At 60.7% G+C, this 57,149-nt stretch carries 51 protein-coding genes (1 of these 51 running past the window's edge); 30 read left to right on the forward strand and 21 right to left on the reverse strand.

Annotation, left to right across the window (positions count from 1 at the left end):
- Positions 1–112: 112 nt before the first annotated feature.
- The gene (locus G6N73_RS17295) at positions 113–1,126 is read left to right on the forward strand and encodes a GDP-mannose 4,6-dehydratase (RefSeq protein WP_165029773.1); all 1,014 of its coding nucleotides are present in this window, start codon (positions 113–115) and stop codon (positions 1,124–1,126) included.
- Positions 1,127–1,135: 9 nt separating this feature from the next.
- Positions 1,136–1,645: an integrase core domain-containing protein gene (locus G6N73_RS17300; RefSeq protein WP_343044656.1), complete on the forward strand. Its 510-nt coding sequence runs from the start codon at positions 1,136–1,138 to the stop codon at positions 1,643–1,645.
- Between the two features lie 220 nt (positions 1,646–1,865).
- Here the strand turns inward: G6N73_RS17300 and G6N73_RS17305 are convergent, their stop codons facing one another.
- Together G6N73_RS17305 and G6N73_RS17310 are read right to left on the reverse strand one after the other, a co-directional pair.
- Positions 1,866–4,277 carry a mannose-1-phosphate guanylyltransferase/mannose-6-phosphate isomerase gene (locus tag G6N73_RS17305; protein WP_165029777.1) on the reverse strand — a complete coding sequence of 804 codons (2,412 nt, stop codon included), beginning with the start codon at positions 4,275–4,277 and terminating at the stop codon, positions 1,866–1,868.
- A gap of 10 nt (positions 4,278–4,287) precedes the next feature.
- Entirely contained in the window at positions 4,288–5,808 is a 1,521-nt protein-coding gene (locus G6N73_RS17310) for a phosphohexomutase domain-containing protein (protein WP_165029779.1), read from the reverse strand.
- A gap of 190 nt (positions 5,809–5,998) precedes the next feature.
- On the opposite strand from G6N73_RS17310, the gene G6N73_RS17315 reads away from it, so the two are divergent.
- The 3 genes from G6N73_RS17315 (at position 5,999) to G6N73_RS17325 (ending at position 9,288) form a co-directional block, all read left to right on the forward strand.
- A complete protein-coding gene (locus tag G6N73_RS17315) occupies positions 5,999–6,346 on the forward strand; it encodes a hypothetical protein (RefSeq protein ID WP_165029781.1) in 348 nt (115 codons plus the stop codon).
- 176 nt (positions 6,347–6,522) lie between these two features.
- The gene (locus tag G6N73_RS17320) at positions 6,523–8,325 is read left to right on the forward strand and encodes a Wzz/FepE/Etk N-terminal domain-containing protein (protein WP_165029782.1); all 1,803 of its coding nucleotides are present in this window, start codon (positions 6,523–6,525) and stop codon (positions 8,323–8,325) included.
- Positions 8,326–8,700: 375 nt separating this feature from the next.
- Complete coding sequence (locus G6N73_RS17325; RefSeq protein ID WP_165029784.1) at positions 8,701–9,288, forward strand: sugar transferase; 588 nt, start codon at positions 8,701–8,703, stop codon at positions 9,286–9,288.
- A gap of 9 nt (positions 9,289–9,297) precedes the next feature.
- On the opposite strand, the gene G6N73_RS17330 is transcribed toward G6N73_RS17325, so the two are convergent.
- The 3 genes from G6N73_RS17330 to G6N73_RS17340 form a co-directional block, all read right to left on the reverse strand.
- Positions 9,298–9,528 carry a hypothetical protein gene (locus tag G6N73_RS17330; RefSeq protein WP_165029786.1) on the reverse strand — a complete coding sequence of 77 codons (231 nt, stop codon included), beginning with the start codon at positions 9,526–9,528 and terminating at the stop codon, positions 9,298–9,300.
- A 653-nt stretch (positions 9,529–10,181) separates the two neighbouring features.
- Positions 10,182–11,504, reverse strand: coding sequence for a polysaccharide biosynthesis/export family protein (locus G6N73_RS17335; RefSeq protein ID WP_165029788.1), 1,323 nt, complete (start codon positions 11,502–11,504; stop codon positions 10,182–10,184).
- Between the two features lie 14 nt (positions 11,505–11,518).
- Positions 11,519–12,391: a glycosyltransferase family 2 protein gene (locus G6N73_RS17340; RefSeq protein ID WP_165029790.1), complete on the reverse strand. Its 873-nt coding sequence runs from the start codon at positions 12,389–12,391 to the stop codon at positions 11,519–11,521.
- A gap of 249 nt (positions 12,392–12,640) precedes the next feature.
- On the opposite strand from G6N73_RS17340, the gene G6N73_RS17345 reads away from it, so the two are divergent.
- The gene (locus G6N73_RS17345; protein WP_206078916.1) at positions 12,641–13,873 is read left to right on the forward strand and encodes a glycosyltransferase; all 1,233 of its coding nucleotides are present in this window, start codon (positions 12,641–12,643) and stop codon (positions 13,871–13,873) included.
- 7 nt (positions 13,874–13,880) lie between these two features.
- Here G6N73_RS17345 and G6N73_RS17350 read toward each other — a convergent pair whose 3' ends face one another.
- Positions 13,881–14,117, reverse strand: a complete 237-nt coding sequence (locus G6N73_RS17350; protein WP_165029792.1) for a hypothetical protein — start codon at positions 14,115–14,117, stop codon at positions 13,881–13,883.
- A 94-nt stretch (positions 14,118–14,211) separates the two neighbouring features.
- On the opposite strand from G6N73_RS17350, the gene G6N73_RS17355 reads away from it, so the two are divergent.
- Positions 14,212–14,472 carry a CopG family ribbon-helix-helix protein gene (locus G6N73_RS17355; RefSeq protein ID WP_165029794.1) on the forward strand — a complete coding sequence of 87 codons (261 nt, stop codon included), beginning with the start codon at positions 14,212–14,214 and terminating at the stop codon, positions 14,470–14,472.
- A gap of 108 nt (positions 14,473–14,580) precedes the next feature.
- Here G6N73_RS17355 and G6N73_RS17360 read toward each other — a convergent pair whose 3' ends face one another.
- Positions 14,581–15,708 carry a glycosyltransferase family 4 protein gene (locus G6N73_RS17360; protein WP_165029796.1) on the reverse strand — a complete coding sequence of 376 codons (1,128 nt, stop codon included), beginning with the start codon at positions 15,706–15,708 and terminating at the stop codon, positions 14,581–14,583.
- Between the two features lie 195 nt (positions 15,709–15,903).
- Here G6N73_RS17360 and G6N73_RS17365 point away from each other — a divergent pair, with 195 nt between their 5' ends.
- A complete protein-coding gene (locus G6N73_RS17365; protein ID WP_246252148.1) occupies positions 15,904–17,175 on the forward strand; it encodes a glycosyltransferase family 4 protein in 1,272 nt (423 codons plus the stop codon).
- On the opposite strand, the gene G6N73_RS17370 is transcribed toward G6N73_RS17365, so the two are convergent.
- Together G6N73_RS17370 and G6N73_RS17375 are read right to left on the reverse strand one after the other, a co-directional pair.
- On the reverse strand, positions 17,172–17,933 hold the full coding sequence (locus G6N73_RS17370) for a hypothetical protein (RefSeq protein ID WP_165029798.1): 762 nt from the start codon (positions 17,931–17,933) through the stop codon (positions 17,172–17,174). The two genes, G6N73_RS17365 and G6N73_RS17370, sit on opposite strands and share 4 nt — an antisense overlap.
- A gap of 169 nt (positions 17,934–18,102) precedes the next feature.
- Complete coding sequence (locus G6N73_RS17375; protein ID WP_165029800.1) at positions 18,103–19,035, reverse strand: hypothetical protein; 933 nt, start codon at positions 19,033–19,035, stop codon at positions 18,103–18,105.
- A gap of 252 nt (positions 19,036–19,287) precedes the next feature.
- Between G6N73_RS17375 and G6N73_RS17380 the strand changes: the two genes are divergently transcribed.
- Both G6N73_RS17380 and G6N73_RS17385 read left to right on the forward strand, forming a co-directional pair.
- Positions 19,288–20,001, forward strand: a complete 714-nt coding sequence (locus G6N73_RS17380; RefSeq protein ID WP_165029802.1) for a class I SAM-dependent methyltransferase — start codon at positions 19,288–19,290, stop codon at positions 19,999–20,001.
- 34 nt (positions 20,002–20,035) lie between these two features.
- Positions 20,036–21,007 carry a glycosyltransferase family 2 protein gene (locus G6N73_RS17385; RefSeq protein ID WP_165029804.1) on the forward strand — a complete coding sequence of 324 codons (972 nt, stop codon included), beginning with the start codon at positions 20,036–20,038 and terminating at the stop codon, positions 21,005–21,007.
- Here G6N73_RS17385 and G6N73_RS17390 read toward each other — a convergent pair.
- The 3 genes from G6N73_RS17390 to G6N73_RS17400 form a co-directional block, all read right to left on the reverse strand.
- Positions 21,004–22,014: a glycosyltransferase family 8 protein gene (locus G6N73_RS17390; RefSeq protein ID WP_165029806.1), complete on the reverse strand. Its 1,011-nt coding sequence runs from the start codon at positions 22,012–22,014 to the stop codon at positions 21,004–21,006. The genes G6N73_RS17385 and G6N73_RS17390 overlap by 4 nt on opposite strands.
- A gap of 313 nt (positions 22,015–22,327) precedes the next feature.
- A complete protein-coding gene (locus G6N73_RS17395; protein ID WP_165029807.1) occupies positions 22,328–23,401 on the reverse strand; it encodes a glycosyltransferase family 2 protein in 1,074 nt (357 codons plus the stop codon).
- 158 nt (positions 23,402–23,559) lie between these two features.
- On the reverse strand, positions 23,560–24,966 hold the full coding sequence (locus G6N73_RS17400; RefSeq protein ID WP_165029809.1) for an oligosaccharide flippase family protein: 1,407 nt from the start codon (positions 24,964–24,966) through the stop codon (positions 23,560–23,562).
- 852 nt (positions 24,967–25,818) lie between these two features.
- Here G6N73_RS17400 and G6N73_RS17405 point away from each other — a divergent pair.
- The 6 genes from G6N73_RS17405 (at position 25,819) to G6N73_RS17430 (ending at position 32,975) form a co-directional block, all read left to right on the forward strand.
- A complete protein-coding gene (locus tag G6N73_RS17405) occupies positions 25,819–27,258 on the forward strand; it encodes a DUF4214 domain-containing protein (RefSeq protein WP_165029811.1) in 1,440 nt (479 codons plus the stop codon).
- A 28-nt stretch (positions 27,259–27,286) separates the two neighbouring features.
- Positions 27,287–28,648 carry a glycoside hydrolase family 140 protein gene (locus G6N73_RS17410; protein ID WP_165029812.1) on the forward strand — a complete coding sequence of 454 codons (1,362 nt, stop codon included), beginning with the start codon at positions 27,287–27,289 and terminating at the stop codon, positions 28,646–28,648.
- Positions 28,645–29,931 carry a polysaccharide pyruvyl transferase family protein gene (locus G6N73_RS17415; protein WP_165029813.1) on the forward strand — a complete coding sequence of 429 codons (1,287 nt, stop codon included), beginning with the start codon at positions 28,645–28,647 and terminating at the stop codon, positions 29,929–29,931. Before G6N73_RS17410 ends, G6N73_RS17415 begins: the two co-directional genes overlap by 4 nt.
- A gap of 165 nt (positions 29,932–30,096) precedes the next feature.
- Positions 30,097–31,158 carry an NAD-dependent epimerase/dehydratase family protein gene (locus G6N73_RS17420; RefSeq protein WP_165029866.1) on the forward strand — a complete coding sequence of 354 codons (1,062 nt, stop codon included), beginning with the start codon at positions 30,097–30,099 and terminating at the stop codon, positions 31,156–31,158.
- 6 nt (positions 31,159–31,164) lie between these two features.
- Positions 31,165–32,478: a DUF4910 domain-containing protein gene (locus G6N73_RS17425; protein WP_165029814.1), complete on the forward strand. Its 1,314-nt coding sequence runs from the start codon at positions 31,165–31,167 to the stop codon at positions 32,476–32,478.
- Between the two features lie 155 nt (positions 32,479–32,633).
- Positions 32,634–32,975 carry a hypothetical protein gene (locus tag G6N73_RS17430; RefSeq protein WP_165029815.1) on the forward strand — a complete coding sequence of 114 codons (342 nt, stop codon included), beginning with the start codon at positions 32,634–32,636 and terminating at the stop codon, positions 32,973–32,975.
- Between the two features lie 94 nt (positions 32,976–33,069).
- Here G6N73_RS17430 and G6N73_RS17435 read toward each other — a convergent pair whose 3' ends face one another.
- Positions 33,070–33,435, reverse strand: a complete 366-nt coding sequence (locus G6N73_RS17435) for a hypothetical protein (protein WP_165029816.1) — start codon at positions 33,433–33,435, stop codon at positions 33,070–33,072.
- A gap of 146 nt (positions 33,436–33,581) precedes the next feature.
- The gene (rfbC, locus tag G6N73_RS17440) at positions 33,582–34,121 is read right to left on the reverse strand and encodes a dTDP-4-dehydrorhamnose 3,5-epimerase (RefSeq protein ID WP_165029817.1); all 540 of its coding nucleotides are present in this window, start codon (positions 34,119–34,121) and stop codon (positions 33,582–33,584) included.
- Between the two features lie 361 nt (positions 34,122–34,482).
- Here rfbC and G6N73_RS17445 point away from each other — a divergent pair, with 361 nt between their 5' ends.
- The 4 genes from G6N73_RS17445 (at position 34,483) to G6N73_RS36930 (ending at position 37,794) form a co-directional block, all read left to right on the forward strand.
- Positions 34,483–35,778 (forward strand): class I SAM-dependent methyltransferase, encoded by a 1,296-nt coding sequence (locus G6N73_RS17445; protein ID WP_165029818.1) that lies wholly within the window; start codon positions 34,483–34,485, stop codon positions 35,776–35,778.
- On the forward strand, positions 35,775–36,590 hold the full coding sequence (locus G6N73_RS17450; protein ID WP_165029819.1) for a sugar phosphate nucleotidyltransferase: 816 nt from the start codon (positions 35,775–35,777) through the stop codon (positions 36,588–36,590). The genes G6N73_RS17445 and G6N73_RS17450 overlap by 4 nt, the downstream gene beginning before the upstream one ends.
- Positions 36,587–37,240: a PIG-L deacetylase family protein gene (locus G6N73_RS17455; protein ID WP_165029820.1), complete on the forward strand. Its 654-nt coding sequence runs from the start codon at positions 36,587–36,589 to the stop codon at positions 37,238–37,240. The genes G6N73_RS17450 and G6N73_RS17455 overlap by 4 nt, the downstream gene beginning before the upstream one ends.
- A gap of 65 nt (positions 37,241–37,305) precedes the next feature.
- A complete protein-coding gene (locus tag G6N73_RS36930; protein ID WP_246252150.1) occupies positions 37,306–37,794 on the forward strand; it encodes a hypothetical protein in 489 nt (162 codons plus the stop codon).
- A gap of 16 nt (positions 37,795–37,810) precedes the next feature.
- On the opposite strand, the gene G6N73_RS17465 is transcribed toward G6N73_RS36930, so the two are convergent.
- Positions 37,811–39,178 carry a glutamate-1-semialdehyde 2,1-aminomutase gene (locus G6N73_RS17465; RefSeq protein ID WP_165029821.1) on the reverse strand — a complete coding sequence of 456 codons (1,368 nt, stop codon included), beginning with the start codon at positions 39,176–39,178 and terminating at the stop codon, positions 37,811–37,813.
- Positions 39,179–39,382: 204 nt separating this feature from the next.
- Between G6N73_RS17465 and galE the strand changes: the two genes are divergently transcribed.
- On the forward strand, positions 39,383–40,645 hold the full coding sequence (galE, locus tag G6N73_RS17470; protein ID WP_165029823.1) for a UDP-glucose 4-epimerase GalE: 1,263 nt from the start codon (positions 39,383–39,385) through the stop codon (positions 40,643–40,645).
- A 69-nt stretch (positions 40,646–40,714) separates the two neighbouring features.
- On the opposite strand, the gene G6N73_RS17475 is transcribed toward galE, so the two are convergent.
- The 4 genes from G6N73_RS17475 to G6N73_RS17490 all read right to left on the reverse strand — a co-directional run bounded on the left by G6N73_RS17475 (position 40,715) and on the right by G6N73_RS17490 (position 45,157).
- Positions 40,715–41,467, reverse strand: a complete 753-nt coding sequence (locus G6N73_RS17475) for a response regulator transcription factor (protein WP_165029870.1) — start codon at positions 41,465–41,467, stop codon at positions 40,715–40,717.
- A 282-nt stretch (positions 41,468–41,749) separates the two neighbouring features.
- Positions 41,750–42,616 (reverse strand): Crp/Fnr family transcriptional regulator, encoded by an 867-nt coding sequence (locus G6N73_RS17480; RefSeq protein WP_246252170.1) that lies wholly within the window; start codon positions 42,614–42,616, stop codon positions 41,750–41,752.
- A 483-nt stretch (positions 42,617–43,099) separates the two neighbouring features.
- Complete coding sequence (locus G6N73_RS17485; RefSeq protein ID WP_165029825.1) at positions 43,100–43,585, reverse strand: Gmad2 immunoglobulin-like domain-containing protein; 486 nt, start codon at positions 43,583–43,585, stop codon at positions 43,100–43,102.
- A 108-nt stretch (positions 43,586–43,693) separates the two neighbouring features.
- Positions 43,694–45,157 (reverse strand): O-antigen ligase family protein, encoded by a 1,464-nt coding sequence (locus G6N73_RS17490; RefSeq protein ID WP_246252153.1) that lies wholly within the window; start codon positions 45,155–45,157, stop codon positions 43,694–43,696.
- A 246-nt stretch (positions 45,158–45,403) separates the two neighbouring features.
- Between G6N73_RS17490 and G6N73_RS17495 the strand changes: the two genes are divergently transcribed.
- The 9 genes from G6N73_RS17495 to G6N73_RS17525 all read left to right on the forward strand — a co-directional run bounded on the left by G6N73_RS17495 (position 45,404) and on the right by G6N73_RS17525 (position 53,051).
- Positions 45,404–46,585, forward strand: a complete 1,182-nt coding sequence (locus tag G6N73_RS17495) for an acyltransferase family protein (RefSeq protein WP_165029827.1) — start codon at positions 45,404–45,406, stop codon at positions 46,583–46,585.
- Between the two features lie 227 nt (positions 46,586–46,812).
- Positions 46,813–47,037, forward strand: a complete 225-nt coding sequence (locus tag G6N73_RS17500; protein ID WP_165029829.1) for a hypothetical protein — start codon at positions 46,813–46,815, stop codon at positions 47,035–47,037.
- 330 nt (positions 47,038–47,367) lie between these two features.
- Entirely contained in the window at positions 47,368–47,595 is a 228-nt protein-coding gene (locus G6N73_RS17505) for a hypothetical protein (RefSeq protein ID WP_165029831.1), read from the forward strand.
- Positions 47,596–47,906: 311 nt separating this feature from the next.
- The gene (locus G6N73_RS17510; protein ID WP_165029833.1) at positions 47,907–49,526 is read left to right on the forward strand and encodes a peroxidase family protein; all 1,620 of its coding nucleotides are present in this window, start codon (positions 47,907–47,909) and stop codon (positions 49,524–49,526) included.
- A gap of 119 nt (positions 49,527–49,645) precedes the next feature.
- Positions 49,646–50,455: a phospholipase effector Tle1 domain-containing protein gene (locus G6N73_RS36940; RefSeq protein WP_246252155.1), complete on the forward strand. Its 810-nt coding sequence runs from the start codon at positions 49,646–49,648 to the stop codon at positions 50,453–50,455.
- Positions 50,433–50,798, forward strand: coding sequence for a T6SS phospholipase effector Tle1-like catalytic domain-containing protein (locus G6N73_RS36945; RefSeq protein ID WP_246252158.1), 366 nt, complete (start codon positions 50,433–50,435; stop codon positions 50,796–50,798). The genes G6N73_RS36940 and G6N73_RS36945 overlap by 23 nt, the downstream gene beginning before the upstream one ends.
- A complete protein-coding gene (locus tag G6N73_RS36950; RefSeq protein WP_246252174.1) occupies positions 50,747–51,040 on the forward strand; it encodes a hypothetical protein in 294 nt (97 codons plus the stop codon). The genes G6N73_RS36945 and G6N73_RS36950 overlap by 52 nt, the downstream gene beginning before the upstream one ends.
- 483 nt (positions 51,041–51,523) lie before the next feature.
- On the forward strand, positions 51,524–51,862 hold the full coding sequence (locus G6N73_RS17520) for a hypothetical protein (protein WP_165029834.1): 339 nt from the start codon (positions 51,524–51,526) through the stop codon (positions 51,860–51,862).
- 79 nt (positions 51,863–51,941) lie between these two features.
- The gene (locus G6N73_RS17525) at positions 51,942–53,051 is read left to right on the forward strand and encodes an NAD(P)/FAD-dependent oxidoreductase (RefSeq protein ID WP_165029874.1); all 1,110 of its coding nucleotides are present in this window, start codon (positions 51,942–51,944) and stop codon (positions 53,049–53,051) included.
- Positions 53,052–54,138: 1,087 nt separating this feature from the next.
- On the opposite strand, the gene G6N73_RS17530 is transcribed toward G6N73_RS17525, so the two are convergent.
- Positions 54,139–55,680: a B12-binding domain-containing radical SAM protein gene (locus G6N73_RS17530; protein WP_165029836.1), complete on the reverse strand. Its 1,542-nt coding sequence runs from the start codon at positions 55,678–55,680 to the stop codon at positions 54,139–54,141.
- On the reverse strand, positions 55,677–57,149 hold the final stretch of the coding sequence (locus tag G6N73_RS17535) for an AAA family ATPase (protein WP_165029838.1). The gene runs 2,631 nt beyond the window's last position; 1,473 of the gene's 4,104 nt are visible here — the last part of the coding sequence; its start codon lies off the right edge, out of view — the gene reads right to left on this strand; it ends in the stop codon at positions 55,677–55,679. Before G6N73_RS17535 ends, G6N73_RS17530 begins: the two co-directional genes overlap by 4 nt.

The raw sequence follows: 57,149 nt of genomic DNA on the forward strand, positions 1-57,149 counted from the left end.
AAGGCAATTGGATTAGCTCGTAGCCAAACGGCCGAATTGCTTGGCCGCGTATCACCTGCTTACCAAGATAACCCCCGCTTTGCGGCACTTCGGGACATAAAGGGTGCAATCCATGACTGATCCTGCCTTCTGGCGCGGCAAGCGTGTTCTTGTAGCTGGTGCGACAGGTTTTCTGGGCGGCTGGCTCGTGAGGCGTCTCGTCGAGTATGAGGCTCAGGTGGTCTCACTGGTCCATCGGCCGAAACCGGAATCGCAGTTTTACCTTGGCGGGTTCGACCGAAAGACCGAAGTTGTCCAGGGCGACATCAGTGACGCGAAACTGATGTCGGAAACATTCGACCGATATTCCCCCGAAGTGTTTTTCCACGCTGCCGGCTGGGCGGATGTAATCCAGGTCCTGAAGGACCCCCTCCAATGTTTCAGAGGAGCGGTGCTGAGCACTTGGACGATACTGGAGCACATCCGCGCCAACGAAGTCGGCTGCGTGTCAGTCATCAGTTCGTCCGACAAGGCCTATGGCAGTCAGGCACTGCCCTACAGGGAAAGCGCGCCGCTCACTCCGGTTCATCCGTATGAGGTGGCGAAGGCGTCGCAAGACTATGTCGCGCAAAGCTACGGGAAAATTTACGGGCTTCCCGTCGCCGTCACCCGGTGCGGCAACTATTTCGGCGGTTATGACTTCAATTTCGCGCGACTCATTCCAGGAGTTATCAGAAGCCTTGTTGAAGGGGAGCAGCCGATCCTCCGCTCGGACGGTAAGTTTACCAGGGATTATCTCTACATCGAAGACGCCGTTGACGTTCAGCTGGACCTTGCGGAGAAGCTCCATCGCGATCCGACCCTCTACGGGGAGGCTTTCAACTTCTCGTACGGTGCCCAGGTAGAGGTAATTGAGATCGTGGAGCGTATCGCGGAGTTGTTCGGCTCCGCAGTCAAGCCGCTGGTCAACAACAGCGTTTCGGTCGAAATCAGGCATATGCACCTGTCTTCGGACAAGGCGAGATCGCGGCTTGGCTGGGAACCCGCCTGCGGCTTTGATGAAGGGCTGAAAAGGACCGTGGATTGGTACATAAGGCACATCGGCGGGAAAACCGAGCCGAGCCAAAATGCATTGAGCACTGTTTGATGGCGCTGCCTGGGGGGCAGCCACTGCCTCGCGCGCACTTGTCGGCGTCGCGAGCTATTTGGCCGTCATCCTCGATGCTGCAGCCGAAAGGTCGTCGGCTATGCCCGGTCGATGCGCCTCGACACGCCTCTGGCTCTGGCGGCACCACGGTCGGCACTGGAGAACAGGAAGCCTCCGCCAGGCTGCATCCACCACACGGATCGTGGCTGTCAATACGCAAGCGAGACCTACCGCCGGGCGCTCGACGAGGCGGGGTTGCGCGGATCGATGAGTGCGATCGGCAACCAATATCACAACGCTCAGGCCGAACGCTTCATGAAGACCTTAAAGGTTGAGGACGTCTATGTTGCTGGCTATGAGACATTCGCTGATGTCGCCGAGAGGTTGCCCAGGTTCATCGATGAAATCTACAATGCGAAACGGCTGCATTCGGCGCTAGGCTACCGATCGCCAGAGGAATTTGAAAACCAGCTCACCAGCAGGCGGCTTAGTTTGGAAGTCCGCGTGGTCCAGCGCTAGGGGTTCACTCCAATTCACGGCCAAAACGAAGGAAGCGCATTTCACTAGAGGTATGCGTCACCACGTACCGAGCCACAACAGATCTGTTCGCAGGGAGGATCGGCCGGGCTCGTTATCGGAGCACTACACCGCTCCCGCACATTCCCAACTACATCATCCCTTTCCGCGATAGTCGTGGCTGTGCGCGATGTCGTTGTCGCCTCGCTAGCACAAGGTAAGGTTATTCGGCTTCGGCGATGCTCCTCGGATACTGCCCGAAGGGCAAGGTCGGTGACTGTGACGAATGCCGCGCGCCCGTGCTGGCGAACTGCTGGTCATTTATTGTTGACCACAGACCTGCTTCGGAACCCGTGTTGCACTTGTCGGCAGCATTCTGCGGGAAGGGTTCCACCCGTCCTTCGGTTTTGTCCAGGTACTGCATCAGCGCCGTCACCAGATGATAGAAAATACTGGCGGGGACCTCCGTTGCCAGCGATCTTCCGCGTTCGTCAATCCTGTCAACCCACAGCCCAAGGGGTGCGGGATCGATATGCCATCTGAAAAGGCGGGCGACCCGCGCTTCGATCTCGGGTTTAAGGTCGGGACTGCCGATCCCGTCTAGCGCGATCGCCGCCTTGACGGCCTCGCATTGCGGCCAGCTGCGGGAGATCCTGTCGAGGGGTATCCCTTGCCTCGATACGGCCGCATAAGCCAAACCGGTCGCGCGGTTCAACCCGCTGGCGACCGCTGACGAATAGAGCTTTCTCGCGTAGGCGACCAAATCCTTCTGCCCGCTTTCCCGTGCGAACTCGACCAGGAGCGAGGCCCATTCGAAATGGTGCCCTGGCTCCGTCCATTGTCCCTTCTCTCCGGGCGAAGGCATCCAGTCTGCGTCGAAATATTCCCCGAGCGTCCAGGTTTCCCGGTCGAAGAACTGGGACCGGAAGAGATCGATGACGCGGGCTGCCCGGCGGAGATATGCGCGGTCGCCAGTGACGGCATGCCACGCCAGGAACGATTCCAGCATGTGCATGTGCGGGTTCGAGCACCGGACACCATTCCAGCCTGGGGTTTCGAGAAAGCCGTTCAGGCAACCGTCCTCAAGATGGGTGTCGATGAAGTGGAAAGTTTCCTGCGCAAGCCGCATCGCATCCGGATGGCCGCACCGGTGGGCGTGGGCCAGCGCCAAGAGCATGCAGGAATGGTCATAGGCATCCTCCACCGGATCCACCACGCTGCCGTTGGCGTTCAGCGTGCGCACCCAGCCGCCGCGGTCGGTACGGCCGCATTTCGAGATGAAGTCAATGCCGTGGTCGATCAGACTGTCTGCAGGCCCGTTCCAGCCGCGTTCCTTGGCAATTGCGAAGGCGTATATCTGGCGGGCCATCGTCCGCATGCGCTTTGGTCTGGACCTGTCCAACGGCCTTGCATCGAAACCGAGAGCCTCGTGGAAGCCCCCGTAAACATCGTCGACACCAGCAGTGGACCACAGCGGCAGCGTTTCGTTGAACAGCCAGTGCTCGACGCGCTTGCGCCATGAACCGCTTACGACAACACGATCTTCCGTCGGCGTGAACCTGGTCTCGAGACGCCCGCTCTTCTCCAGTTGCTCGACGACTTTCTTGACGTTCTGGCTGTGGCTGACAGGCGCGACGAATACCGCGTCGGGTGTCGCAACCACCGTAACATCCTTCATGCCGATCACGGACAGAAGCCTGCGCTGGCTCCTGAGATAGGAGTTGGCGCAATCCATTGCGACGACGTCTCCCATGACGACGTTGCCGTCGGGGTCCGTCGGACTGGCTTCGAGCAGCGACTGCCATGAACCAAGGTCGTTCCAGCGGAATGTGGCAGTGACCATCGCGATGTCGCGTGCATGTTCCATTACCGCGTAGTCGATCGACGTCGACTGGACCGCCGAATAGAAGCCTTGCGGCAGGTAAATTCCCGAAGCATCAGTGCGCGCGGCCGCGTGCGCCCTTTCGGCGGCTTCCCATATCTCGGGACAGAAATCCCTGAACGCGTCGCGCATGGTGTCGGCACGGAACAGGAAGATGCCCGCGTTCCAGTAGAAATTGCCCGAAGCCAGGTAATCCCTGGCCGTTTCGGCGTCGGGTTTCTCGACGAATCTGGAAACCCCGTTCACGCCGGCACCATCCGAGGAAACCTCGATATAGCCGTACCCGGTTTCGGGATGCGTGGGCTTGATGCCGAAAACGACGATGCGTCCCGAGTTCGCAGCGGGCACTCCCGCCTCGACGGTTTCCCAGAACATGGCATCGGTCGAGATCTCGTGGTCGGACGGGACCACGAGCACGAGCGAGTCGCCGCCGTGTTCGGATATCGTCTGCAGGGCGGCGATGGCGACGGCCGCCGCGGTATTGCGGCCGACGGGTTCGAAGATTGCCTTTCCGCCGTTCAGGCCGAGAGAGCCGATGTCCGAGACGACACGGTCGGCATGACGTTCGGAGGCGACCAGGTAGATCGGTGTCTCTCCCTCCGGCCGCGCCTTGAGGCGTCGGACGGTCTTCGCAAGCATCGAACCGTCGCCCGACAGGTCGTGGAACTGCTCTGGATTGTCTTCGCGCGAGAGCGGCCACAGCCGGGAGCCGACGCCTCCGCTCATGACGAAACTTGCGATCCGGTCCGGCATGGTCGCTCCTTCAGAAAGACTGGTTGTAGGCTCCGACTTCGGGATTGCGCCGCAGCACGGCGTCGACCGCCTCGAACATCTCGCGCCGCCGCTCCGGCGAGACGGGGCTTTCCACCACGACGACGATTTCCGGCTTGTTAGACGAAGCCCTGACCAGGCCCCATGTGCCGTCCTCCGCGACGACACGTACCCCGTTGACGGTGACCAGATCCGCCAGCGGCTGGCCCGCGAACGCGATCCCGCGCTCTTTCATTTCCGTGAATTCCCCGACGACTTTGTCGACGACCCCGTATTTCACTTCGTCGGGGCAGTGAGGCGACATCGTCGGGGTCCCGAAGATCAGCGGCAGGTCGCGGTAGAGGTCCGCCATGGTCTTTCCCGGATTGCGGTCGAGCATTCCGCAGACGGAAACTGCGGTGACCAATCCGTCGTCGTAGCCGCGTCCGATCGGCGGGTTGAAGAAGAAGTGGCCCGATTTCTCGAAGCCCGCGACGGCACCGAGTTCGGCCACACGCCGCTTGATGTAGGAGTGACCCGTCTTCCAATAGTCCGTCCTCGCACCGTTTTGCGCGAGCACGGGATCGGTCATGAACAACCCGGTCGACTTCACGTCGACGACAAAGACGGAGTCGTGATGAAGCGCGGAGATGTCCCGCGCCAGCATGACGCCGACCTTGTCCGCGAAAATCTCGTTCCCCTCGTTGTCGACCACGCCGCAGCGGTCGCCGTCGCCGTCAAAGCCGAGACCGACATCCGCTCCCGTCTCCAGGACCTTGTCGCGGATTGCGTGCAGCATCTTCATGTCTTCGGGATTGGGATTGTAGCGCGGAAACGTATGGTCGAGCTCGGTGTCGAGCGGGATCACCTCGCAGCCGATCTTCTCCAAGGACTGCGGTGCGAATGCGCCCGCGGTGCCGTTGCCACAGGCGGCCACAATCTTCAGCCTGCGGCCCATGGCCTTCCCGGCGGTCAGGTCATCGATGTACCTCTCGCGGAAGCCGGGCACGAATTCATAGCTTCCCCCGCCCACGAGTTCGAAGTCGCCGTCCAGCACGATGGCTTTCAAGGCGCTCATCTCTTCCGGGCCGAAGGTCAGGGGCCTTTGCGCGCCCATCTTCACCCCAGTCCAGCCGTTCTCGTTGTGGGAGGCCGTCACCATTGCGACCGACGGGGCGTCGAGCGCGAACTGGGCGAAGTAGGCCATGGGCGAAAGGGCGAGGCCGATGTCCTTGACGCGGGCACCGGCCGCCATCAGTCCGGAGACCAGCGCCAGCTTTATCGCCATCGAATAGCTGCGGAAGTCGTGACCCGTGACGATGTCGGGGCCGACACCTATGCGGCGTATCAAGGTGCCGAGTCCCATCCCAAGCGCTTGGACGCCCATCAGGTTGAGTTCGGGTTCTTTCTCGGAGCCGGGATGTCCGAACCACCAGCGCGCGTCGTATTCCCGGAAACCCGTGGCCTTGACGAGCGCGCTGGTTTCGAAAGCGAATGTGTTCGGCTTGGCCTGGCCGACGATGTCGAGTGTCACAGTTTCCCGCTCCGCGATTGCAGAGGCAGTCCTAACACGGTGCCGAGCGCATCCGCCCTTCATGAAATCGGTTGCTGGTTTACACCTCCTCATCTCTTGGGAGCATACGTGACAGCAACCGAAAGGATGTCTCGCCCGGGCAGGAGCGTCTTGTATTCTGGAATGTGCGCCCCGCCCGGGCGCTTTCGCCATGGGGCGCAAGATGCCGCTGACCTCATTCAGGCTTCCTCCCACGGAAGACACCGACTACAGGCGCTTCGGACGCCTGGTCCGCCTTCTGGAGCGCATTCGCGGGGAAATCACCCAGGAAGCCGCGGAACTCAGGCAGTCCGGGGACAAAATGACGGACTGCGCCGCCTTCTCCTTCGAGGCGATGGAGAACGGTGACAACCCCGAAAGCATGTCGGAGAGGATCGACATCCTCACGCGGAACCTGACGTCCAACCGCAGTCGTCAGGCATCGCTGGCGGTGCAGATGGCCTTCATCGACAGGACGCGGGCGGGGCTGGCGCGCATTCTTCCTTCCCGCTGGGCGTAAGCCTTACGCCATTAGGCGGCGTTTACCTTCCGGGACACATGCGTAGTCTTTCGGGGCAGCAGTCTGGGTTCGCGGGGCCTCAGCACTCAATGAAAACATCAGCCGAATGCCATCGATCGCCTGCATGGGGACGGTGCGCGCGCAGGATTTTCCCGCACGCCTGCAGGAGAAGTTGAATGGATCGCGTATTTGCCAACCAGTTCCACTTGAACACGGACCAGGCCGCCGTCAGCCAGGAGTTCATCGGACTTTCCGACATAGCGGGATTCCTGAGGCGCTACGTCCGTACGATCCTGGCTTGTCTCGCCGCGGCGCTCGTCGTGGCATGGTTCTACAATTCGACGACCGACCCGGTCTTTACCGCAACCACGCAGATCCTGATCGAACCGAAACTGCCGCAGCACCTGCAGCAGGGCGGCGAAGTGAACCTGTCGCTCGACACGGCACAGGTGGAAAGCCAGATCGCCGTCATGCAATCGGAAAAGATCGCGGCGATGGTGATCGACCAACTGAAACTCGTCGACGACCCGAAATTCAACCGATCGCATACTCCGACCTTGGGTGAACGCTTCAGCAAGATGACGGAGCTTCTCGTGGACGCCTTCGGCCTCCGGGAAAGCGCCTGGCTTGCCTCCGTCGAAGAGTTCGGAGCAGGGGAGGAGGAAAAACCTGCCGTGCTGACCGACTACCAGCGGGCACGTCTGACTACGGTGATATTCCGCAACGGCCTCGATATCCGCCGAGTCGGCGTCTCCTACGCAATCAACATATCCTTCACATCCCTCAATGCCGAGGCCGCAGCCAAGATCGCCAACGCCACTGCGGAAGCCTTCGTTCGCGAGCAGATCGAAACCAAGGCCGAAGCCGCCAAGGAAGGCGGCGCGTGGCTTGAGAAGCGCCTTCAACAACTGAAAGCGCAGATGAACGAGGCCATGGCGGAGGCGCAGGAGTTCCGCTCCAGGCACGATTACAGCGTCGGCGACGGAGCCGAGGGGGAGGGCGGTGAGAATGCTGTTCCCACGCTGGAAGAGCTGGAGGTCACCGCCGAGACTTACAGGAAGATGTACGAGAGCTTCCTGCACGCCTACACCAACTCTGTCAGCCAGCAGTCTTATCCGGTTGCCGACGCCAGGGTGATCACAGCAGCGACGGCACCTCTCTTCCCGAGCGCGCCAAGACCGAAGATGATGCTTGCCTTCGCCGCGGTCGCGGGGATCGTGCTCGGCATCGGGCTTTCCTTCGTCAGGCATACGTTCGACTGGACGATCAGGTCGCCGCGGCACATCAGGGACAATCTGGGCATCGAATGCGTCGGAGAACTGCCGCCCACGGCCAAGTGGAGGGAATCCGGCCATGTCGACGAAGTGGTGCGGCACCCCCATTCCCGATACAGCCACAGCCTCAGGAAAGCGCGGACCGAAATCAGCCTTGCCGAAACCAACCATCCGATCAAGTTCCTCGGCATAACGGCGGTCTCGAACGACAGTCCGAAGAGTTCCGTCGTCAGCAACCTTGCGACGCTTTACTCGATGTCGGGGCTGAAGACGCTGGTGATCGATGCCGATGTCCATCATCCCGCTTTGACGACCAGACTTCTAGGTCACGGCGTTAACGAAAAACCCTGCCAAGAACCTGTCAAGTTGAACATCGTCCATGCGCCGGGGCGGCCGTTCGACATGCTTCCGAGTTCGGTCGTGGACGCCAGGAACCTGCTGGCCCCAAGGACAATGCAGGCGTTCCTCTCGGAACTTGTTTCATACGATATCGTGATCGTGGACCTGCCGCCCCTTGCCTCGGGAGCAGACAGGCTGGCGGTCTCCTCCGTCCTGGACGGAGTCGTCATGATCGCCGAGTGGGGAAAGACTCACGTCGATACGCTGCGGGAACTCGTCAGGACGCTGCAGGCCAGCCGGACACCGACACTTGGCGTTCTCCTGACCAATGCACGGGCGATGACCTCCAGACACCGGAAGGCATGAGGCGGGGGCGAGAGGCTCCTCCGCCGGAAATCAATCATGCGGTTAAGGGGTTCATTACTTGGGATGAGCGGGTAGCGCCGATACCTCCTTTGCCTTTCTTGCCGACTTAGCCCCGACCTTGAAACAGTGCCGGAAACGAACATTCGAAACAGCGACGGTCCCATGACAATGAACGCCTTCGAGAAGCAGCCGTACCAGGGAACCCCGATGTGGGTTCCGCCGTCTGCGCCCGCGGCGGCCGACAGCCGGGCGGCCGGAATGCACGTTGTCCCCGCGTCCGATCAAAACAGCGCCGGGGCGGTGTTGACCGACCTGTCGCCCGTCATCAGGTCAGGATCGAGAAACCCTCCATTGGGAGGGCTCCTCAAGCGGGTCATGGATTTGGTCATAGCGGTCACGGCGCTTGTCGCGGCCTCGCCTGTGATGATCATCGTCGCGATGCTGATACGGCTGACGGCAGGAAGTCCGGCAGTGTTTTCCCACAGCCGCGTCGGCTTCGGCGGAAAATCCTTCAACTGCTACAAGTTCCGGTCGATGGTCGCGAATGCGGAAGAAGTCCTGAAAGAGCACCTCGAGGCCAACCCCGAAGCGGCCGTGGAGTGGGAGGAGACACACAAGCTCAGGGACGATCCCCGGGTCACCTTCCTTGGCCACATGCTCCGGAAATCGAGCCTGGACGAACTCCCCCAGCTCTTCAACATCATCCGCGGCGACATGAGCTGCGTGGGGCCACGGCCGATCGTGAAGGACGAGCTCAAACGCTACGGCGATCACGTCGGGGAATACCTGCAGACAAGGCCGGGTCTCACCGGCCTTTGGCAGGTGACTGGGCGCAGCAGCAGCGATTATCCTAGCCGCGTGGCTTTGGACAGCCAGTATGTGCGGAACTGGTCGCCCTGGCTCGACATCGTGATCCTGTTCAGGACGGTATTCGCTGTGATGCGCTTCGACAGGGCGGCCTGATCGAAGGTGTCAGCGGCTGTCCCGGCTCAGGTGGACTGACAGGGAAAGGCCGACGAGATAAGCGCAGCCCAATGCGAAGGCCAGGATCAGGAATCTGGTCACGGTCACATCGCCAGGCATGTCCAGGCCGTTCCAGGCAAAGCTTCCGATCAGGAGCAGCGCTGTCGCCGCGATAAGGGCGGGAGCCTTGAACTTCAGCCCCATCAGCATGCCAGCCGCCGCCACAGCGATTACACTCATGAGCACCGAGATCTCCAGTGGGTTCCCCGCAGGCTGATACGCTCTGCGGCAGGGTTGGTTCCGTCAGGGTTGCGGAAATTTGTGTAACATGTGTTAACCGCCACGGTTGCGCAGCTTCTTGTCGCAACTTGGGCAGCATGCCAACCCCCGCTACCCGGATTACATTCGGCTGGGGACGTTGCGGCTGCACGGGCTGACTGGTTCTGAGCCCATCTGGCATGATGAGGAATTAGGAGGAGGACGGAAGAAAGTTTTGCGGGCGGAGTTGGCCAACATTAGAAGGCCCTCAATCGGCTGGGAAGAGAGTTCAGTGTTGCCGGGGGGCTTGCAGCCAGAACCGCAATTCCTTTCTTGCGACCAACTCGCCACGCACACGCAAGCCAAGCCCGTCGCCGTCGCCGCTCTGCAAAAAACGGACACCCGGTTCCTCGAATGCCTCTTGAACCCGGCGCAATGTGTCCAGCGTCACCTTTTTTTCTCTGTTCGGATAATCGTCCTGACAGCGACCTTCGAAAGCTTAGCCACTTCGATTTGGCTAAGTCCAAGCGCCGCGCGCAACAGTTCGTTCGGCACATCCATTTGAGACTTGTACCGCAAGCGCCAGCGCGTCGTCCATCACTGGCGAGGCGGCCCCACAGCAATTTGGAGTCAAATCAGTTGGTGCCAAGAATCCCGGGCGGAGCCAGCGCTGCCCCGGTCTGGATGCCGGTCGCCGGCAGCGTGGAGGCAATCCCGGATTGCGGTAGCGGAATCTCGACCTTCACCGTATCGCCCGGCTCGATCGGCGTCGTCTCCTCGACCATGAGTTCTTCCGTTCCGCTGCTTGTCGTCCTTACGATCTTGTAGACGGGCTTTGCCCGTTCCGACCGCTCTCTCGACGCGAGGAGCGCGGGAGCGGTTATTTCGGTCTCGTAGAGCAGCTGCACCGCGGTGTCGGCTTTCCTGACGGCCTCGTTGAGCTGCAGCTGCGTCTCGCGCAGCGTTTCGGCGACCTCGTTGGCGTGGCGGTTCCGGAGTTCGAGGATCGCGATGTCGGTCTTGCTCATCTCCTGCCTGGCCCTCAGCAGCGAGGTCTCGGCCGCGAGCCTGTCGCCCTGCATCTGGGCGACGGTCCGCTCCAAGGAGAGTTCGCGCGGAGCGACGGCAAGACCCTTCTGGACCAAGGACGATACGCCTGCCAATTCCTTCTGGACGAGTTCTACCTGTTTGTCGTGAAAGGTCAGCTGCTTTTCGAGCGAGACCAACTCCTTTTCCAGGAACTCCCTGAGTTCGCGCAGCGCGCGGAGTTGCGTCGTCATCGCATCCTTGCGGGCGGCGAAGATGGTGCGCTCCTGCTCCATCATCAAGGCGACGGTAGCGTCCTTTGCCCGGTCGTTCAGTTCGGCGGGGAAAGCAATTTCGTCGCTGCCCGCCAGTTCCGCCTCCAGTCTCGCCTTCTTCGCCACCAGGCTGACATTCGTCAGCGCCAGCAGTCCGACGTCGCCGCGCCCGGCGATGACCTCCCGTTCGAGCCTTTGCATGTTCTCCTCGCGTGTCCGCAGGCCGCCGGCAATGCCCAGCGCCTGCAGGACCGTCAAGCCCGGCCTGTATGGGAACTCTCCGGGCTGGGTGACATGGCCGACTATGTAGAAAGGCCTGAACTGGACGATCTCGACGGCGACATCGGGCTGGCGGCCCAGACCCATATGCTGCATCAGGCGGTCGCCGATCGAACGGGCGAGATCTCCCGGGGCAGCGCCCTGCGCGCGGATTTGGCCGACAAACGGAAGGAAGAGGGTCCCGTCGGCACCGACGACGAATTCGTCGTTGAGGGCCGTCCATTCGAAGATCACGTCGCGCGACGCGCGCCACTCGTAAATCTTGAGCCTTACCTTGTCCTGCGGGCCAAGGAGATATTCGGCGGCCGCCGTCGGCAAAGGGCAGGCGGCCGTTGCCGCAAACGAAACCGCCGCCACCGTCACAAGCCATTTGCGCATTGTCTTCCCCACCGTCAGATTTTCAGGATGTATTCCGGTTCGATCCGTCCCGTGGCGACGTGCAGGATCGCGAGCATGTTGCCCTTCAGCCTGCCCCTGCGGTCCACATACGGCTCGGGCCGCAGGCTCCTCGCGAGATTGGCGGCGATGTTTCTGAACATCAGAGGAAGCGCAAAGGAGGCAGGGACGGAGCCCTTCCTGACCAGGTAGACGGCGTTGGCAACCTGTGAGTATCCGAACCGCTCCCCGCTGACGCGCCCGGCCTTGATGCCGAGATGCACGCCCCTGATCGCGGTGACGCAGACGACGCGGCCCCTGGACCTCATCTGGCTGGTGAAGTCGATGTCCTCCTGCCAGCCGTAGAGGACAAGGCGCTCGTCGAAACGCAGGTTGCCTACCAGCGATGAGCGAAATGACATGTTGCAGCCGTATGCGCCGACATGGTCCACCACTTCCGGCCCTTCATATCTCCTGCCCTCGGTTTCCCGCAGGGCGGCCTCGGCGTCTTCCCAGGTCAGCCCGGCATTGGTCGCGCCGTCCCTGACGACCCGCCCCATTACGACGGCCCAGTCGCCGTTCCCGGCGAAGGATTCCGCCACCTGCCGCAAATAGTCGGCCGAAGGAACGAAATCGTCGTCGAAAAAAGTGATGATGTCGAAACGTTCCAGTGCCGGTCCCATCGCGGTGTTCCGCTGGGCGGCCAGTCCCTTCGGCCCGAATGCGACCGTCACGGGGAAGGGCAAACTTTCCGGCAGCTCGACATGGGTGGCGTCGGGCGCTGACAGGATGACCTCGTCGGGAAGCCTCGTCTGGCTGCCCAGATACCCGAGCAGGCGGGCGACCTGTCCGCTGCGGCCAAGGGTGGGGATAATCACTGCGAGTTTCATTCTCGGTCCACGTTCTGCTTCAACCGACACTAGACGGGCGATGGAACCTGGACAGCCTGCATAAAAGGGGGCGCGATATAGCTTGGCCTACCCCGCCACACAGACTTTCAGATGCTTCCGGGGAGTAGGGCAAACAGCCGGATTGATGAACCGCGCATGGTTCCGGTGCCGCCACCAACCGATCGGACAGCTTGCCCGGCCCATTACCGGGAACCGAAACTGCTGGCCTGCTGAGACTATGGGGGAACCATGCTCCACGAACGCTCGTCCGATCTGGCAGTCGCGGCCAGGGTCAATGTCGCAATCGAGGATCTGCCGGCCGCGCCGGCACCAGACGTCGACAGGTACGCAAAGATAGCGGTCGTCCACGACTGGTGCCCGAATTTCCGCGGCGGCGAACGCGTGCTCGCGCAAATCTGCAAACAGTTTCCCAATGCCGAGGTTTTCACCCTGTTCGACTTCCTGCCCGCCGAGGTGAAGGAGCAGTATTTCCGAGACGTGGAATTCCATGCGTCTGCGGCCAACCGGATCCCGATGGTGCAGAAATTCTACCGGTCCCTTTTCTTCTTCTGCCCTTTCCTGATCGAACAATTCGACGTGACGGGCTATGACGCGGTGATCTCGTCTTCGGCCGCCTTTTCGCGGGGCGTCATTACCAGGCCGGATCAGCCGCATCTGTGTTATGTGCACAGTCCCGTCCGCTACGCCTGGGACGAGCAGTTTTCCTATCTTCAACAGGGGAAGCTGGGATTTGGCCCGAAGGGAATGCTCTACCGGTACATGCTGCATCGTCTGAGGACGTGGGACACCAGGACCGCGCACGGTCCCGATCTGATGCTGGCGAACTCGAATTATGTCCGCTCCCGTATTCAGCACATTTACGGGCGCGATGCCCGTGTCGTTTACCCACCGGTCGCCTTGGCCGAGTTGCCGTGCGTGGAGGACAAGGACGACTACTACGTTTCGGCGTCCTTCCTCGCGCCCTACAAGCGCACCGACCTTGTCATCAAGGCATTCAACGAAATGCCGTCGCGGCGGCTGGTCGTCGTTGGCGAAGGCCAGCAATCCGCCAGCCTGCGGGCGCTCGCTGGCCCGAACGTCACCTTCTCGGGATACCTGCCCCGTAAGGAGTATGTGGACACGCTGGCTCGGGCCAAGGCGATGGTCTTTGCGGGCTGCGAAGACTTCGGCATAGCGCTGGCCGAGGCACAGGCCTGCGGAACTCCGTTGATCGCCTTCGGCCGCGGTGGCGCGGTCGACATCGTGCAGCGCCTGGGGTCGTCCCCCGCGCCGACCGGAGTGCTGTTCAAGGACCAGACTGCCGACCACCTCAAAGATGCCGTCGAACGGTTCGAGGAGAACAGCACCGCCATCGCGCCGCGCGCCTGCGCTCAGAACGCCAGGCGGTTTTCCGAAGAGAACTTCGACCGCGCGATCCTGGAGTCATTCGGGGCCGTCCAGGCACTTCACGAAATCATATAGCCAAAGCTCATTGCCAATCCGCATCCGCTGCAGCCGCAGGGACGGACTGGGAGCGCGATTGCAATGTTTTGATGCTGCATGATTGCATGTTTTGGTGTTGGCTGCCTCGACAATTTTGTGCAACAACCCGTTGCACAATTGCGCATTGGGCAGCAACCGCCACCGCATCGAAGAATTGGTGGTCGAGAGCCAGAATTTCGTCGATCTGGGCTTCCGCTGGCGCGGAGAGCCGATACTCAGCCATCCGTGAACCGCTCGCTTGAGCCCGACGGGACGCAGTTCGATTGCCTTTACGAGCGCAGATTTGTAATACTACGTGTTACAAATGGAGAAGTGCGATGCCAAAGCCCACCCTTTCTGATCCGATCACGATCCGGCTGCCGGAGGAAGTCCTGGCCGCAATCGAGCAGGTTGCTGAAACCTGCGACAGGACCCGCAGCTGGGTTATGGTCAGGGCGTTGAAAATGTACCTGGCAAGCGAAGGGGCAGATATCCTCGCCGTCAGAAAGGGGCGGGAACAGGTTGCCAACGGCGACATCCATGACATGGATGACGTCCTCCAAGAGATTTACGACACCGTTGACCGCAAAGTCGCCTGATGAAGGTGCGGCTGTGCTGCGCGATAATGGCCAGATTACAAATGTGGCGTTGGCGGAACTGTAAATACGAATCTGAAGCAATTGCAGGCAAGTTGTTCGGCCCCGTCATCATGTGAGTTCGCGCACCCTGACGACAGTGGTTTCGGTGTCGATGCCGTCCGCCGCCGCCATCGCTTCGAGATAGCGCAACGCTGTTGCCCGCCAGCTGTATGCCGAGGCTCTCGCCCGTCCCTTGCCGACCATGTGGAGCCGCAGGGCCTGCGATCCGCGGAGCCTGACGAATCTGTCGGACCATGCGTCCGAATCGTCGGGAGGCGCAAACAGCGCCGCATCTCCGCAGACTTCGGGCAAGCTTGCGCGGTCGGAGACCACCACGGGACAGCCGATAGCCATGGCCTCGAGTGCCGGAAGACCGAAGCCCTCCGTCAAAGACGGGAATGCCAGGCAGAGCGAGTCCCTCAGCAGGGCAGCCAGCTCGCCGTCTGAGACGCGGCCGAGCCAGTGTATGTTTTCCGCTTCGTCATGCGACCGCCCGTTGAAAACGCGCGAGTCCGCAGCACCGGCTACCGCGATCTTGAACCCTGCGTCTGCGAGACGCCCGGCCATGTCCAGGATGAAGCCGACATTCTTGTGCGGGGCAGGGCTTCCGATCATCACGATGGTATTTCGCGAAGCGGCCTGTCGCGTCGTCTCCGAATGCTGAGGCTTCCACCTGAGCGCATGCTCGTGGCCGTTGGGGGCAACGAAGGCCCGTTGTGCCGGGACAATGCCGCGGCCGACAAGTTCGCCGAGCGAGTAGTCCGAAACCGTCGAAATTCTCCATGCCGTCCTGCCGAGGCATGGCAGCAAAGTCCGGTAAAGGGTTCTGAACGCAAGAGAATAGCTCTGTGGCGCATTCCACACGTTTGCGTCGTGGATGCAGACGATATGCTTGCGCGCAAGAAGCGGCCCTGTGTTGCAGAGGCTGAGCAGGCCGCTGTTGCCAAGGGACGAAGGGAGGTGCGCCTGCTCCCAGGCGTGTCCGCCTGTGCGGCCGACCTCGCGGCGTCCGACGGAAACGAGCGGCATGTCCCCGGCTCCGGGCGGGCACAGAAGCTCGACTTCAAGGCCGCGGGCGAGCGGCACCTGCTCCCCGATCAAGGAATCCAGCGAGCGGACGACCTCGCGCGCGTAGCGCTGAACGCCTGTTGTCGGCTGGGAAAGGAACCTCCCGTTTATCGTCCATCGCCGTGCCATGCCGTCCCCCTGAAAGCCGCCAGTGTGGAGACTGGAGGTCGGGCGGTCATCACAACCATTGGTTCATGCGGCGGGCATGGCAGGGGTTCATCCGGATTGTCGATGGCGGGTGGTTTCTACCTCAAACGTGTGAAGGGCAAGGTAGGTGGCGGGAATGCTAGTCTGTTGCACGGGTTCGAACGGCCTGGAGGGGAAATGGACAATCACGGAATGGACAGGGACGCAGGCGCGGTGCCGAGGCCAATGGCGCTCAACGGACACCATGTAAACTCCGTGCTTCGTGTGCTCAGCAACGATCCCGAATATCTTTACGGCGATGCCGACCGGACATGGGCGGACTGGGAAACGGCGCGGCGGCGCTGGACCATCAACGGAGACTTCACGTCGCTCCGGCCGACCGGGGTCGCGCGCTACGCCCGCGAAGTGACCATGGCGCTCGACGCGCTCATTTCCGAAGGGCACCCGCTTGGACGCGACCTCGAGATCGACCTCGTGGTGCCCCGCCCGCTCTCCGAACCGCTCCGCCTCGACAACATCCCTGTCCGGATCGTGCCCGAATTCAACAGGCCGAGGCTGCCCCAGTTCTGGGTGCAGGCGCAACTGCCCTGGCATGTTCCCGGCGGGTTGCTGAGCTTCTGCAATCTCGCTCCCGTCGCGCTGAAGCGCCAGATCGCCTGCATCCACGACATGCATACCAGGCTCATGCCGTCGAGCTACGGGCGCGGCTTCCGCTGGGCGCACCGTCTCATCCTTCCGGCACTCGGCAGGCGCGCCGCGCGAATAACCACGGTATCGGACCTCTCGCGAAGCCATCTGATCCAGTTCGGGATCGCGCGCCAGGAAAACATCGTCGTCACCTACAACGGCAGCGACCATGCGAAGCGATGGGATGCAGCGCGGTCGTCGCTGGCCGTCGACCGCGGCAGGCCGTATGTCCTCTGCCTTGGGCAGCGGGACCAGGAATACAAGAACATGGGGCTTCTGGCCAAGCTGGCTCCGATCCTCGACGGGATGGGCCTAGACCTCTGGATGCCGGGGAACGTCGGCGAGGAGACCATTCTTCGGTATGTAGCTGAAATTCCTTCGAACATTGTCCTCCTCGGCCGCATCAGCGACGACGACTTCAAAAAGGCGCTGGAAGGTGCCGTGTGCTTCCTGTTCCCGTCGCGGATCGAAGGTTTCGGCCTTCCTGCGGTCGAGGCGATGGCGTCGGGATGCCCTGTCGTGGCCTCGACATCGCCGTGCCTACCCGAAATCTGCGGGGATTCGGCCCTCTTCGCCGATCCGGACGATGTCCGGGCCTGGGCCGAAAACGTCCGGCTGCTAATGCTCGGCCCCGATTTGCGGGAGCGGATGGTTACGAAGGGCCTCGCCAGGGCGAGCAGCTATTCCTGGCGCGGCATCGCGGGGAAATACCTGGAACTCATGATGCAAGTGGATGCTGACTTCGGGGAGTTTGGCAGCTAACTGCGGGGTCCAGGGCGGCCCCGCGATCGAAGCACCTTGCCGAATCTTCGAAAGCCGCCGCTAAGCCCCTTCACTTCGTCCGTCAGGAGGCGGCTGGGGTCGGCGGCACATTCGTATCCCTCCAATGTTGTGCCGATCCATGAATGGACATGCGCGACAGCGTCGTCGATGTGAATGGTCCGGATTATCAAGTCGAACGTCGCCACTCCCTCGGTTTTCCGGTCGGGAGCGCCGATATACGGATCCCCGAAAAAGGCAGTGATCCCTCCGGGAGGCGGCACGAGGTCAATATTCATGTCAGCGGTGCCAGGTTCAGGCGAGTATACGGGCAGCCACCAATTGATCTGGGACAGCGTCGACGAAAACCAACTGTCACGGCCGGTGACGATCGCGAAGGTCCTTCCACACCCGTGGAAAAGTTTCGGGAACCTGCCCTTTATTTCGGGTTCGTCGATATACACGTTCTCCAAGTTTACCCCGCGCTCCTGCATGATCAGAGTGACGAGCCTTCTGCAATCGGGATGGTCGATGAATGCATGCCTGAAGGATGAAAACGCCGAACTGACCTGCAATGCTGTGAGGCTCTCGTGCGCCCTTCTGGGATTATTCGGCGCGAACGCCTGCTTCAACATCTGCCTTGCAAGATCGGTCAGGGCGTTCGTCCCGGGAGTGGCCGAGAATTTGAAGATGACCCCCGAGTGAATCCTGCGCCGCCGTTCCCGGTCGTCGAGTTCGGAGTCAACGAGCTTTAGCGGCATGGATTCTCATCTCCGTCCGTGAGAAAACAATCCGCTGGGACGTGCGTAAGAGATTTCCTTCCCAAGGCGGCCGCTTTCGAGTTCGGACATGCGGTGCCGCTGCTGAGCACAAGCTTGAGACAGACCTATTGCTGCGCAAGCGGCGGCACCTTCGGCTTCGGTGGCCATGTCATTGCGCTGCCGCAAGGCGGTCGCCGAACCGCAGCACCTTGTCTGCCGTTTCCGTGCCGTCGTCGTAGAGCTTGACCGTTTCCTCGGGCAACAGGCGGCTTGAGTCGGCCGCGCAGATGTAGTCCCGCATGGTCGTTCCGGTGCAGCGGGAATCGACGTTTGCCGCACCGCGACGCGCGACGACGTCGTCTAGATGGACGGTCCTGAAATCGATGCTGTACCTGGCGACCCCGGTCGTGTTCGGAACGGTCTCGTGCAGCTGCGCGCCGGAGAATGCGATGATCCCGCCAGGCGGCGGCAGGTAGCGAAGCGACTGCCCGTCCAACTCCTGCTGCGGCTTCGGCTGCTCGCGGGTGTCGCTCTTGACGTGCTTGGCGGCGTCGGCCCGGCTCTTGGTGTTCCACTCATAGTAATTGTAGATTTCCGAATTGTTCTTGACCGGGGTGTCAAAGTAGCCCGGATAGAATCCCATCGAGTTGTCGGGATCGATCGGATAGATCGGAATCCACCAGTTGATCTGGCACATGGGAGCCGAATACCAGGTGTCGCGATGCGGATGGAACGCGTAGGCGATCCCCGAAGACAGGAAGTGGGAAGGATATGCCGACCTCATCCTGGGCACGTCGAAGTAGAGCTTCTCGAGGTCTATCCCGCGATCCTGCATGATGAGCGGGATAAGCCGCTTGCATTCCGGATGGTGGATGAAGGCGGGTTTCAGCTTGCCAAGGATCGAGGCGACTTCCTCCGCCGTCAGGTGCTCGTGCACCGTCCGCGGATCATGCGGCGCGAACGCCTGTTCAAGCATCTCCTTTGCGAGGCCGATCAGGGCTTCCGTATTCGGCGATGCCGAAAAGATGAGGATGTCGCCCGAGTAAAGCCTGTTGCGGTGTTCTTCGTCGTCGAGTTCCGAGTCGATGAACAGGGCTGACATTGAATTCTCCCGTGCCGTGCAAAATGAAGTGTCCGCCGCGCGCTGACGCAAGCCCGGGCAAGCTAGCGTGCCGGCAGCCGGCGGCGACAGTGCTTCGTTCGGCGTAAGGCGGCACGCAAGGATGGGTAATTCGCATGAACGGCCCCCGGAATCATCCGAAAGGGGGTGGCGTTGGGTTCAACCTATCTGTTGAAGCGCCAATCCTGCCGGGCGTGCCTATGATGTGGCCTTTCCCATCCCGCGGAGACAATCATGAGTGCGCCCATTTCCCTGCAGCAGGACTTCTGGAACAGCTGGAACGCTGAATGCCGGGAGACCGAAATTCAGGACGTCTCTGTGAGGCAGGCGGAAGTCATCCTTGGCTGGCTGGAACAATCGGGCCGTCGGGACCTGAAGATTCTCGAAGTCGGCTGCGGGGCGGGCTGGTTCTGCCCGCAATTGGCCAAGTACGGGAAGGTGACGGGAACCGATCTTTCGGACGAAGTCCTCGCGCGCGCCAAACAGAGGTTTCCCGAGGTGGATTACGTCGCCGGCGACTTCATGGAGATGGACTTCGGCACCCCGACTTTCGACGTGGTGGTCACCCTCGAAGTCCTGTCGCACGTAGCCGACCAGGAAGCGTTCGTCAGGAAAATGAAATCGCACCTCCGCCCCGGCGGGAGCCTGATGATGGCGACCCAGAACAGGTTTGTCCTCAAGCATTTCAACAGGATTCCCCCGCCCGCGCCCGGGCAGCTGCGCAAATGGTTCGACCGGCACGAACTCCGAGCGCTCCTCAGCCCGCATTTCGACGTCCGGGAAATCTTCTCTGTGTCCCCCAAGGCAAACCGCGGCTTCATGCGGGCGATCAATTCCACGAAGCTGAACTACCCCGTCCGCACAATTTTCGGCAACCGCGTCGAGCGCCTGAAGGAGACCATGGGGCTGGGATGGACGCTGATGGTCCTTGCCAGGAAGCCGGAATAGCCTCACACGGCATTCGAAATTTTGGGAGGGTGAGTTGGCCAGCATCGATGTCGTGATACCTTGTTACAACTATGAGCATTTCCTTCCGGAGTGTGTCGGAAGCGTGCTGTCCCAGGACGTCGAAAACCTCAGGGTGATCGTCATCGACAACGCTTCGACGGACGACAGCGTCGGCGTGGCGAGGCGGCTTGCGGCAGAAGACCCAAGGGTCGAAGTGGTTTGCCACGAGAAGAACCTTGGTCCCCACGCTTCCTTCAACGAAGCGATCGACAGGGCCGAAGCCGACTACTTCATGATCCTGTGCGCCGACGATTTCTTGACGGCAGACACGCTCGTCCACGGCATCGCGATGCTCGAAACTTTCCCGAGGATATCGTGCGTGCTGGGCACCTACATGGAGCCTTGGGTCGGAACCGTCCTGCCGAGCCTCGTGCGGCAGTCGGGAGGCGGCGATCTGATGGAGGGAACCTCCTTCATCGAAAGATGCTGCGGCGTCGCAGGATTGAATGTACCCGCCCACGCGATGCTTGTGCGCACGTCGGTCCAGAAGCGAGTCGGCCACTACAGGCCCACGCTGCCGCTCATGGACGACCTTGAAATGGCCCTGCGTCTTGCCACCAAGGGCCTTGTCGCGCAATTGCGCGGACCTCTGGTGGTACAGCGGATGCACACGTCGAACCTGTCGCAATCCTTCTGGGACGACCGCCTCAACGACCTCACCGAAAGGGAGGCCGTTTTCAATTCCTTTTTCTCCCACGAGGGCCGCGATATTCCTGGAGCGGAAAAGATGCACCGTTCTGCCAAGCGCCGCCTGGCAGAAACGGCCTTCTGGTCAGCCGTTTCCCACGCCGTCAGGGGCAGGGCGCGCGAGGGGTCCGAAATCTTCAAGTTCGGGCTGAACCTGAGCCCGGCGTCGATGCTGATGCCGTTGGGGCATCTCTACAGGAGCGAAGGCGCGCTCAAGCGAGCGACGGCCGTCATCTCGGAGACATTCGGCAGGCATTAGGGAAATCCGGCCGACAGAAGCAGCAGGGTTTTCCTTTTTCTCGTGATCTTCCGCCACGGGTAAACCCAGGTGAGTCTGGTCTTCGTCCGCCGCCTGTGTGAAATTCCCGCGCGCAGCTGGGCTTCCGGCGGCTTCGGCGTCGTCACGCTGCAATCCTTGAGCAGCAGCAACGACATTCTGTAGAACCTGTTGAAGTATTCGTCCCAAGGCCAGCCCGGCTGATCCCACGGCTTCGGGCCGCCTGTGAAGTGCCATATGACCGGCGCGAAACCGTTTTTGCGCGGGTCAAGGACCATCATGTGGTCGCTTTGGTAGTTGTATGTGAGGGGGAGCATTTCCACGCGGCCGCGCGCCGCGTGGTTGAGCGCGCTCTGGTCGGATGAGCGGCAGAGTTCAGGATGCTCCGCGAGGAAATCCAGCGCCTTCGGAACGATGCTTTTCCAGGCGTCGCGGGAGGCATAGATCACTCCCGAGTTGAAGTAGCTGTCGGCGTCGCAGTTCAAGCCCTCCAGATAGGCGAGATCGTGTTTTATGCCGCGGCTCAGCTCGTCCATGAACAGGCGGATCACGTCGGGTGCAGCCATGATCTTCCCGGGCGGCGGGCGGACGGAAAGCAGACTGTCGAGTTCTCCGTCAACCATGGTATCGCCGTCGACATAGAGAAATCTGTCGATGTTGTGTTCGAGCAATCCGTCGATCCAAAATCTCGCCAGTGCAATCGGGGGCAGGTACCTGTCGCGGTGGAAACTGGCGGCCTGTTTGAGTTGCGGCAAATCGGCCGCCACAATCCGTATTTTCGTGCCCGCCACCGCGCTGTCGAACTGTCTTGTCCAGCCCGAGTCCGAATTGACGACGAAGATAATGACCGGAACGTCGTTCGCCGCCGTATGCCGATCAGCCGAAAGGGCCGTGGAAAAGGTCGGCAGCAAATAGTTCTGATCGCAGATCAGGACTATTGCCGAACCGCTTGTTTTCGACTGAGGTTTACGCAACGGAGTCGGGTTCATGTGCAGCCTCATTGCGCTGGACGGAGAACTGCTCTCCGTAATGCCGAAACGGTTTTGGCGATCTCGTCGGACCGGGGGTGAGGGTAAGGACCAATACCGTTCCCCATGTCCCCAAAGCCATCAGTCCGGCCCAGAACTCCTGCCTCGGCGTGAGAGCGAGGTCCCCCTTGCGCCGGATGAAGCGCAGGGCAAAGCATGTCTGGAACAGGGCGGACGGAAAGATGCAGAAAGCGGCCGCCCTGCTGAACAGTTGCCGTCTGGGGCGAGACCTGGCGGCCCAGCAGGAGAAGATTGCCAAGCGACAGAGCGTGGGTCATCTGTCCGGGTCGAGATGCGCCAAGTCGCGGATGAAGCCGAGTTCAACCAGCTGATCAGCGCTTTCGAAGCGTCTGGTGCGGTCATAGCGAAGGTCGATGCGGCCTAGCTGATCGAGAGCTTCGGCGTACATGATGTACTCCGCCCCACGACGGTAGTGTTCGCCTCTGGCCGCCTCTGTCCTAACGCGTGCATCAAAATCAGCGAGGAACTTGAAATGGCAGATGGACACGTTTTCATGGAAGAAATGACCTCCGCTGCCGCTGTGTGAGTTGCCGTATTGGAAGCGGGCTCCTGCAACGGACAACGGCACCTTGGTCAGCGCCGGCATCTGACGGGGCATGGTCTTGACGACGATCGGCACAAGCGAGTCGGGAACGCGCGGCAGGATGCGGTCAATCTGGCCGCGAATCCAATAATCCAGCCATGTGGAGCGAATTTCCCTCTCGAAGGACGACAACAGACGCAATCGCGGTCCACCCACGACTTCCACCGTTCTCTCGTCTGCCTCCCAGGGTTTGCGCGGGCGATTGCGGAACCGGTAGTCGGCGTCAAAACAAGGTGCGACGTCAAAAAGGCTGCGGCCTTCCGGCACGACGGCATCCTCGACAAATCCGTCCGGGTACATGTCCAGGAGAAAACCCAAAACAGCGTCTTTCCGGTCTTTCCTGACCAGGTCGACGAAAGCGGGAAGCGGCAGATCGGGCCAGTTCCGATAGATCATGCATTCGTCAGCGTCCGCCACCAGCACCCACGTGCCGGGAGCGATGCGGTCGCGGAATTCATTGGCCCAATCCATGCCGAAATTCGATTGCGCGAAACCGCCATGAATTCGCTGCTGCGCCACGTCCCGCTGAGCAGCGAGGAACTCGAACGTTTCGTCTTCGGATCCGTTGTCTATGATCGCGAACTGTTTGACCCCGGCGTTCCTGTAGTGGTGCAGCCATCCCGGGAGGCGCATGGCCTCGTTCCGGACGACAGCGAAGACCACCAGGCTCTCGCCAGCGTCATTTACACTTGAAATGAATTGATCAGTTAAGACAGCCATGTCCGAGTCCTTAGAGGCAGGCATTCCCCAATTCATCCTGCACAAACGGCGGAACATACCTCAAAGGGAGAGTTCCAGGTTTCACTTGACCGGCATTCCAGGGGACGGCCGGTCGGGAGAAGGCAAGCCGTCAGCCCGTCGATGTCCTGGACTGACGGAATACCGGAAAAAACTTGATGATCTCACCCACCACCGGATGTTGTGTAATAGCCAATCCGGCCGCCCATCCACCGAACGCCAGCAATACGGCGGCAGCTGCTTGGGCATGCGAAAGGGCGAAGCCAGAACCGGAAACCCAGATGGCGGCGAGGGGGGGGGACTGCGGTCAACATGGAGACGATTGCGCTTTTCCATACGGCAGCCGCTATGTCCCTGCGCCTAAGCCCCAGCCTGCGCCTGACGAAGCTCAGGGCGACGTAGGCCTGAAATGGCATTGTCAGGAGCATGCACCAGGCGGCTGCCTGCATGCCTCCTAAGCAGACGGCTGCGGCCATAAGGATGCCCGAAAGCGGGAAAACGATCATCGCGCGGATGAACAGGTCCCGGATCGATCCCATCGCGACCATGACGGGATAGTTGAGTTCGAAACTAAAGGAGAAAAGAAGCGCGATTGCGACCACTTGGACGAGCGGCGCGGCTTCAATCCATTGAGGGCCGAGCACGATGTCCACTGCCGGGTATGCCAAAACACAGAGCACTAGTAGGCCAGGCCAGTGCAGTGCGGTGATGAGAGAAAGAGCAGCGAGATACGGGCGTTTTAAATCCCTGCCCTGTCTGACCTCGGTCGAGAAGGCGGGCAGCACGACCGTCATTGCGCCTCCCAGGACAAGCTTGTCCGGAATCGTGCAGATCATCGACGTCCTGCTGAACAGGGCTGCCGCATGCGGCGAGACAAGCCGTCCCAGCAGGAGAAGGGGGAGCGCGTCGAAAATGCGATAGAGCATGGCGATCGCGCCGTTGTAGCCGCCGAACGCGATCATCTCGCGCCAGTTGCGGAAAGATGGCTTGAACATCCACAAATGCGGGCGCATTGCCACCGCCAGTCCCACCGCCATTGTGCCCCCGATCAACCATGCCCAGGCGAAACTCATGTAGCTGAAACCCGCCAGCGCGAAGGAGATTGTGGCGACCGACCCGGTGGCGGCACCCGCAATGCTGATGGCGGCGACCTTGCCGAATTGCATTTCCCGTCGCAGGAGCGCGTTGATGGGTATGGAGAACGCGTCGAGAAACAGGCAGACGGAGACGACCCTGAAATAGGGAACGAGGTTCGGCTCGCCGTAGAACCCGGCCAGGAAAGGCGAAGCGGCGACGAGAAAGACGGCGATGATCCCGGTCAGGATGAACATCACCGTGAATGCGCCCCGGATGTCCTCGCGGCTGATTTTCTCGCGCTGGATCAGGAAGCTTGAACTGGAGAACTCCCTGACGGACATCGCAATGGCAAGGATGGCCATTGCGATGACGGAGACGCCGATTTCCTCTGGGGTCAGTATCCGGGAGACGAGGGCTGCTGTCACGAAATTCGATACGAGCAGGAAATAGCGTTCGCCCGTGCTCATCAGGAGTGCGCGTTTTACGGAAAGCATGCGTGCCCTTCTTGTCCACCAGGCGATCCGGCCGCCTGTGTCCCGCGGGGATATTCCGATAATCCAGGACGGAGGTCATGCCGCCCAATGTGTTGAAGGAGCAACCACCTAAAGGGGTAACAAACGGTCCGGTAATCCTGAGGGATGCGTTGGATTCCCGCCGCCCAAACTTCAGACTGGGCCACCCTTCTTGTGCATGGCGAAATCACATGACCAGGGCGAACCGCGATCTGCACGGGCTTCAGATACTTCGGGCTATCGTCGCATTGGCTGTCACAGTCCACCAGCCGGTTCTCTATTTCGTCCGGAAGGCCATCAAACCCCGGTCGGGGCAGCCGCTGGAGTTTGGAAATTTGCCTTCATTTCCTCAGCCTTGTTGGCCCCCGAGCCATGACAAGGACTACCAGATTTTGAACCCTCCGTGGCACGCGCCACTGCCCGGTTCCCACACTCCCTGGAGAGGAGGCCATAACGGGATAACGTCTCCCCGGTCGCGGCCTAGACAAGCTGAGCTTCCAGAGGGACGACCGGCCTATGTGGACAATTCCGCAACAGGATCGGCAACGGATTGTGCCGACCGGCGCTTTGGGTGTCGGTTGAACCGTGCAGAGCGGGCCAAGGGAGAAGGGTCCGAAGTCCGGTAGAGTCTCGCACGTCCGTGCCACCCCACGGGGCACATGTGGCTGGCTGCCAAATGCAGACCACAGCCAAAGGGACGGGCCTCCCGATTGCTGGGGAACGACCCCCGAAAGGGGTAACATCGGCCCTTGCTCAACCGTATGTGCAAATTGCCTACCCTGCATCAGTTCCCGACTATCCCGGTCTCAAATCGGGGCAAGGAGGCCCGTTGCCATGTCCATTCGTTACGCAACAGCTGCGGCGTGCCTGCTGGCGACAGCCGCGCCTGCATCCGCCGACATCCTGTGGGGCGTCAACGGCCATCCTATAACTGCCTATCCGGGAATCCCCGTCGAAAGGCAGCTCGACCACATCAAGGACCTCGGCATGAAGTCATACCGGGTCAACGTCACGAGCGATGAGAACGCAGACATCCTCGCGGATCTTGTCCACGCCGGAAAGGTGAGGGGGATCGAAATCCTGCCCGTCATAACACCCGACATAGTGGACCTCGAAAAGGACAGCCCGGACGAACTCTACGCGAAGACCCGGAAGCTGGCGGTGACGCTCGGCACCAGGTTCAAGGACGACATCCGCGTCTGGGAACTCGGCAACGAGATGGAGAACCACGCCATCATCAAGCCGTGCGAGAACCGCGACGACGGCTCCAAGTATCCGTGCGAGTGGGGACCAGCGGGAGGCACGGAAGCGCTCGACTATTACGGCCCGCGCTGGGTCAAGGTGAGCGCCGTCCTCAAGGGTCTTTCCGACGGCATGACCGAGGTCGATCCCGCAATCCGCAAGGCGATCGGAACCGCCGGATGGGGCCACACAGGCGCATTCGCGCGGATGAAGCAGGACGGCATCGCCTGGGACATCTCGGTCTGGCACATGTACGGCGAAGACCCCGAATGGGCGTTCAGGGAAATCTCGGGCTACGGCAAGCCGATCTGGGTCACCGAGTTCAACAATCCGTACGGAAGCCAGCGCAGCGAGCGCCAGCAGGCCGACGGCATCAAGCACACGATGACGCGTCTCCGCGAACTCAGTGAGAAGTACAAGGTCGAGGCGGGACACATCTACGAACTTTTTGACGAGCCCTACTGGGCTCCCAGCTTCGAAGCCAACATGGGATTGGTAAGGCTCGCCCCGGACCCGGCGAACGAGGGCAAATGGATGGCCGGGGAACCGAAGCCCGCCTACAAGACGGTGCGCGATTTCACCCGCGGCCCGCGGCCGCTGCCCAAGCCCAACCGTGACTGCGACACCGAGACCACGGCTGCCGGCGAAGCCATGCCCGTGCGGCAGGCGAGCTTTGCCTTCTGTCTCGTCCTTGGCCGCGAGGGCGACAGCGACAGCGTGGGGCAGTGGGCGTCCGCCATGGAGAACGGGGGGGCCAAACTCGCCGACATGATCCTGGAATTGATGCGCTCGGCAGATTTCGAGGGCAGGTACGCCACCATAGGCCTCAGTGACCGCGCCTACATCAGCTTCCTGTACCATCTGCTCCTGAACCGCCCCGCGGACGATTGGGGAATGGAAACCTATGCCCGCCAGCTGCGCGCGGGGACCATGACACGGGAGGCCGTGGCCTTCGGAATCGCCGACTCGGAGGAGTTCAAATCCATGCACGCCGCCATCCGCGAAGCCACCGCGGTCCCGACACCGGGCTGAAAGAAGAGGCCGATCCGGAGGAAGTACCATGGCAATACGCCTCGCGCCTCTTCTCGTGGCAGCCAGCCTGCTGGCGGCCACATCCGGCGGGAGCCAAGCGGCCTGCGGAAGCATTGGCGGGATTGAGTTCCCGCTGCGGGTCTCACCCGGAAAGCACTATCCGACAGATAGGGTAGGCCATCCGTTCTTCATGCACGGCGAGGCGGCCTGGTCGCTGATCGCCGACCTCAAGGAAGAGGAAGCATACCGATACCTTGACGACCGCAAGGCCCGTGGGTTCAACACCGTGCTGGTGAGCCTGCTTGAGCACAGATTTGCCCGCAACGCGCCTGCGAACGCCTATGGTGAGAGGCCGTTCGCCAAAGATGATTTCGGCACCCCGAACGAGGCGTATTTTGCCCATGCCGACCGCATCCTGCAGAAGGCATGCGAACTTGGTTTCCTGGTGATGCTTACCCCGGCATACCTGGGTTACGGGGGATTGGTCGACGGCTGGTACGGGGAAATGACACAAGCTGGATCCGAAAAACTTCATGCTTATGGCCGCTTCGTCGGCAGCCGCTACCGGGACTTCGAAAACATCATGTGGGTCAACGGGGGAGATTTCGACCCTCCCGACATGGACCTCGTAAGGGCCGTGGCAAACGGCGTCATGGAAGAGGACCCCGATGCCCTTGGCACCGTCCACAATGCCCCGGAAACGGCACCGCTCGAATTCTGGGGCTACGAACCTTGGCTTCAGGTCAACAATGTCTACACCTATGGCCCCGTCCATTCGGCGGCGATCCGTGAGCACAATATCGGCAGGGGCATGCCTTTCTTCCTTATGGAGAGCGCCTATGAGTTCGAACACGGTGCCGACGAGCACCGGGTCCGCATCCAGGCCTACCATGCCATTCTCTCGGGCGCGTTCGGGCATCTCTACGGCAACAACCCGATCTGGCATTTCGGAGGCCCCGGTCTCCATCCGCCCACCATGGAGTGGACGGAAGCCTTGGACAGCCCCGGCGCACGAAGCATGGAAATGCTTCTCGAATTCGTCTCTTCCGTCAAATGGTGGCTGCTCGAACCAGACAGCAAGAACAGGCTTTTGGTCGACGGCATCGGCAAGGACATGAAGAGAGCGGTCGCGGCCATGGCCAAGGACGGTTCCTTCGCAGTCGTCTACATGCCAGGCAACAAGGGTGTGACGGTCGATCTTGCGCGGTTTCCGGCTTCGTTGGTCGCCGCGCGCTGGCGCGATCCCACGAGCGGGGAGGTGACCGTGGTCGACGGGTCGCCATTCACGGCCGGGACGCACAGTTTCAAACCGCCAAGAAACAACGGCCGCGGATACCCGGACTGGATTCTGGAACTTGTCCCCGCCGACCCGACGGAGCAGAGCCAATGAGCGCCGTGCACGAACTGCGCGTCAGCCACGGAAAGCCGGGGCGGCCCTCAAGGCCACAAGGCGGGTCGGCGGCAACAACAGCCCGCGGCAGGGAAAAGAGCATTGCCGTCTTCGGCCTGTTCGGTTGCGGCAACCTTGGCAATGACGGCTCGCTCGAGTCCATGCTGTCGTTTCTCAAAGAGAAGCGTCCCGAGGCGCGGTTGTTCTGCATCTGCAAGGTGCCAGAAGTTGTGAGGGAAGATTTCGGGATCGACACAGTCCCGATCCGGCTCCCGAAAAGGGAGGGGATCGCACGCCTTCTCGACCGCGTCTTCCTGAAAGTTCCCGGTATGGCCGTGAATTTCATCTATGCCCTGCGGCACATCCGCAAGGCCGGCGTCATGGTGGTCCCGGGAACGGGAATCCTGGACGACTTCGGCGACAGGCCGACGGGTTTGCCTTTCGACGTCTTCAAATGGTGCCTGGCCGCGCGCCTCATGGGGACCCGGATCGCCTTCGTCAGCATCGGTGCCGGACCGATCGGAAGCCGCCTCAGCCGATGGCTGATGACAAGTGCGGCCCGCATGGCCGACTACCGGAGCTACAGGGACACCGGCTCGAGGGAATTCATGGAGAAGGCCGGAGTCGACACCAGCCTGGACTCGATGTACCCCGATCTCGCCTTCAAGCTGCCAGTTCCGCAATCCGCCCCTGCCGCCCCTTCGCGCCCGCTCACCGTCGGCGTCGGCGTGATGAACTACCGCGGCTGGTATGCTTTCGAAGAACGCGGGCAGGCGGTGTTCGAGGGCTATGTCGCGAAAATGGCGACGTTCGTAACCCGACTGCTGGCCAGCGGCTACAATGTCCGCCTGCTCACAGGCGATGAAGATGACGCACCTGCGGTCGAGGCTGTGATGGCCGCTCTGGGCGAAGCCGATACCGACAGACTGTCCTCGGAACCGGTCCACTCCCTGCACGACGTCTTCACTCAGATCGCCCGGACCGATCTCGTAGTGGCGACCCGTTTCCACAACGTGGTCGCTGCCCTGATGGCGGGGAAGCCCGTGATTTCCCTCAGCTATGCGGCCAAAAACGACCTGCTGCTGGAAAAGATGGGCCTTGGCGATTTTTGCCAGCATGTCGACAGCTTCGATGTCGGCCTTCTGGCCGAGCAGTTTTCGAGACTGGCGGAAAGCCGGGAAGAACATTCCCGGATGATCGTCTGCAAGGTTGGGAAATTCAGAAAGAGCCTCGAACTCCAGGACGAATACCTGCTCGCGACGGTGCTTTCAGGCTCCACCTGAAAGTTGAGGGCCGACCATCCGAAGGCGGTAGACGGAGGCCAAGCCTCGTCGAACGGGGCAGCCCCATCGCCGATTGGCGTTCTCGCCCGTCCATCCATGAATACGTAGCCTCTCTGCGTCGGCCCTTCCCGGGTCAGGATCCACTCGAGAAGAGGTATGCGAGCGATGAAAGTGCTGATGACGGGCCATCAAGGCTATATCGGTTCGGTGATGGTGCCGATGCTGCTCCAGGCGGGGCATTCGGTGACGGGCTACGACAGCGACCTTTATAGGCGGTGCAGTTTCGCCGCGGGTGGCGACCAGTCTCACGTCCCCTCCATCCAGAAAGACGTCCGGGACGTGCAGCCGCGGGATCTTGAAGGATTTGATGCCGTCATTCACCTGGCGGCGCTTTCCAACGATCCGCTGTCAGACCTCGATCCGAACGTCACATACGAGATAAACCACAAGGGGAGCGTCCGTGTCGCGAAGGCGGCCAAGGAGGCAGGCGTTTCGCGCTTTCTGCTCGCGTCGTCGTGCAGCAATTACGGGCAGGCTGGCGACGGGATGGTCGACGAAACGGGCGAGCTGAATCCGGTCACGGCCTACGGCTGGTCCAAGGTGCTCTCGGAAAGGGACATTTCCGAGCTCGCCGGCAGCAGCTTCTCTCCCGTCTACTTCCGTCCGGCGACCGCCTACGGCCTCTCGCCGCGGCTCCGCTTCGACATCGTGCTCAACAATCTCGTCGCCTGGGCGGTCACCAAGGGGGTAATCCTCCTGAAGTCCGACGGGACGCCGTGGCGGCCGATCGTCCACATCGAGGACATTTCCAGGGCGTTCATCGCCGGGCTGGAAGCGCCGCGGGACGCCGTCCACAACCAAGCGTTCAATGTCGGCCGGACGGACCACAATTACAGGATCCGCGACATCGCCGAGATCGTCGCCGACGTCGTGCCAGGCTGTCGGCTCGAATTCGCGTCCGATGCCGGGCCGGACAAGCGTTCCTACCGCGTCAGCTTCGACAAGATCGCGCTGGCGCTTCCTGCCTTCAAGCCGCAATGGGATGCCCGCAAGGGTGCCGAGCAGCTCTACGAAGCCTACAAAAGGTCGAACGTGACGCTCGAGGAGTTCGAGGGGCCGCGGTTCCAGCGCATCGGCCACATCAGGCACCTCCTGGCAAACGGGCTTCTGGACGACCGGATGCGGATTGTCGAACCTGCGAGGCCAATGGTAGCCGCGGCGGAGTGATCCGCGATGGAGCACGTGAAGCCGGACGGCCTTGAGCAGTCGCCTCCCATCAGTGTCGGCGACGACATCTACGCCTTGGCTGCGCGGCTGTTTCCGATCCGCAGGAGCATCACGGGAGACGGCGTGCGCCGGACCTTGGACGTCCTCTCCGGTCACGTCGCGCTCGAGCGGCACGAGGTGCCCTCGGGGACGCAGGTGTTCGACTGGACTGTCCCGAAGGAATGGATCATCCGCTCGGCGAGCATCACGGGACCGGACGGGCAGAGGGTCGTGGACTTTGCCGACCACAACTTGCACGTCGTCAACTACAGCGTACCCTACAAGGGAATCCTGCCGCTCGACGAGTTGCGGCCTCACATCCACACGTTGCCCGGGCAGCCGGATGTGATCCCCTACCGCACCTCCTATTACGCCCCGACGTGGGGCTTCTGCATGTCCTACGACCGGGTATCGCAATTGCCCGACGGCCTCTACCGGGTGGAGGTCGATTCCGAACTCAAGGACGGCAGCCTGACTTACGGCGAGTACCTGCACCGTGGTAAGACAGAGCGGGAATTCCTCCTGTCAGCGCACATCTGCCATCCGTCCCTGGCCAACGACAACTGCTCGGGCCTTGCCCTGCTTGCGACCCTCGCGAAGCACCTGGCGGCCAGGGAAACACGCTACAGCTACCGCTTCCTGTTTGCTCCGGGCACGATCGGCGCGATCACCTGGCTGTCCCGCAACGAGGACCGGACACATCTCATAGACCACGGCCTGGTGCTGTCCTGCGTGGGCGACGCGGGAAGCCCCACATACAAGCGCAGCCGCCGTGGCGACGCTTTCATCGACCGTGCCATGGCCCACGTGCTCGGGCATGAAGCCGGGGCAAAGGTGATCGATTTTTCGCCTTACGGCTATGACGAGAGGCAGTATTGCTCGCCGGGCTTCAACCTCCCTGTCGGCATGTTCCAGCGAAGCGTCCATGGCACCTTTCCCGAATACCACACGTCGGCCGACAATCTCGACTTCATCCGTCCCGAGCACCTGGCGGACTCCTTCCGTATCCTGAGCGAGGTGATCGATATCGTCGAAGGGGACTGGACGCCGTTGAACCTCGTCCCGAAATGCGAGCCCCAGCTCGGCAGGCGCGGACTCTACGCGGCCCTTGGAGGGCAGAAGTCGCAGGACGCAACCTCGATGTCACTGCTTTGGGTCCTCAACCTTGCCGACGGACAGCATTCGCTGCTGTCGATGGCCGAGCGTTCCGGACTGCCGTTCAGGGAAATCGCCGCCGCAGCGACAATGCTGTCTGACCACGGTCTTCTGGGTGACGCCTAGCCGGGGTCAAAGACTCATCGTCGGGCTCCATAGCTATTTCTGCGGCAGTTCTCATCCACTACGGTGAGATGTCTTATGGTCGCCGACGATGACGTTGTCATTTGCGAGCCCCAAAGCCATATTCGTGTAGCACCCCATGTGATAGGAATTTAACGATGGCTGAGGAGACGAAAGGCATGTTGCAGGCGCTGGACGCCCTCATCGACATGCAAAAGCGCATGTTGAAGTCCTGGGAGGGCACGAACGCCAGATTCGACAGAATCGACACTGAGATCGTCAAAATCACCAGACAGAATTTCAAAACGCAGGAAGATCTGGCCGCGTTCCGAACAGACATGTCTGCGTTCCGAACTGACATCACAGGCCGCATCGATGCGTTGGCATCACGAATGACCGAATTCGAAAACATGACCGGAACGCCGACGAGACAAGAGCCGCCCGTGTGGAGATCGTCGGACTGCAGGACGAAGTTCTTAATGCCGTGCAGGCGGGTTTGAGCAACTTGGCCGATGCCAACGGACTCAGAGAAAGACTCGATGAGCTCGAGCGGCGAGTTGGACCGTAGTCCTCGAATTTGGATGGGGCAGGCATCTACATCATGGAAAGCAGAACTGCCTGCATGTGCTCCCTGAGATCAAGCTCTCCACGCGCTTCGACCTGGAGAAGGTAGGTCGCCTTGGCCCGGCGGTCTGTGTCCGTTGCCGCGGGGAACCCGCACACGGCGACCAGCGCCTTTTCTTCGTCCCGGCTGGCTGCGGCATGGTCATTGCGACTTCCATTTGGCTTGCGGATCGCCATCATGAACTTGGCGTAGGCAGCCTCTTGCGTTTCAATCAACGTCCACAATGCGCGGGATGGCTTCTCCTCCCGCAAGTCTGCTGCGGTGCCGGTTCCGGCAATGGCCGCACCGATCGCGGCGGTTCCGGCCAGCATGTTGCGGCGGCTGATCCCGGACATGGTTGAACTCCCTGACTGTGCCCGAAGCAACGATAGCACGTCGATTGGCCCGATCCTGTCAGGAGCATGAAACCAGCAGAACGGGGGTGACGCGCCACCATGGCAGCCTGTTCTGGACAATGCAGACGCTTAGGGCAATCTGCCGCCTAATGAACCAGCTTCCTGAGCAGCGGCCACGACTTGTCCCTGTCCGACATCGCCGTCGGCATCAGCGGCCAGTTTATCGAAAAGACCGGATCGTTGTAGCGGACGCCCTTCGCCGCGTGGGGGGTGTAGAACTGCGAAATCATGTACGACACCTCGGCGTCGTCCGTCAGCGTCTGGAGCCCGTGGGCGAAGCCTTCGGGGATGTAGACCTGTTTCATGTTTGCAGGCGTCAGCTCGAAGCCCAGCCAGCGGTTGCGGGTCGGCGAGTTGGGGCGCAGATCCACCACGACGTCGAAGACCGCTCCGCGCACACAGGAGACGAGCTTCACCTCAGTGTATGGCTGCTCTTGGAAATGCAGCCCCCGCAGCGTTCCCTTCCTGACCGAATGTGACCTGCTGTGCTGGACGAAGCGCGTCGCCAGCCCGCAATCGGCCATCTCCTTTTCGCAGAACACGCGCGTGAAGGAACCGCGGTCGTCTATCGTCGGCGTCGGTTCGATCAGCCAGACACCCTTCAGTTCCGTTTCGGTAAACTGCATTTCGCCCTCAAACCCCCAGCCGGGCAAGGACCGGCAAGTCGAGTGTCCGGCATCGGCCGCCCCGCCTGGAAGAGCTACCTAAGAATGTGGCTCCACATATAGCGGTATGCCGGGGGTGAATGCGTCCTCATCCGTGCGGCGGAAGACGCATCGCAATTGCTGTGCCGGCTCCGGTCCTCTACGCGCCCGTTTCATCTATAGGGCTGAGGCACCCTTCGGATGTCCAAATCGCAAACCGGGTGCCTGCCATCCTAACCTGCCTCTGTCGAAAAAGACGCACTCTCTTCGGAGGCGTGGCAGGCACAGGTTCAGCGTTAGCCACCGCGTCTCCGTCTTTTTTCAAATCCAGCGGGGACCAAGGATGAACATTCAGGCTGTCGAAATCGTTCGCGACCACAACACCGCCGGCCGGGATGTCGGCTGCAGGCTCTGCGGATCGCGCCTGCGCCACACGCTGGTCGACCTTGGCATGTCGCCTCCCTGCGAAAGCATACTGAAGGCCGACCAGATCGACCAGATGGAGCTCTATTATCCGCTGAACGTCATGGTCTGCGACACCTGCTTGCTGGTGCAGCTCAAGGAGTATGTGAGCGCCGAAACCATCTTCAGCGAATACGCCTACTTCTCCTCCTTCTCGACGAGCTGGGTCGCCCACGCGAAAGCCTATTGCGAGGCGATCACCAAGCGGCTCGGCCTGGGAGAGGAAAGCCTTGCTGTCGAACTGGCCAGCAATGACGGCTACCTGCTCCAACACTTCCTCCCGCTCGGTGTCCCCGTGATCGGCGTGGAACCCGCCGCAAACGTGGCTCGCGCCGCCGAGGAAAAGGGGGTGTTGACCCGCGTCGACTTCTTCGGCGTCCGGCTTGCCAATCAGATGGTGACGGAAGAACTGAAGGCAGATCTCATCATCGGCAACAACGTGCTGGCGCAGGTTCCCGACCTCAACGACTTCGTCGCGGGAATGAAAATCCTGCTCAAGCCGGAAGGCGTCGTCACCCTCGAGTTCCCTCACATCGAGCGGCTGATGGCCGAAAACCAGTTCGACACCATCTACCACGAGCATTACTCGTATTTCTCTCTGCTGACTGTCGACCTGATGGCGGCCCGCCACGGGTTACGGGTCATCGACGTCGAGGAACTGCCCACGCACGGCGGCTCGCTGCGCGTCTACCTCGCCCACGAGGGCAGCAGCCGGGCGACGGAAGACAGCGTGACCGAGCTCCTTGACCGCGAGAAGCGTCACGGGTTGATGGACATGTCCACCTACGCTTCGTTCGGCCTCAAGGCGAAGCGTGCGAAACGCGACCTCCTGGCGTTCCTGATCGCGGCCAAGAACGAAGGCAAGAAAATCTGCGGCTACGGCGCGCCGGGCAAGGGCAACACGCTGCTCAACTACTGCGCGATCGGAACGGATTTCCTCGATTTCACCGTCGACCGGAACCCATATAAGCACGGCCGCTACACCCCGGGCATGCACATCCCGATCAAGCCCGTCCAAGCCATCGACGAGGCGAAGCCTGATTACATCCTGATCCTCCCGTGGAACCTGAAGGACGAGATCGTCCAGCAGATGCACCATGTCGCCGGCTGGGGGGCGAAATTCGTGGTGCCGATTCCCTTCGTGACAGTCATCGATCCATCGGAGTTGCGGAAATGAAAGTCATCCTTTTTTGCGGTGGCCGCGGGACCCGCATACGCGATTATTCCGAAAGCATCCCGAAGCCGATGATCCCGCTCGGCCACCAGCCGATCCTGCGCCACGTCATGCAGTGGTACAGCTATTACGGGCACGACGAGTTCGTGCTGTGCCTGGGTTACAAAGCCAACGTGATCAAGGATTTCTTCCTGAACATGCGGCCTCAGACATTCGCCGACTGCGTGGTGTCGCATGGCGGGCGGGACGTCCAACTCCTCAACGAGACCGACAAGGACTGGAGCGTCACCCTGCTCGACACGGGCATCTGGCGCAATATCGGCGAGCGCCTCTGGGCCGCCCGGGACCACGTCAAGGGCGAGAAGATGTTCCTGGCCAATTACAGCGACGGACTGACCGACGTCGACCTGAACGACGTGATCGCCAAGTTCGAAGCCAGCGGCAAGATCGGCTGCTTTCTTGCTGTGCGGCCGCCCCTCACATACCATCTGGCAGACATCGCCGAGGACGGCCGGGTCCGCGAGTTCAGGAGTTCGGAAACCTCCGAGATCTGGATCAACGGCGGCTACTTTGTGTTCCGGTCCGAAATCTTCGACTACATGCGCGAAGGCGAGGAACTCGTGCTCGATCCGTTCAAACGCCTGATCGCCGACAACATGCTGATGGCGTACAAGCACGAAGGCTTCTGGCGGTCGATGGACACGATGCGCGACTGGCAGGCGCTGGAGGACATGGTGGAGAAGGGCGACATGCCCTGGAACGCCAAGGTCACCGCCGAGAGAAACGGGCGCAACGTAGTCGCGGCCGCGTCATGATGGGGCTTGGCCTCGCGCGACGCGGGGAGGAACTCTCGGTCCTCTGCCTTGGTGCCCACTCCGACGACATCGAGATCGGCGCGGGAGGCACCATCCTCAGCCTGATAGCGTCAGGGGTCAGGTTGGACGTCCACTGGTGCGTGCTGAGCGCAGGCGGCCAGCGGACGGCCGAAGCCACTTCCTCGGCCGAGGCGTTCCTCGAAGGCTCGCGGACCTCGAAAATCGAGATCGCCGAGTTCGAGGACAGCTATTTCCCTTCCCAGAGCCGTGCGATCAAGCAGTGGCTGATGGACGTGAGGGCGCGTGTCCGTCCCGAAGTGGTCCTCACCCACGCCCGGTTCGACGCGCATCAGGACCACCGCGAGGTCAACCAGCTGACCTGGAACGTCTTCCGCGACCATCTGGTGCTCGAATACGAGATCCCGAAATGGGACGGTGACCTCTGCCAGCCGAATGGCTACGTTCCGCTCACGGCGGATGTCATGGAACGAAAGATCGCGCTGCTTCACGAGCACTTCGGCACTCAGCGCTCCAAGGACTGGTTCGACCGGGAGACGTTCGCCGGGCTTGCGAGGCTGCGCGGGATGGAGTGCCGGGCACCGGAGCAATTCGCGGAAGCTTTCACGCTCCGAAAGACAATAATCTTTTAGTCGCCGAAAAAGAGCTGATTGTCTCATGTCATATGGAAAGCTCTTTACATAAAGGCACTTGGCTCTTGGTGCTCACGATCTGCACTAACGATGCACCAGTGGATAGCGGGCGCAGGTCAAAAAAACGTCGGAATCATGTTGAACTCGGCCGGCGATCTGCTAACAAATTCCCCTTGTTGTCGTTCTGCAGAACAGAAGCAGCCGTCAAGGTTGCCGGATTTCTTCAATCAATTTTGAAGTCAAGGGGCTTTCATCAAGTGGACAAACGAGAAATTGCGCCCGGTTTTTCGCTCAGCGAAGCCCGCATTGGTACCGTAGAGGGTGGAGAATCCGGTGTCTTGGTCTGGAAATCCGACCAGCTCGTCGCGGTCCTGACCGAGATCGACGAAGAGGCCTACTCCACCAAGGGCAAATGGTTCCTCGAGATCGGCTTCGGACTTCTGAGCGGGGACCACAGGAATTTCGACACGATCGAGGAAGCCGTGCACTGGGTGGGCAGACAGCTCTTCCCAGTTGAAACCGCAGACGACCGAACGGCCGCAGCCGCGAGCTGAACCTCGCAGCCCCCGCCTAAGCCTTTGCACTGATCGGAATGATCTCGGCGGGTTTGTCCCCCTTGTTGTAGCGGCGGAAAACCACTTGGGAGGGGCGGCCGACCAGCAAGCGGTCAGTCCCCGATTCCAGTGCCCGCGCATAGACCGCCAGCGCGCGGTCGACGGCCTCGACCGTCTGCGCGACAGCGGTGTCGTCATGGGTATAGGAGACGACCAGGGACGGCATGAGCACGCCACGCCTGATCGTCTCCTGCAGGAAAAGGGAACGGTACGCCTGGGACGGTTTGCCGTCAGGATCGAGCGCGGCGTAGGCCAGGCAGCAGGGACGGCCGACGACCTTGAAGTGCCCGTCCACTCCATGGAACCTGGCTGCCTCTTCGATGCCCTCCCTGAGCTTCTCCCCCTGACGGTGGAGGTGCTCGATCACGGGCTCGTCGCGGTATGTCCGCATGTTGGCGATCGCCGCTGCAAGCGCGTGGCTTTCAGCGCCATGGGTCGTGGAAAGAAGGAATACTCTCGGGCGGTCAGTGTACTCGAGACCCCCGAGACGCATGTATTCACGTCTCCCGGCGAGCGCGGACACTGAGAACCCGTTCGCCAGCGCCTTGCCGAAGGTCGTCAGGTCCGGCTTGATGCCGTAGAGTTTCTGAGCGCCGCCAGTGTGCCACCTGAACCCGGTGATCATCTCGTCCAAAATGAGCAGCGCGCCGTTTTCCCTGCAGAGGCGCTGGACTTCATGCAGGAAACCGTCCCGGGGATCATCGCCGCGCGACGGTTCGAGTATCAGGGCGGCCAGCTTGCCAGGGTAGTTGGCGAACAAGTCCTTCACGCTGGCGATGTCGTTGTACCGGAAGGTGACGGTCAGTTTGCGCACCGCCTCCGGAATGCCCGAGTTCATCGGCGTGGTTCCGATGAACCAGTCGTCGGTCGAGAAGAACGGATGATCGGCGCAGCAGGCGACGAGATCGCGTCCGGTGTAGCCGCGGGCAAGACGGACGGCACCTGAAGTCGCATCCGATCCGTCTTTGCAGAACTTCACCATGTCCGCGTCAATGAGTTCCAGGAAAGTCTTGGCGCACTCGACTTCGATCCTGGCTGGCCGCGTGAAATTCGAGCCGACGTGAAGCGCCTCGGCCGCCGCCCGGATCACCGCGGGATAGGCATGACCCAGCCCGACGGCACGGTTACCCATGCCGTATTCGATATATTTGTTTCCGTCCGCGTCCCATACATGGCAACCGGAACCGTGGTCGATGAAGCCCGGGGCGAGGACCGGATACTGGTCTTCGCCTTTCGCATAGGTGTGGCAGCCACCCGGGATCAGTTCGCGGGCGCGTTCCTGCAGGCGGACGGATTCTTGGAAACGAAGGCTTTGCTCGGACATGCGGACCTCTCCATATCGCAGCAAAGTCTACAGCTCCGGTCCGGGATTTCGCGTCCTCCATAGGTCTCATCGCTTAAAACTTATGGAGGAAGCTAGAGGCTGAGAGCCGCCGGATTGATGGCTTTGCTTCCCGGTTCAACCGTTTTGATGAATCGCCGCCGGGCGGCTGCGGTGGCAATACTCTCTGTCTCCAGGGAGGAGAATATGGCTGTACTGGTCACTGGCGGTGCCGGATATGTCGGCAGCCACACGGTTCTGGCCCTGCTTGACGCGGGCGAGAAGGTTTTCGTGATCGACGACTTGAGTTCGGGCGAACGTTCCGCTGTTCCGATCAAGGCTCAATTCGTCCACGGCGATGCCGGCGACCCCGAAATGGTCCGGAGGCTGCTGAGGATCTACGGCATCGATGCCGTGGTGCACATGGCTGGATCCGGTTCGGTCGAAGAATCTGTCAGGAACCCACTCAAGCACTACCGCAACAATACAGAGATCGCCCGCACCGTCATGGAAGCCTGCGTCAGCGAGGGTGTCAGGCACTTCGTGTTCTCGTCCACGGCGGCGGTCTACGGCGATGCCGAAGGCTGCAGGGAGGACTCAGTCCTGTCGCCAGTGTCGCCCTTCGGCAAATCGAAGCTCATGGCAGAGGCGATGCTGCGCGATACGGCGGCGGCGCACTCCATCAGGTACGCCGCATTGCGTTGCTTCAACGCCGCGGGAGCCGACCCTGCCGGACGGGCTGGGCAAGGAGCAAGATCCGGAGGCCTGATAGAGGTCGCTTGCGAGGCGGCTGCGGGCAAACGGCTTTTCGTTCCGGTATTCGGCACCGACTACGACACTCCCGACGGCACCTGTGTCAGGGACTACATCCATGTCAGCGATCTCGCGGACATCCACCGCCTCGCTCTCGAAAGGCTCCGTCAGGGCGGCAGCAGTTTCGCGGTCAACTGCGGATACGGGCGCGGACGCTCCGTCCGCGAAGTGATCGAGACCGTAAAAAAGGTATCCGGCGTTGACTTTGCCGTGAAAGTCCATCCAAGAAGGGCAGGAGACGTCGGCAAATCGGTCGCGGATTGCGGCATGCTGTTTGGAGATTTGGGCTGGCGTCCGTCTCGCGACAACCTGGCCAAAATCGTATCTCATTCACTTGAATGGGAGCGCAATTCAAGCAGGCTTCCCGCCCGGCCCGCCATGCACCCGGAGAAGTTGCAGAAGGATCAAGCCGGCTCAGCCACGGACCTGACGCCGCGCGAGCACCAGGTGATGCAGCAGCTTTCAAAAGGACTGCAGAACAAGATCATCGCGGCAAATCTTGGCGTTTCGGAACACACCGTCAAAATTCACCTGCATCACATCATCAGAAAACTAGGAGCGACAAACCGCACCGGAGCCGCCGCAATTTATCTCGAACGGCTCCCCGATTTTTTCCAACGCAGCAACGGAGCGCCGTCCGGCTTCAGGAACCATTGAGAGACAATTAAAGAAACGGCCCGCCGCCTCCCGCGGAGGGCCGTTTCTCGTAGTGGCCTGGAGAAAGGATCAACCTTCGGCCAGTGTTCCGTCGGAGAAGAGGTCGTTCAGCTTGTAGGCGACCTCCGTCCGGTTGGTCGCCTTCAGCTTCTTCATGATGTTGCGGATGTGGACCTTCACGGTGCTTTCACGGAGATTCAGCTCGTAGGCGATGATCTTGTTCGCCTTGCCGCGCACGAGCTGCTGTGCGACCTCGGCCTGCCTGATCGTGAACATGCCAGTCAAAGGCTGGATTTCACGGCTGCCGGAGTCTATTAGGTGCCGCATCGAAAGGACGCTGCTGGCCGGGACGAAAATGCCTCCCGCGGCCGCGAGGTTTATGGCCTCGACGCAGACGTCGATCCCGACCGAACTCGGAATGTATCCGCGCGCGCCGCATTCGAGAGCAGTCAGTATCTGTGCAAGGTCGTCGGTGTCGGCCAGGATGACCACAGGGATTGACTTGAACTCGGTTGAAATGCGCCGGATTTCGTCTGCAATGCCGGGGTCGGTAAGCCTCCGGCCACCAAGGTTGAAAAGTATGGCACCAAGGGGAGGGTGCGTGGCCCTCTTCCCGCGCCACTCTTCGATCGAACCCACGGCGGCCACCGCCATGCCGAGCTCGTGGTCAACGAGCGCCGACGCGAGGCACTCGCGGTCGAGCGCCCTGCTGTCCAGAATGAGGAGGCATTCCTTGTCTGCCTCGTGGACATTTTCCGCCCCGCGAAGGGATCCTGACTTGTTTGCTGAAGTGTAATTATGCAGTCCTGCCGTGGAATCCATACTAATACCCACCCTTTTCCACACAGGTCACCTTGCGGTGACCAATACAGCCCCTTGCAATTTTACAAATTGGAAAGTTTGTCACCCACCCCTTGCGAAAGCTGAGGCGCGTTTGCCCAGCTGCATTCTTTTGCAAGTTCTTCGGTTCGCCGCCGAGAACAGCTTGTACAGATTATGGCTTTTTAAAAACCAGTCTTTAACATGGGTTAAGTTTCCGTAAATTTTTGACCCCGTGGTTAAAACGGCACAGGTGCGCTTCGGCTGACGGCCGGGTGCCAAAGTCTACCTCAGGTATTCCTTGTCGAACCCGGCCGTTTTGACCAGCTTCAGGCGGCTCATCACATGTACATGACCCGCCCTGAAAGAGACGAGACCGGCCTTGCGGAGTTCCCCCAGCGTGCGGTTGACGTGAACGGTGGTCATTCCAAGGACGTCGGCAAGTTCATGCTGGGTAAGGGGGCATTCATATCGTCCGTGTGCCGCCAGGCCGATGGCGGAGAGCCTCTCTTCCAGTTCGAGCAGGAAGTGTGCCGTCCGTGTTATCGCGTTCCGCCGTCCCGCGTTCATCAAATGCTCGGCAAAGATGGCGTTAAGGCGGGCCAGGGAGCAGGCGATCTTGTTGCCAAGGATTCCGTCCGACAAGACGGCCTCGACCAGTTCCTTCCTGGAAACCTCATAAACGGACAGCTCGGTTATGGAAGCTAGCGACGCGAACCGGGGACCGTCCACGGAACGGAAACCGACAATGTCGCCCTTTAGCGGGGTGTCGACTATCTGCCGTTCCCCGTTGTGGAGATCGCGGTAAAGAATGCCCCAGCCCGATTTTATGATGAAGATCCTGTCATCGTCATCGCCCTGGCGGCATAGCACCGAGTGGGGTCTGTAGTTTTTCGCGGCAACACCCAGGAATTCGTCGGTTCGCCACTCTATCTTCGACAATGTTCCCCCCGCGGGATGCGAACTTATAAACTGCAAAAGTGCTTGCATGAAAAGCAGCGCAATTGCTTCAATTCCTGCACAACCTACAATAGCTGAGACCAGAAAGCCAGTTATACCGGCTGTCTGTCCGTTACTGATTTTGTGGGAGCCATTGTACTCGTTCTCAACGGCCCTCATCCGATAGGGGAAGGAGGATCTGCTTGCATTCATCAAGTACGATGTTTCTACCTCCTTAGGCTTCGTTGACGGCCTGCAGTTCCAAAGCCGAACATCGGATTGCCCGCGTCAGGCCAAAGCTTGCGCGGCCTGTCACGCGGAGACCGCGAAGACAGGATAGGGGAGTCGCTACCCACCCCGCCCAGCGGCTCCCCTATCGTTCGCGCGTCCCGCGGCGTCAGGAAATCTCGGAGAAGTATTGAACGGGAGCTGCAGCGCATCCATGCAAAGCCAAGGTGCACTGCAGCCTGCGATCAACTTGTATGCAGTTGCGTCCTCTTGGAGCCGCCGCCGTCTCCCGGGCCTGCTGCAGCTGGCGCGATTGCGAAGAGGGCGATCAGAACAGCGACGAGAATGCACATGGTCGGACTCCTGCGTTCCAGACAGCCGGAACTGCAGGGCGCACCCGGCCGGTTGACGAGGGCAGGCGGTTCAACATTCTGAGAGCATCTCGTTTCTATCGCAAGTGCCACGGCCTCACGCGCCGATCGGCACTTTCAGTTGCTGGCCGGGGAGGTTCGGATTGTCGATCACCAGCGGGTTGGCGCGCACGAAGCGCTGGAACTGGGTCGTGCTGCCATAGTGCTCCTCGGAGATCTTCGATAGCGTGTCGCTCGGCTTCACCACATGGATGCGGAAGCCGATATAGTTCGCGACGATCCGCGGGCCGTAGATCACCGGCACGATCACCTTGTTGATCTCCGAACCGTCCTGCGCACTTTCCTCGAACACCTCGACGAACAGCCGGTCGAGCTGGAAGGCCGCCGCGCCGATCGCCGCCTGGACCTGGAACTGGCCGTGCTCGCCGGTGCCGCCGCCGACATTGAAGAAGCCGGTGCGCTCGTCATGCCCGTCATGGACGCGCCAGTTGAGCGTCGCTTCAAAACCCTGGCCGATGCCGGCAATGAGCACGGGATCGCCGACGAGGTCGAACGGTTTCGGCTGCTGGATTTCATTGGGCATGGCATTTCCCCTCACATGCCGCCCGCTCTTCCCCGACGGAAGGATACCTCATGGGGCGACAGGTGGCGAGGGAAAGGAGGAAATCGCGCGGTGTCCGGCAGTGCCCTGTTAGGCCGGAGCATGCCCGGACGAGGGCCGCGGAGGGGGAAACCAAGCCCGCACGCCCTGGCGGGGAGCAGCGCGCCGGAATACTTCCCTGTTTCGTCGGGCGCGCACCCTCGTGGCGGAAACGAGGGCCAAGGCTACGAAGAACAGGATGCCCGGATCGGGGGAGCCGCCAGCCAGAGAGTTGGCTACGATGCTGCCAAGAGCCGAATTCCTGACGCTGGCCACGACGGCATCGGTCTCCGGATCGACCCAATTCCGCAACTTCCCCATTCCCCTGACCAGGACGCCAAGGAGGATCGCCATCATCAGGGATCCGAAGAAGCCGAGCTGGGACAGGACGGCGATCGGCCAGCTCGACGCCCTCGAACTCCCGAACCCGATGCCAAGGCCGCTGGTGTCCAGGAATGCCTGGAGACTTTTGACGTTCCAGTATGTGCGCTCCTGACCCGAGGAAGAATCCGCCTTGTGGATTATGGTGGAGTTTATCAGGTTGACGAACGGCTCGAAGATCGCCGGGTTGTAGAGGCTGATGCCCATCATAGCCACACCGCCGACCACCATAAGCGCCGTGATCAGTATCTCGTCGCTTTCAACCCGTCCCCTGAGAACGGAAAGCGCGATCGAGAAGGCCACCGGAATGCACAGGATGGCCAGGCCGACATATGCGGTCGAGGAAGTCGACAAGACGACGAGGAAAAGCAGGATGGCCGCCAGCCACTGCGCCAGGCGTGAGTTGGTTTTCCTCCAATACGTGTAGCAGAACGCCAGGCAGGCGAGGGAAACGGCTCCGAAGGAAGACGCTTCCGAAAAAGCTCCGGTTATCCTCGAAAAACCTGCTTCGACCGCCCCCGTTATCATTGCGTAGTTCGCCGTCTTGATCGGACCGAGCAAATCCCCCGCTCCGGCATTTTTGCCCATGAAGTCGATCACCCCCATGCCAGCGTGCAGGCCGCACCACAGGAAGAAACCACGGCGCACCTGGTCTATCCTGTCGGAGTGCAGCAGAAGCGCGCAGAGCGCGATCGCGGTCAACCCGCCGAGGATGAAGTAGCCGGTCTGGGAAATGTTTCCCGAAACCGGGGCAAGGGAGGCCTCGACGACGGCGAGCCTGGCTTTGGACTGGACGAACACGCTGGTCTGTCCCGCGAAGAACCTCGGAAACAGCCATGATCCGACAATTGCGTAAGCCATGAGGCTGGTCAGGATCCAGACGGGGCGTATGCTTCCGAAGACTCTGCCGAGGTCGAACCAGATATGACGCCTTGCCGCGACGGCGGTGACGAGCAGCGCGGCGAACATCGTATAGATCAGCGGAGACGATCCGCCGAGCGCGGTCAGCGTCATGGCCGCCGTCGCGCCGAATGCCGTCGAGATCATCAGGCCGATGATCAGCATCCCCCTGGAATAATATGCGACAACCAGAATGGCCGCACACACCAGCAGCCCGGGCAACGAGATCTGCATTTTTGGAGAGCCTCCCCGCCTGGTGCGGCCCCGTGACGCGGACGCTTGTCCGACTGCCCATCCTTCGGCACGCGCCAGTCATCGGCAAGTGCGTCAATGGGAGTAGCCGGAGGTGCCGAAGCACGCACTCCCTTCGGAGGTTCCCGGATGCTTCTTCCCCTACGCATAAAAGCTGAACCCTGCCGGTGTCCCGGTCATGGCTTCCGCGCTGTAAGGTGCCGGACGGCGGGTTCGGAAGGAGTTAAGATGGGTTCCCTTTCACCTGCGGGGACGGGCGACGGTAGCAAGCGCGTCGCGTCGGTGGACTCGCTGAGATGTTTCGCGATGACGGCCGTTGTGGCCCAGCACTGCGGGCTGATGCCGTTCGGCTGGACTGGCGTCTGGCTGTTCTTCGTGATTTCGGGCTTCGTGGTGACGCTGGCGGTGATCGGGCGGCCGCCGGACCAGCCGCCGCTGGAACGGCTGCGCGGCTTCTTTCGCCGCAGGGCACTCCGGATTGTTCCCGTCTACTATGCCTATGTCGGTATCGGGGTTCTGGTGTGCTTCGCTACGGGGGCCAGCGTCGATCTCTTCGACGTCCTTTCGCTGCTGGGCTTTTTCCACAACGTGGCCATGGGACTTGGACGTGGCGAGTTCTCCGATTTTCCCGTGGGGCATCTTTGGACGATCTCGGTCGAGATGCAGTTTTATCTGGTTTACGGCACTGTGCTCGTCCTGGCATCGAGGCGGACCGTGATAGCCATCCTGTTCGTCACCCTCGTTGCCACCCCACTCCTGCGGTTCGCCGTTTCGACGGAGTTTGCCAATATCGGTCTGGACAGCGAAGCCAGCGCCTATCTGATCTATTCGGGGTCCTTCCTCCACACGGATTCGTTCGCCATGGGAGCGCTTCTGGCGTTTGCCAGCCATTACGGCCGGCTGCACAAACTGGCACGCCCTCTCGCATGGGCGGGAGCCGTCATGATGATCGCCTACGCCACTACCTACACTTGGGTGAACTATTCCGTTGTACATGCCCAGGGGATAGACATTGTGAAGAATGTCGTCTCGGGCGTCCTTTGGGGCCACTACCGTGAGGTGTTCATGTACACGGCACTGGCCGTGGCCTCGGGGGGTCTGGTGGCGCTTGCAGCGACAGGCGACCGATCCGTGTCCTGGCTGCTGAAGTCGCGCCTTTTCCGGCGGATCGGAGAAATCTCCTACGGGGCCTACATTGTCCACGCGCTGGCGATCAACGCTGCTGCCTTCCTCCTTTCCCGTGTCGCCGATCTGTCAGGACAGCCGATAGTCAGGAGGCTCGTGATCTTCGTCCTCTCGTACGCAATCACCGTCACGGTCGCGGAATTGTCCTTCAGGTATTTCGAAAGCCGCTTCTCGGGCAAACGGAAGCCCCGCTTAGGCGAAACACAACCGATAGGCATTGGTTAATTCCAGGCGGCGGCGTGCCCCTTTCTGCGAATGGCTGATACCCTCGCGAGCAATAGCCTAAAGAACGGCTCGACCAAAGAAAAGGACACCTCTAGAGTGCCTGATCGCAGGTATGCTTTTGCTTTTAATTCAAATTGCCTGTGATAAAAAAGGGCTTGCCGAAACGGAACTGGTGCGGGCGGCGGGCGGGCTGTTCAGGGTTCCGGTACTGCGAGGAGGAGAACGGTATGACCGGTCAGGTTGTGTATAGCGCACTCGGGCCTAAGGAAGTCAGGCAACTCCAGGAAGTCTATGAGCGCGCCAGGGCCGTGAAGGCCAAATACCCCGATTCCCACTTGGCCAGCAAAGCCGCCAAAAAGCTGATCGATGCGTTCGAAGCAGTAATGCATCCTGGCGAAGCGGCTTTTGACGAAAAGTGGCTGAGTGAGGCCGAGCCTCAAGGGCACGCCTGAAGGCTGGAGTCCAACCTTCTGCCACCACCTGTTCCGGCGTGTTGCCGTGAACTTGCCCTTTCGGTCCTTCCGGGATCAGTCCGGCAGAGAGGTGTGGCGGCATTTGGTCCCGATAGCCGTTTATGCCGCGCTGGAATGGACAGGCACTGCGTCGATGATTCCGACCCGTCGTGGAGAGTCGCTGCGCAGGCGCAACGGATTGACAATCGGACGGTATGTTGCCGGTCCCGCTCCTTAACAGTGGGAACAGAAAGCATTAATTCACGTTTTCAAACCATGGAAACTGCCGGGCGCGAGGAGGACGTCGGGCACAAGTGAAAGCGTGACCGGATGTCCTATCAGTATTTCTCGCATGAGATCGATTCCGAGACCCACTACTGCGTCAAATGCGGGCGGTTCCTGATGGAACTGCAGGAACACAAGCAATGGATTGGCAACGACGTTCTTCCCGCCTGTGTCGAAGCCTCCAATGTCTCAACCGTCAGCCACATGGTACGCGGCCGCGAAAGCAGCCCCAGGGAATTCACCGATACGCCACCACGGTCGTTCCGCTGGTAGGAATGCGGAACCAAGCAGAACTGCCTTATGCCAGCTTTTCCAGCTATTCCAAAGGCATACCAAGCAACGTTCAGCAAGATATCGAACGTACCTACGCCTTTTGGATGATGGTTGGAAATTTGTCAGGTCTCTTCAAATAGATTAACCTAAGTTTGGTTGCTCCATATTTTACCGACCAGTTTGTCGATCGTTACCGGATTGGCAACTGGATGATTTGCTATCCGATCGACAGAATATGAGCTGAGACTATCCAGGGCCGGGGGGCTTTCAACGTGCCAGGCGGTTGCCGATGCACGTCCAGGAGTCTCCTCATGTCTCTCAAACCCAAATCTACTGCCAAATCGTCTTCGCCAGCGGCGGTATTTGCCGCGAAGGTCACCAGTCTCGGAACCAAGCTTGCTGTCGTCTCGAATGCGATCAAGACAACTCCCGGCCACGGCGTCGCCGGACGCCATGCCACCCGCGAGCTGCTGGACGCCCTGTCCGGGCACAAGGACCCGGGCATGTTCGGGCGCATGTTTCCCCAGCTTGAGCCGCTCAATGTTCCTGACGCCAAGCTCCAGGTTCTCGCCGACGCGATGAAGGACACGGATCCGGGTAGCCAGACCGGCAACAATCCCAACATTCCGTCCGGCTTCACCTATTTCGGCCAGTTCGTCGACCATGACATCACGCTCGATCTGACGTCGCTGGGAGACAAGGAGAAGGATCCGCTCGGCATCGAGAACTTCCGCACCCCGAGCGTCGACCTCGATTGCGTCTACGGCCTTGGTCCCGACGGCAGTCCCCATCTCTATGCGCGCAACTCAGCAGCAGGAAACAAGCACGGGCCCAAGCTGCTGATCGGCAAGAACATCACGGTTGGCTTCGGCGGCGTCACGGGAGACTTCCGCAACGACCTGCCGCGCAGCCCCGAAGGATTCGCGCTCATCGGCGACCACCGCAACGACGAAAACCTGCTTGTGGCGCAAACGCATCTGGCCTTCCTGAAATTCCACAACGCCATCTGCGACATGCTGGCCGCTTCCGCGAACCCTCCTGCCGACATCTTCAAGGAAGCCCGCAGGATCGCAACCTGGCATTACCAGTGGATGGTGCTGCACGATTGGGTGGAGCGCCTGACCGAAAAGGGGACTGTGGCCAAAATCCTCCACAACGGCCGCAAGTACTACCGGTTCAAGAAGGTGCCCTACATGCCGGTCGAATTCTCGGCCGCCGCCTACCGTCTTGGCCACAGCATGGTCCGCGAGAAATATCCCCACAACAAGGTCTTCACGCTCGCCGAATTCACCCAATTGTTCGACTTCAGCGGCCTCTCGGGGTCGATCATCGGCGATCTCGCCCCGAACCCGCCCACGGGACCCATTCCGGTTTCGGCTTTGCCAAGCAACTGGATCATCGACTGGCGGCGGTTTTACGAGCTGGGGGACAGCGGCGGCGCTCCCGTCAAAATGACCCCCACACGCAAGATCGATCCGCAACTGGCCCCTGTGCTGCACAGCCTGCCGGGCGGCGGCGGCAATCTCGCTTTGCGCAATCTGCAGCGCGGGGTCAAACTCGGCCTGCCGTCAGGCCAGGATGTCGCCGAGCACATGAAGATCAAGAACCCGCTCATTCCCGACGAAATCGCATCCGATGGCAACGGGTCCACGGACGGGCAGGCGGCGAAGTCGCAAGGCCTGCACACCAAGACGCCGCTCTGGTACTACATCCTCAAGGAAGCCAAGGTGCGGCATGACGGCCTCAGGCTCGGTCCCGTGGGGTCGATCATCGTGTCGGAGGTCTTTGTTGGCCTCGTGCACGGCGACCAGAACTCCTTCCTCTGGAGGGCAAAGAACTGGAAGCCGACACTGCCTTCGGCGACCCCGGGCGACTTCAAGATGGCCGACATGCTCCGGTTTGTGAACGACATCAATCCGATAGGAGACTGACGTCGGCCAATGGCTGCGGCGCTACTCCCCGCCGCAGCCATTTCCGGGCCTCGAAAATGACAGGGCAAGCAGGCTCCGAGAAACGATTCCACGCCCTTGTATGCGAGACGGGGAGAGCGATGCCGAGAAACATCGTCATTTTCGCTGACGGAACGGGGCAGCGAGGCGGAATCTTCTTCGACGAGAACCGCAGCAACATCTACAAGCTCTACCGCGCCACCCGATGCGGGCCTGAGTATTCGGTCAATCCCGCCGAACAGCTGGCCTTCTACGATCCCGGCAGCGGCACCGAACCCATCGAAGGCAATTTCTTCTTCAGGCTGTATCGCCGCCTTCACAATCTTGTCAGTCAAGCGACCGGACTGGGCCTGACGCTTAATGTGATCCAGTGTTATGCCGCCATCATCAGAATGTGGAGGCCCGACGACCGGATATTCCTGTTCGGCTTCAGCCGCGGGGCCTACACGGTCCGCGCCCTTGGGGGCGTTCTTTCCTATTTCGGCGTTCCCACGCATATGGCCGACGGATCGCCTCTCCTTCGCGACGAAGCCTCGACCCTCCGGATCGCGAAGGAGGCGGTAAAGGATGTCTACCAGTTCACAAGTTCCGGAAGGCGCGACGACGCCGCTGATGAACAGAAGATGAGGATGGACCAGCGCAACCTTCTCGCCGCCCGTTTCAGAAGGAAGTACGGGTCCGGTGACGGGGAGGCATCGAACACGGTTCCGCACTTCATCGGGTCTTCGACACCGTCGCTTCGCTGGCCAACCCACAAGCAGTCGCCATATTCGTCGCGTTGCTGGCCGCCATCCTCATTGCTGCTTCCTGGATACTGTCGCTCTTTGCCTGCTCGTTTCTTTGGTGGGCAGGAGTCCTGGGCGGCCTTGCCATTGTCCTCGCCGCGATATGGTACGCAGGCGAACATCTGAAGGCTCCCGGCCCCTTGCCGGGCTACAGTGCCCGCCAGACCAGGCACTGGACCGAATTCCGCATGAGGTTTCACGACCTGAAACTGTCGCCGAGAGTCCCCATGCCCGCCATGCGATATCGATCGACGAGAACCGTGCCGAATTCAACCCGGTTCGGTGGATAGGTGATGAGGCGGTGGACGGGAACGGAGTCAGGAGATTTGAGCAGGTCTGGTTCGCCGGGAACCATTCCGATGTCGGGGCAGCTATCCGGAAAACGATTCACGCCTTTCGGACACGGCGCTCAAATGGATGCTGGATGCCGCGACGGCCGTCGGATTGGTCCATGACCAAGCCTGGTTGAGCCTTTTCCCCGATGCCGCAGGCCCGCAGCATGACGAGAAAAGGAACGGTGTCTACAGGCACACCCGAAGTCTGGTCCGCAAGGTACCCGCGGACGCCGTACTGCATCGATCCGTGCTGGACCGCTTCGAGTTGCCCGAGGTGCTGCAGTACAATGTCCTGAAACCGTATCGGCCAGAGGCTTTGCGGGAACACGGACAGGTGAAGCGCTATTACGAAGTAGAAGACTCCGCCCGAAAATGATCGACGGCTGGAGGTGGCGCAGGGACATCCTGACAAAGCGATCGAGGGCATCCGTTAAGGAGCGATGCGCGTTGCCAACTCGACGGCGCTGACGATCTTCTGTCCGACGGCCTCGGCCGCTGCCTTGGCTTCAGGAGTTTTCCAAGCTTCCTTGACTTGGTCCCGACTGTTGGAGGTCAACCAGACTTTCCCCTCTTCGTTCGCGCATATCCGCGAGTAGCCGCCGTCCGACAGGTGGTATTGCCGCATGCCTGTGACGAAGTCGACGGGATCACTTACGACCGCGCTTTAGGCCCGTGCGGTGCGCACTGCTTCCGCTCGGCTCTTGCTCGTGAGGACAGTGTCGGGCGTTACGATGAGACCGGCGAAGCTGCTGTCATCCAAGCCCATGAAAATATTCCACCTTCTGTGCCCAAGACCGCTTTCCGGAGCGATGCCGCCAGGATAATGTCCTCGCATACAAAGGGTGGGACAAGTTCAAAAATGCGAAAAGCCAATTCTGTTGCACTGGCAGTGGCTTCCGCTGCATTCTTCCTGTCGGGGGCGATGCCGTCCGCTGCCGAAACCATGAGGCTCAGCCAATTGACACGGGCCGACATGGTGGCTCTCCAGCGCGGTCAAAGCGTTGCGGACGGAGCATGCGCGACAGGACTCATCAATGAGATCGATGCCTATGGCGGCCCGGAGGCAATGCGCGAGTTCACGATAGACGTTGAAGCCTCGCCGATCGTCATCAAGGGTCGGGCCATTCGCCACGAATGCCGGGGACGGTGTCCACGCCATGACCGAGAACGGCAAGGATTTGATCCTCCAGAAATATGACGAGAACGGCGAGCCGACAATGCAGGAACCTGAGATCCGGCTCGCACGCCCTGATGACCGGGAACGCAAGGCACCGGAAATGGCTCTGGAAGAACTGGACTGTATCGTTGCAGGGGCAGGGGTGATCGGACTGGCGGTTGCCCGCGCGCTGGCTATTGCCGGACGCGAGGTTGTCATTCTCGAAACCGCCGATGCGATCGGCACCGAAATCTCGTCCCGCAACAGCGAAGTAATCCACGCCGGGATCTATTATCCGGCCGGAAGCCTGATGGCACGGCTCTGTGTTGCCGGGCGCAACGCCCTTTATGCCTACTGCCGCGCGCGCGGCATCCCGCACCGCAAATGCGGCAAGCTGATCGTCGCGACTTCGGCGGAAGAACTCGAGATGCTTCCTGCGATCACGGCACGGGCGGCTACGAATGGCGTTTCGGACTTGCGCCGGATTTCGGCGGCCGAGGCCATGGCGCTGGAGCCTGCGCTGGCGACGACTGGCGCGCTCATCTCTCCTTCCACCGGAATCTTGGACAGCCATGCCTACATGTTGTCGTTGCTCGGCGATGCCCAGAAAGCGGGAGCGGCACTGGTTCTCAACAGCCCGGTCCTGGGAGGAAGGATTGAAGAGGGCGGCATAGTCCTCGATGTCGGCGGGGCAGACCCGGCATCCATCCGCTGCAAGCTGTTCGTCAACGCCGCCGGACTGCAAGCGCCGGCTCTGGCGAGAAAACTCCAGGGCGTGCCGACGGACCTCATTCCGAAAGAATATTACGCCAAAGGCAATTATTTTTCACTCAGCGGAAAGTCGCCGTTTTCGAGGCTCATCTATCCGGTCCCCGTGAAAGGCGGATTGGGCGTCCACCTGACGCTCGACATGGGTGGACAGGCGCGATTCGGACCTGATGTCGAATGGGTCAGCCGCCTCGATTACGAGGTCGACCCGCGCAGGGCAGAGTCATTTTATGCCAGTGTGAGGCGGTACTATCCGGATTTGAAGAACGGAACACCGCAGCAGGCATATTCGGGGATCAGGCCGAAGATAGTGCCTCCGGAAATCGGCAGCCAGGATTTCATGATCCAAGGTCCGGAGACGCATGGCATTCCAGGCTTTATCAACCTCTTCGGGATAGAGTCGCCGGGACTGACCTCTTCGCTGGCCCTAGCCGACCATGTCCGCCACATTGCCGTGGCCTAGCGAGCCGAGGCTTGGCAGCCTTAGTGGGATAGCAAAAAGGGATCCTTGCGTAGTCGTTTCCAAATGGCCGCCCAGGGGACGCGTTCTTAATCACTACTCCACAGTGACCTCTGTCGTCTGCGTTGCAGGGGCGAGCGCGGAAGCTCCGGCGACAAGATGACCCTTGTGCGGATACTTGTCGCCAGCCAGTAAGATCAGGCTAAACTCGCGCTGTGCGGCGACCTCCTCCCGTCCGTTGCTTCGCCAGCACGGGCCGCCGCGGCTTGCGCTTGATATAGACTTCAGGTTCGGGCGGATAGTTCGGGTCGAGGAGGCGCTTGTCAGTGCGCATGACGCGGACGGCATTGCCGATCACGTTGGCGGCAGTCTCAAAACGCCTCTCATTTTAACCTGGCCCAGAGGTAAAATCACGACTTTGAATCCGAGTTAACGGGTTGAGGGTTGGAGGATCTGTTCGAGGTATTGGTTGTTTCTAGCGGCTCGTTTGCGGCGCAGCTTCAAGCTTCGCTTGTCGTCGATGCTTCGCAGCAGGTTGAAGGCGAAGTGGCGGACGACGGCCGCTCAGGGAGAGCAGTAGCTTCGAACCGCAGACAAATCGTTCCCTTGCAACCCGCGTATTGCATAGCCGTTGCATGCAAACATGCAGCACTTTCAGGGAGGAGAACATGGCTCGACAAGAAGGTCCCGGAGTCCCTGCTCCGTCTAAGCTCGGCAATGATTTTTGGATCAGAGGCGCATCTCCCACGCCAGATGCGCTTGCCTTCACGTCGAATAGAAACCGCCGTCTCTTTCATCGACACATCGAGACCGATATATTTTCTTCCATGGCTGTTCTCCATCAGATGCTTGGGCCCGGCGTCAGGTCGTGAGCCCGTATTTCCATCTTATCGGGGAGCAGCCACCTGCTTCCATAACTGTGCTGGTTCAGGGCGACTCGCTCCCGCGATTACCCCATGTGTCCATTTTACTGGTTCCCGGAATATGGATGCGGGTCCGCCGTCAAAGCCTATCAGAGGGAGCGGGGTTCTGGCGCAAGATTGGCGTTAGGCCATGCGCGCATTTCGCTGTGGCGTAGGATCGTCACCCCTCAATTGGGGTGAGATATCTTTGTTCGTCCGCTTCGCGCTTCGAGGTTCCTGGCTAGGTCCTCATCCAGCTCACCAGATGCATCGGTGATCATCGTCGGTGAGAAGTGCCCGCGGAACATCTCTGGTAGGTGGAAAAGCGGAGTGTACAGAGGCCCGAGCGGCTGCGTAGTAGTAACATATGTAAGCCTGTCGTCAGCACTCGATCTCGTCGGGAAACCTCGACGGTGAATTATCGACGGAAGGGTCAGACGTGCGCTGTTGGCGAGCATATGGATCATCTGCCTCCCCGAAAGCGACTGGCGGTAGGTAAGGTAGAATCCAAGGCAGTGACGCAGTATGCGATACCGGTAACCATGGAGTCGCGCCACTCGTCGCGCGAACAGAGCCACGGCTTCCATTGGGTCTAGGGGGCGTGTCATTAGCGTGAACCCGTCCATGTCGCGCAACTTAGCCGAGGGCAGAAAGCGCTTGTTGGCTACGCATTCGTTAAAGAGCGGCGTCCCCAGGAGCGGAATGGTCAGACTCAAGAATGCAGGCAGCGGCACCGATCGCTCGCTGGTCAGGAATGCAAGTTCATCGCGGATCGCCTGCAGGGTTTGTGACGAGGGGTCGAAAATTAAGCCGTACTGGAATACCACTCCAGCCTCGAGGCACGCGCGAATGGCATCCAGCTGGGGAACCACTAGGTTCTGCTTTTTCTGGTACCTCCTGAGCTGAGTTTCGCTGAGACTTTCCACGCCGCTAAACAGGCCGAGGCAACCGGACTCGCGCACGGCATCCAGATTTCGGGTGTCCTTGAAGAAATCCCAGGTAACGAGTGCAAGCCAGCCTTTGAACAACCCTTCTCGCCACAATGACTTGATCACCTGCAGCTTGGAGAGGAATGCGTCTCTGTTGTTACCGTAGAAGTTGTTGTCGATGAACATCGCGTATTTGTTGCGTGGCGCATTGCGGATTTGCGCCTCGATGTAGCCATGATCATAAATGCGGTAGCTTCTTCCTTCAGCCGTCAACGCGCAGAACGTGCATCTGAAATTGCAGTAGCGGCTGGTTTCTATGTAGTTGACAGGGCTGCGCCAGTTGAGGAGATCGAGCCGCGGCAACACGCTTTCCGAGACAGCCCAGTCCCCGAACACTTCGCGTGCTACGAGCTGAAGGTCTTCGACGTCACCGTCGCAGACATAATCGAAAACCCTAGCGCTACTTAAGGGCAGGGTGCGGGCGGCGGGACCGCCGACGACCACCACACACCAGGGAGCCTTCGTCCGCACATAGGCGGTAAGATGGCGCATGCGGTCGAATGAAGCCGTGACTCCCGTCAACACGAGCATGTCGGGCCAGGCGAATGCCGCCTCGTCGAGGAGCGGGCCGTCGTGAAATTCGCTATAGATGCGTACCTGTACCGTTTCGCGGTTGAAGGCACCGGCTAGAAAGGCATGTCCCGTGCCTTGCGGGACGAAATCGGGACGACCCTTCGGGTTACGGGTTTCGTCGAAGTGGGCAAGAACGATGAGCACTCGCGGCATCCGGGTTTGCGTCATCGCCAATTTCCTGAACTTATCCGCGAAATGGCAGAGACGGAGCGGATGTCGCCATCGGCCGACCGAAGCACTTCGCCCCAAGGCGAGTCGGAGTCGGCAAACATCCGCCCAAATTCTTGTCGGCAATCTGCCAGTTCGGGAAGACGTTCCATGGCCTCAGCCGCATCGGCAGGCATTTCCAATTGGATGGCCTTCTGAAATGCGCGGAGTGCGGATCGCTTCGCTCGCCGGGGATGGCCGAGGCGTGCGTGAAGGGCCGCCCCGCACAAGAACGCGGCGGGGCGGCCGATCGGAAAGACGTGCGCGAAACGCCGAAGCTTGGCGAGCACGGAGCGTGCCCCGGAGACATCTCCGCCGCCGCGGTCGATGGCCACTGCGAAAAGGCAGACCAAAGCCGGCAAGGTGCGCGTCTTCATTGCAGGATTCAAGTCCGCGGCCCAATTGAAGGCGCGCTCAAGCCAGGATGTCGCTTCTGCATTGCTGCCGCGTTTGAGCGCAGCATCAGCAAGGAACGAAGACCCCTCCACACAGTGCACCAATTCGAGACCACCAACCTGTCCGGCGAGCACCTCAGCAAACTCCGCGAGCAACCGGTCTGCGGCGTCCCATCGTCCCAGCGCCGCGAAACCACGTATTCCTCCGAGCAAACCGCATCCAAGTACTTGTGTATCGCCCCTCGTACGACCCTCTTCGCAAATTCGTTCTACAAGCCTTTGCCAACTATTGGTCCCCTCGAAGGCAGGCGTCAGTAGCCAAGGACCTGAAATTGTCTCCAAGCCGACCGCCAGTTCGCACCAGCGCCGCATATCACCCAAGGCCGAGGCACGCTCGAGTCCCAACACAAAGTTCCGCTGCGCTTCGCGCCAGCGGCCAATGCTCGTTTGATATAGGCCGCCTAGCAAATGAACTCGAATACGCGTTCCCGGATGGTCTATCCGCTCCGAGAGAACGGCGGCCAGGCGACTGTAATGCTCCGCCTGCTTGCGAAGTGGGATCACTCCGCATATCGCACCGAGGCTCGCGTAGTTGGCAGCCGTTGTTGGCGTGACGAACCTGTTTCGCTCGGCCAGATTTGTGGCTCGCAACGTGGCGTGGACGAGCCTCATCTTCTGGCTTGTGAAGTAATAGATTCGTGTGAGGTCCTCATGGGCTTTCGCCGCCAGCAGGAACGGCTCGGATTGCAGCGGGGCCAGTTCGCGCTTCAAAATCCAGTCGGTATCTCGGTGAATCACCCGACGCCACACTTGTTCGGCCAAATCCAGGACAAGATGCAATGTGAGGCTTGCGGGTGAGACAGGGAGGGGGACGCCCGCAATCCGCAGTCCTTCCTCATAGGCCTGCCTGGCCGCCTCGGCCCTGCCAAGATTGAGGTCTGCCTCCCCAAGCATGAAGCAGGCCGCGGCCCGTCTGTGCGGATCAACTTCTATGGACGCCTCGTCCGATGCCCGGAGAAATCTGGAGATCAGATC

Source organism: Allomesorhizobium camelthorni, assembly GCF_011045125.1.
GTDB lineage: Bacteria > Pseudomonadota > Alphaproteobacteria > Rhizobiales > Rhizobiaceae > Allomesorhizobium > Allomesorhizobium camelthorni.

Coding starts and splice junctions, on each gene's coding strand:
- G6N73_RS17330 (WP_165029786.1), bottom strand. CDS start 9,528: ATGAGTGTAATCGCTGTGGCGGCGGCTGGCATGCTGATGGGGCTGAAG.
- rfbC (WP_165029817.1), bottom strand. CDS start 34,121: ATGCAGTTTACCGAAACGGAACTGAAGGGTGTCTGGCTGATCGAACCG.
- G6N73_RS17400 (WP_165029809.1), bottom strand. CDS start 24,966: ATGCTTTCCGTAAAACGCGCACTCCTGATGAGCACGGGCGAACGCTAT.
- G6N73_RS17360 (WP_165029796.1), bottom strand. CDS start 15,708: ATGGCACGGCGATGGACGATAAACGGGAGGTTCCTTTCCCAGCCGACA.
- G6N73_RS17370 (WP_165029798.1), bottom strand. CDS start 17,933: ATGCCGCTAAAGCTCGTTGACTCCGAACTCGACGACCGGGAACGGCGG.
- G6N73_RS17490 (WP_246252153.1), bottom strand. CDS start 45,157: ATGCAGATCTCGTTGCCCGGGCTGCTGGTGTGTGCGGCCATTCTGGTT.
- G6N73_RS17345 (WP_206078916.1), top strand. CDS start 12,641: ATGCTCCACGAACGCTCGTCCGATCTGGCAGTCGCGGCCAGGGTCAAT.
- G6N73_RS17530 (WP_165029836.1), bottom strand. CDS start 55,680: ATGACGCAAACCCGGATGCCGCGAGTGCTCATCGTTCTTGCCCACTTC.
- G6N73_RS17390 (WP_165029806.1), bottom strand. CDS start 22,014: ATGAACCCGACTCCGTTGCGTAAACCTCAGTCGAAAACAAGCGGTTCG.
- G6N73_RS17495 (WP_165029827.1), top strand. CDS start 45,404: ATGGGTTCCCTTTCACCTGCGGGGACGGGCGACGGTAGCAAGCGCGTC.
- G6N73_RS17500 (WP_165029829.1), top strand. CDS start 46,813: ATGACCGGTCAGGTTGTGTATAGCGCACTCGGGCCTAAGGAAGTCAGG.
- G6N73_RS36945 (WP_246252158.1), top strand. CDS start 50,433: ATGGTACGCAGGCGAACATCTGAAGGCTCCCGGCCCCTTGCCGGGCTA.
- G6N73_RS36950 (WP_246252174.1), top strand. CDS start 50,747: ATGCTGGATGCCGCGACGGCCGTCGGATTGGTCCATGACCAAGCCTGG.
- G6N73_RS17350 (WP_165029792.1), bottom strand. CDS start 14,117: ATGGCTGAGTATCGGCTCTCCGCGCCAGCGGAAGCCCAGATCGACGAA.
- G6N73_RS17335 (WP_165029788.1), bottom strand. CDS start 11,504: ATGCGCAAATGGCTTGTGACGGTGGCGGCGGTTTCGTTTGCGGCAACG.
- G6N73_RS17315 (WP_165029781.1), top strand. CDS start 5,999: ATGGGGCGCAAGATGCCGCTGACCTCATTCAGGCTTCCTCCCACGGAA.
- G6N73_RS17415 (WP_165029813.1), top strand. CDS start 28,645: ATGAGCGCCGTGCACGAACTGCGCGTCAGCCACGGAAAGCCGGGGCGG.
- G6N73_RS17340 (WP_165029790.1), bottom strand. CDS start 12,391: ATGAAACTCGCAGTGATTATCCCCACCCTTGGCCGCAGCGGACAGGTC.
- G6N73_RS17485 (WP_165029825.1), bottom strand. CDS start 43,585: ATGCCCAATGAAATCCAGCAGCCGAAACCGTTCGACCTCGTCGGCGAT.
- G6N73_RS17355 (WP_165029794.1), top strand. CDS start 14,212: ATGCCAAAGCCCACCCTTTCTGATCCGATCACGATCCGGCTGCCGGAG.
- G6N73_RS17455 (WP_165029820.1), top strand. CDS start 36,587: ATGATGGGGCTTGGCCTCGCGCGACGCGGGGAGGAACTCTCGGTCCTC.
- galE (WP_165029823.1), top strand. CDS start 39,383: ATGGCTGTACTGGTCACTGGCGGTGCCGGATATGTCGGCAGCCACACG.
- G6N73_RS17505 (WP_165029831.1), top strand. CDS start 47,368: ATGTCCTATCAGTATTTCTCGCATGAGATCGATTCCGAGACCCACTAC.
- G6N73_RS17405 (WP_165029811.1), top strand. CDS start 25,819: ATGTCCATTCGTTACGCAACAGCTGCGGCGTGCCTGCTGGCGACAGCC.
- G6N73_RS17480 (WP_246252170.1), bottom strand. CDS start 42,616: ATGAATGCAAGCAGATCCTCCTTCCCCTATCGGATGAGGGCCGTTGAG.
- G6N73_RS17380 (WP_165029802.1), top strand. CDS start 19,288: ATGAGTGCGCCCATTTCCCTGCAGCAGGACTTCTGGAACAGCTGGAAC.
- G6N73_RS17445 (WP_165029818.1), top strand. CDS start 34,483: ATGAACATTCAGGCTGTCGAAATCGTTCGCGACCACAACACCGCCGGC.
- G6N73_RS17365 (WP_246252148.1), top strand. CDS start 15,904: ATGGACAATCACGGAATGGACAGGGACGCAGGCGCGGTGCCGAGGCCA.
- G6N73_RS17410 (WP_165029812.1), top strand. CDS start 27,287: ATGGCAATACGCCTCGCGCCTCTTCTCGTGGCAGCCAGCCTGCTGGCG.
- G6N73_RS17430 (WP_165029815.1), top strand. CDS start 32,634: ATGGCTGAGGAGACGAAAGGCATGTTGCAGGCGCTGGACGCCCTCATC.
- G6N73_RS17305 (WP_165029777.1), bottom strand. CDS start 4,277: ATGCCGGACCGGATCGCAAGTTTCGTCATGAGCGGAGGCGTCGGCTCC.
- G6N73_RS17295 (WP_165029773.1), top strand. CDS start 113: ATGACTGATCCTGCCTTCTGGCGCGGCAAGCGTGTTCTTGTAGCTGGT.
- G6N73_RS17325 (WP_165029784.1), top strand. CDS start 8,701: ATGGATTTGGTCATAGCGGTCACGGCGCTTGTCGCGGCCTCGCCTGTG.
- G6N73_RS17375 (WP_165029800.1), bottom strand. CDS start 19,035: ATGTCAGCCCTGTTCATCGACTCGGAACTCGACGACGAAGAACACCGC.
- G6N73_RS17450 (WP_165029819.1), top strand. CDS start 35,775: ATGAAAGTCATCCTTTTTTGCGGTGGCCGCGGGACCCGCATACGCGAT.
- G6N73_RS17395 (WP_165029807.1), bottom strand. CDS start 23,401: ATGCCTGCCTCTAAGGACTCGGACATGGCTGTCTTAACTGATCAATTC.
- G6N73_RS17525 (WP_165029874.1), top strand. CDS start 51,942: ATGGCTCTGGAAGAACTGGACTGTATCGTTGCAGGGGCAGGGGTGATC.
- G6N73_RS17475 (WP_165029870.1), bottom strand. CDS start 41,467: ATGGATTCCACGGCAGGACTGCATAATTACACTTCAGCAAACAAGTCA.
- G6N73_RS17465 (WP_165029821.1), bottom strand. CDS start 39,178: ATGTCCGAGCAAAGCCTTCGTTTCCAAGAATCCGTCCGCCTGCAGGAA.
- G6N73_RS17425 (WP_165029814.1), top strand. CDS start 31,165: ATGGAGCACGTGAAGCCGGACGGCCTTGAGCAGTCGCCTCCCATCAGT.
- G6N73_RS17520 (WP_165029834.1), top strand. CDS start 51,524: ATGCGAAAAGCCAATTCTGTTGCACTGGCAGTGGCTTCCGCTGCATTC.
- G6N73_RS36940 (WP_246252155.1), top strand. CDS start 49,646: ATGCCGAGAAACATCGTCATTTTCGCTGACGGAACGGGGCAGCGAGGC.
- G6N73_RS17435 (WP_165029816.1), bottom strand. CDS start 33,435: ATGTCCGGGATCAGCCGCCGCAACATGCTGGCCGGAACCGCCGCGATC.
- G6N73_RS17510 (WP_165029833.1), top strand. CDS start 47,907: ATGTCTCTCAAACCCAAATCTACTGCCAAATCGTCTTCGCCAGCGGCG.
- G6N73_RS17420 (WP_165029866.1), top strand. CDS start 30,097: ATGAAAGTGCTGATGACGGGCCATCAAGGCTATATCGGTTCGGTGATG.
- G6N73_RS17320 (WP_165029782.1), top strand. CDS start 6,523: ATGGATCGCGTATTTGCCAACCAGTTCCACTTGAACACGGACCAGGCC.